The organism is Pseudomonas sp. Irchel 3E13 (assembly GCF_900187455.1).
GTDB lineage: Bacteria > Pseudomonadota > Gammaproteobacteria > Pseudomonadales > Pseudomonadaceae > Aquipseudomonas.
In genome coordinates, this window is sequence record NZ_FYDX01000015.1 from 115,344 (window position 1) to 173,014 (window position 57,671).

Sequence of the window (57,671 nt, forward strand, 5' to 3'; positions counted from 1 at the left end):
AATTTGTCGACGAACTTCACGTCCTGGTGGTGATGGGCGATGTGGTTGGCCGAGGAGAAGGTCGGCATCCATACCAGTTTGGCGCCGAGGTTCAGGCCATGTTCCACGGCGTGGACGTTGAGGCCGCCCACCGAGTTGTTCAGCGGAACCCCCGACAGCATGTGCACGTTCAGTTCGCTGAAGTGTTTGTTGAGCAGGGTGGTGACCGGCGTGCAACTGTAATAGTGGTCCTTGAGCAGCACGGCCTTGAGGCCGGCTTCGGAGGCTTCGCGCATGGCTTCGATGTGGTCGCAGTAGCGCGGCATCACCGAGGGACCGCTGTGGCAGTGCAGGTCGATGGCGCCGACCAGCAGGTCGTTGATGTGGGCCTGGCGTTCGTCGTTGGCGGTGGGGGTGAGAATGGCGTTCATGGGGCTACCTCTTTTTCTTGTTGGGTAGCGACTCAGCGGGCCGAGTCGCGAAAATGGCGGGCGTGCTGGCTCCAGCCGGCGCGCAGCAGCGCCTGGTCCGAGCTGAGGATGAAAAAGCTCACGCCGCGGGCGGCGAAGCGGTCGAGGTCTTCGAGGCTGGCGACGAAGATGCCGCTGGCCTTGCCGGCGCGGGCGGCGGCGTCGAGCACACGGTTGACGGCGGCCTCGACCCGCGGATCGTCGAGGCGCTCGGCGCCGAGTGACACGGCGAGGTCGGCGCGCCCCACCAGCAGGCAGTCGATCTGCTCGACGCTGGCGATGGCGGCGAGGTTGTCCAGCGCTTCGCGGTCTTCGATCTGGGCGACGATCGCGTGGCGGCCGTCCTCGGCGGCGAGGTGCTCGGCGAGGGTGGCGCGGCCGTAGCCGCCGGCCCGCGGCGAATTGGAAAAACCACGAGTGCCGTCGCGATAGCGGGTGCCTTGCAGTATTTGCCGGGCCTGGCCGGCGTCGATGATGTGCGGCAGCACCAGCCCGTCGGTACCGAGGTCGAGGGCTTGCAGCAGGGTGGCCGGGCGCGCATCGGCCACCCGCACCAGACCGCTGACGGACGCGGCGCGGCAGGCCAGCAGGCCCAGGTCGAGGCTGCCCTGGTCGAAGGGCGCGTGCTCGGCATCGAGCACCACCGCATCCAGGCCGGCATCCCCGGCAATTTCCACCACGGCATGGCTGGGGGTCTTGATGAAACTACTGAGCAGCGGCTCGCCGGCGCGCAGCCGGGTGGCGAAGGTGGCGGCGCTCATGCCGATACCGCTGCGTCGGCAAACTCGCCGGCCTGGTATTCGATCAGGTGGCGGTAGTCGTCACGGATCGGCGAGAACACATCCAGGTTCATTACCACTTCAGTGCCGAGCGGTTCGGCGTAATGCACCACGTGCGGCGGGATGCGGATCATGCTGCCGGGGCCGCCTTCGACCACCTCGTCGCCGAGGTGAAAACGCACGCGGCCCTGAACGATGATCACCAATTGTTCGAAGGTGTGGCTGTGGGGGAAGACATCCATGCCCGGGCTCAGCCAGTTCATGACGCACAGGGTGTCGTCGCCACGAAAGGCCACCCGTTCCACTCCCTTGCGCACGACTTCCCGTGGCAGGTCATTCCAGTTATGCAGCAGTGCCTGGGCGAGGCTCATCGGCGAATCTCCTTTTTGTTTTCTATAGAGGAACAGTGTTTCGCTGTGAGATAAAACTACGCCTGCCGTATCGAGGCGGTCAAGCCCCTTTTTCAACCTTGACAGCGGCTTTTGAACGGCCCTAGGATTGTGTCGTTCAAAAGAACAACATTTCGTTGTAAGAAATATTAGCCTCAAGGAATCCACAGATGCGAGTAATCGAGTCTCTTCTGATTGACGGCCAGTGGTCGGCTGGCACCCACGAACGCCAGGCGGATGTCTACAACCCCGCCACTGGCGAGCTGATCGCCCGTCTCGGCCTGGCCTCGACCGCCGATCTGGACCGCGCCCTGGCCGCCGCCCAGCGGGGCTTTCAGGTGTGGCGCAAGACCTCGGCCTACGAGCGCTCGAAAGTCCTGCGCAAGGCGGCGGACCTGGTACGCGAGCGCTCGGACGAGATCGCCGCGCTGATTACCCTGGAGCAGGGCAAGCCGCTGGCGGAAGCGAAAATGGAAGCCTTCGGTGCCGGCGACCATATCGACTGGTACGCCGAAGAAGGGCGCCGCGCTTATGGCCGGGTGATTCCGCCGCGCGCCCGCGGTGTGCGGCAAACCGTGCTGCGCGAGCCGATCGGCCCGGTGGCGGCGTTCAGTCCGTGGAACTTCCCGGTCAGCCAGTTGGTGCGCAAGATCGCCGGCGCGCTGGCGGCGGGCTGTTCGATCATCGCCAAGGGCCCGGAAGAAACGCCGTCCTCGTGTATTGAGTTGTGCCGCGCCTTCCAGGATGCCGGCGTACCGGCCGGGGTGTTGAACCTGGTGTTCGGCGTGCCAGCGGAAGTGTCCGATTACCTGATCCGCTCCGAGGTGATCCGCAAGGTGTCGTTCACCGGCTCCGTGCCGGTGGGGCGCGCCCTCGGTGGGCTGGCCGGCCAGTACCTCAAGCGCTGCACCCTGGAGCTGGGCGGGCACGCACCCTTTATTGTTTGTGACGACGTCGATGTCGAGGCCGTAGCGGCCTTGGGCGCCGGCTTGAAATTCCGCAATGGCGGGCAGATCTGCGCTTCGCCGACCCGCTTCTATGTGCAGTCGGCGGTGTATGAGCAGTTTGTCGAAGCCTTCTGCCGCGTCAGCGCCGGACTGAAGATGGGCGACGGCCAGGACCCGGCCAGCCAGCTCGGCCCGTTGGCCAACCCGCGTCGGGTGGCGGCGGTGCAGGAATACGTGGACGACGCGCTGGCGGTCGGCGCGCAACTGGCGCTGGGCGGCGCGGGTGTCGAGGGCGGCGGCTTCTTCTATCCGGCCACGGTGCTCACCGATGTTCCGGAAAGCGCTCGGGTGATGAGCGAAGAACCCTTCGGCCCGATCGCCTCGATCGTGCGTTTCGACAGCCTCGACGAGGTGATCGAGAAAGCCAACAGCTTGCCGTTCGGCCTGGCGGCCTTTGCCTTCACCCGTTCGATCCAGCGCGCCACGTTGCTGGCCGACGAACTGGAGTCGGGCATGGTGTCGATCAACCACTTCGGCCTGGCGGCGCCGGAAACGCCGTTCGGCGGGGTGAAGGACAGCGGCTACGGCAGCGAAGGTGGCAGCGAAGGGCTAGACGCCTACTTCACCACCAAATTCGTCAGCCAGATCGGCTGACCGGTCACCTCATTCATTGAATTAGCGGGACCTGTGGGAGCTGGCAAGCCAGCTCCGACGGGATCCCTGCGTCGAGAACAAGAACAATGCAGACATTCGACTACATCGTCATCGGAGCAGGCTCCGCCGGCTGCGCCCTCAGCGCGCGGCTGGCGGCGGCCGGCAAGCAGGTGCTGCTGCTGGAAGCCGGTCCCGCCGACAACCATCCCTACATTCATATCCCCGGCACTTTCATTCGCGTGCATGGCACTCAGCGCACCTGGATGTACCGCACCGAACCCGAGCCTTTCGTCAACCAGCGCCGTGTCTACATTCCCCAGGGCCGCACCCTCGGCGGCGGCAGCTCGGTCAACGCGATGATCTACATCCGTGGCCAGGCCGAGGACTACGACGAGTGGCAGGCCAACGGCTGCCCCGGCTGGGGTTGGGCGGATGTGCTGCCGGTGTTTCGCCGCTGCGAGGCCAACGCCCGGTTGGGCGGCCAGCTGCACGGCCAGGACGGCCCGCTGAAAGTCAGCGATCCGCGCCATCGCCATGCCCTGAGCGAGGCCTTCGTGCAGGCGGCGGTGGAGGCGGGCGTGCCGGCCACCGACGATTTCAACGGCGCGAAACAAGAGGGCGCCGGCTTCTACCAGACCACCACCGCCGAGGGCCGCCGCGCCAGTTCCGCGGTGTCGTACTTGCGCCCGCTGCGCCATGACCCGCGGCTCAAGGTGCTGAGCAACACCCATGTCACCGAACTGCTGTTCGAAGGGCCGCGCGTGGTGGGTGTGCGGGCCAAGGGGCAACAGGGCGACGCGCTGGAGTTCAAGGCCCGCGCCGAAGTGATCGTCAGCGCCGGGGCCATCGCTTCGCCAAAACTGCTGATGCTGTCGGGGATTGGTCCGGGCGAGCACCTGCAGTCGCTGGGCATCCGCACCCGCGTCGATGCGCCGGGCGTCGGCGAGAACTTCCAGGACCACCTCAGCGCCTCGGTCTACGCCCAGACCCGCCAGCCGGCCAGCCTGTTGGGCCATGACCGCGGCCTGCGGGCCATCGGCCATGGCCTCAAATACCTGGCGACGCGGCGCGGCCTGCTCAGTTCCAACGTGGTGGAGAGCGGCGCCTTCGTCGACGCCACCGGCTGCGGCCGCCCGGACGTGCAGTTCCATGTGGTGCCGGCGCTGGTGGGCGACATGGACCGGCTGCCGCCCAGCGGTCACGGCATTTCCATCAACCCGTGCGCCTTGCGCCCGCGCTCTCGCGGCCGGCTGCGCCTGAAGAGTGCCGACCCGATGCAGGAGGTAGCGATCAATGCCAATTATCTGAGTGACCCCGAGGACATGCGCACCATGGTCGCCGGGGTGAAAGTGGCGCGGCGCATCCTGCGTTCGCCGGCACTGGCCAGCGTGGTCGAAAAAATGCTGCTGCTGCCCGACCACGACGATGTGCCGGACTCGGTGTTCGAGGACTATGTGCGCACCGTGGCCAAGACCGTGTTCCACCCGGCCGGCACCTGCCGCATGGGCCAGGACGCCGGCGCCGTGGTCGGCCCGGACCTGAAGGTGCACGGTGTGGAGGGCCTGCGGGTGGCCGACGCGTCGATCATGCCGACGATTGTCAGTGGCAATACCAATGCGCCAAGCATCATGATCGGTGAACGCTGCGCGGACTTCATCCTCGCCGCCGGCTGACCGGTCGCCGAATCTTCGCCAATACAACAATTACAAGAGTGCAGCGATGAATCTCATAGCCCGTAGTACCTTCGACAACGAGCAGGACAGCACCCTCTACAACCGCATCGCCTGGCGTCTGCTGCCGTTCCTGTTCGTGCTTTACATCGTGGCGTTTCTCGACCGGGTCAACGTCGGCTTCGCCAAGTTGCAGATGGCGGCGGACATCGGCCTCAGCGACATGGCTTTCGGCTTCGGCGCCGGGGTGTTCTTCATCGGCTACTGCCTGTGCGAGATCCCCAGCAACATGATGCTGCAGCGGGTCGGGGCGCGTTTCTGGATCGCCCGGATCATGGTGGTGTGGGGCATTCTTTCGGTGTCGATGCTGTTCGTCACCACGCCCAACCAGTTCTACGTGTTGCGCTTTTTGCTGGGCATGGCCGAGGCCGGGTTCTACCCCGGCGTGGTCTTGTACATGACGTACTGGTTCCCGTCCTATGCCCGTTCCCAGGGCATGGCCTGGTTCAACCTCGGCATCGCCATGGCCGGGGTGATCGGCAGCCCGCTGTCGGGCTGGATCATGCAGACCTTCGCCGGCGTCCATGGCATGGCCGGCTGGCAATGGCTGTTCCTGATCGAGGGCATGCCGGCGGTGATCCTCGGCGTCGTGGTGTTCTTCTACCTGGATGACCGTCCGGGCAAGGTGCACTGGCTGACGCCGGAGCAGAACGCGCGAGTGGTCAAGCAGCTCGCGGCGCAACGCGAGGCGCAGGAGCAGGCCGGGGCCGGGCACAACTTCCGCGCGGCTTTCGTCAACAAGGACCTGTGGTTGCTGATCTATGTGAACTTCGCCTTGCTGTGCGGGACCTACGGCGTGTCGTTCTGGTTGCCGCAGATCGTCCAGGGGCTGGGGGTGAAAAGCCTGGCGCAGACCGGTCTGGTGGCGGCGATTCCGTTCGCCGTGGCGTCGGTGTGCATGTTGGTGGTCAGCCGCCATTCGGACCGCACCCGCGAACGGCGCTGGCACGGCACCCTGTGCAACCTGGCGTCTGCGCTGGGCTTGGCAATGGCGGCGTTCTTTCATGATCAACCGGTGTTGTCGCTGGCCGGCCTGAGCCTGGCGATGTCCGGCGGGCTCGCCGGGTTCTGCGTGCTCTGGGCATTGCCCGGCGTATTGCTGACCGGCACGGCCGCCGCCGCGGGTATCGCCCTGATCGCCACCGTGGGCAACCTCGGCGGTTACGCCAGCCCGTTCATGATGGGCTGGATCAAGCAGAGCAGCGGACACCTGGAATATGGCCTGTATGTGCTGGCGGTGATGACCGTGCTGGGTGCCTGGGCGATGTTCTCGGTCAAGCCGCCGAGCGCGCGGCAGCCGCAGATCATGGCGAAAACTGCCAACGCCTGATGTCGTGGAGCAATACAAGTGTTTCGTCGAGCGATACAATCGGAGCTTTCAACAGCTCGACATGAGGTGATCGCTTGGATCAGGAAGACGAAAAGCCCAGCAGCGGCCCGGCGCTGCTGGAATCGGTGGAGATGGTCTTTCGTCTCCTCGATGAACTCACCGCCGCCCGTCGCCCGCTGGGGGTGACGGAGCTGGCCCAGCAACTGCAGACTGCCAAGCCGCGCACCTACCGCCACCTGGCGTCGATGCGCCAGTTGGGCATCCTCGAACAGGACCCGGCCACCGAGAAATACATGCTCGGCGCACGGCTGGTGGCCTACGGCGAAGCCGCCGGCGAACAGTTCGACCTGCGCGCCATCGCCGATCCCTATCTCACCCGTATTCGCGACGCCACAGGCCAGACGGCCTTGCTCGCGGTCGCCACCCATGACACCGCGCTGGTGGTGTCCTGCGTCGAATCCAAGGCCAACGTGTGCATCTCGGTCAAGCCGGGCAACCGCGTGCTGCCGTACTGCTCGGCCCAGGGCCGCACGGTGCTGGCCTTCGCCGATGCCGCCAGCCAGCAACGTGTGATGCGCCGCAAGATGCCGCAACTGACCCCCAACACCCTGCACGACCCCGAGCAACTGGCACAGCGCCTGGAGCTGATCCGCCAGCGTTTGTACGACGATGCGGACGGCGAAGTGACCCTGGGTATCAATGCGTTGTGCTGTCCGCTGTTCAGGGAAAACGATCAGATCGTGGGGACTATCGGCATTGTTGGCCCGAGCGCGGCGATCCCGTCACCGCCGCCCGCGGCCATGCTGCGCGAGCTGCAATCGGCGGCGGCGGAGATCAGCGAGCGCTTGCATGCGGGGACGTATCAGCGGTTGTAGAAGGAGGGGCGGGGCCCACTGTAGGAGCGAGCTTGCTCGCGATGGGTCGCGCCAGCGGCCCCGGTTTGGCGGGGACGGCTATCGGGCCCATCGCGAGCAAGCTCGCTCCTACAGGTGTTTTCGGGGCTGTTGCCGGGGGATCAGAACAGGTTCAACGGATACTCGGTAATCAACCGCACCTCATTGAAATTCACGCCGCGGTCCGGGCTTCTGAAGCTCGCTTGCCGCACGCGGAATGACAAGTCCTTCGCGCTGCCCGACTGCACCACGTATTTCACATCGATGTCCCGCTCCCACGCCCGGCCGTTGTCGGTCTGGGCGGTGTGGAAATCGGTGCCGCGCAGGTAGCGGGTCATGAAGGTCAGGCCGGGCACGCCCAGCGCGGCGAAGTTGAAGTCATACCGCGCCTGCCACGAACGTTCGTTCTCGTAGTTGAAGTCCGAATACTGCACCGAGTTGGCCAGGAACACGGTGCTGTTGCCGTCCACGCCATAGGTGTAGTTGCCCTGGCCGCTGACCCGCTGGTGGGCGATCAGGAAGCCGTGCGGGCCGGCCGTCAGCGAGGCCGCGAGGCTCCAGATGCGGTTGTCCAGTTCGCCGGCGCGGGCCTGGCCCTGGCTGCGGGTGTCGTAGCCGTTGAAGTCGAGCTTGAAGGCGTAGCCGTCGGACAGCGGCATTACGGCGGTGGCGCCGACGTAGTACTTGCGCCAGTAGTCATCGACATCCGAGTGGTAGGCCCGCAGGTTGAGGTTGCGGTTGAGCTGGTAGTCCGCGCCGATCAGGTCCAGCGACGACAGCCGGCCGCTGTCGTGCTCGCTCTGGTCGCGGCTGCGCATGGCGGTGAAATGGCCGGCATGCATGGTCAGGCCGTCCAGCTCCTTGCTGGTCAGCAACCAGCCTTGGGTGGTCTCGGGCAGCAGGCGGTTGTCGGTGGTGGCCAGCACCGGCAGGTTGACCAACTGTTCGCCGAACTTCAGCTCGGTTTTCGACAGCCTGGCCTTGAGCGCCGCGCCGCCTTTCGAATAGCTGTCCTTGGCGCCGTCGCTGTCTTCTTCCAGCAGCAAGGTGCCGCCGCCTTTGCGACCGTTGCCGGTGTCCAGCTTGATGCCGAGCAGGCCGATGGCATCGACGCCGAAGCCGACCGTGCCCTGGGTAAAACCCGACTCGAACGTGGCGATGAAACCCTGTGCCCATTCTTCGGAGTAGTTCTGCGCCGTGCGGTCATCGAGGAAGTTGCGGTTCATATAAAAGTTGCGGGCTTTTATTGAGAGATGCGCGTCTTCGACAAAGCCGCCGGTGTCGGCCTGGGCGGTCAGGGGAACAGCACAAGCCAGTGCAAGCAGGTTTTTGATTTTCATTATTGTTTTTCCATGCAGGTGCGCGAGTCACAGCCCTGTTGCGGGAAGAGGACGTGGCTTCCAGGGCGTGACCATGGGTATCCGGAGAAACGCCTATTTGTTCTTTTGATAGAAACACTGTTTCTCTGGATGGCTGATGCTATTGATCCTGCCAGCGTGCTGTCAAGCCGCTTGGGCGATGGTTTCGGCTTTTCTTCGCGTCATGAATCGCAGGCACGCGAAGGCCCCGGCCACAGGGCCCGCAGTGCGGGTCATGTGGCCGGGGCCGTGGTCGAAGCTGTGGTTGTGGCGATCAGCGGCGGGTGAAGGAGCGGGACAGCAGCAACAGCAATGAGGCGAACACCACCATGATCGTCGCCGCCGACAGCAGCACCGGGCTCAGCGCTTCCCGCGCCGTGGTGAACATCTCCCGCGGCAGGGTGCGCTGGTCGGGGCCGGCGAGGAACAGGGTGACCACCACCTCGTCGAGGGACGTGGCGAAGGCGAACAGCCCACCGGAAATCAGCCCCGGCGAGATCAGCGGCAAGGTCACTTTGCGCAGGGTCATCCACGGCGTCGCGCCCATGCTCGCCGCCGCCCACAGCAGGCGCTGGTTGAGGCCGCCCAGCGCCGAACCAACGTTGACCACTACGAACGGCACCGCCAGGGTGGTATGGGCCAGCACCAGCCCGGCGAAGGTGCGGGTGATGCCGGCGCTGGAGAACACGAAGTACATGCCCACCCCGACGATGACCGCGGGCACGATCATCGGCGCGATCAGCAGCACTTCGATCAGCCGTTTGCCGGGCATCGCCGGGTGGCGTAGCCCGAGCGCCGCCAGCCCGCCGAGGACCACCGCGAGCACGGTGCTGGTCAGGGCGATGGCGAAGCTGTTGAACAGCGCGCCGAGCCATTGCGGCGAGGCGAAGAATTCCTCGTACCAGTGCAGGGTGAACTGCCCGAGGGGCAGCGACATGTAGCGGCTGTCGCTGAACGACAGCGGCAGCACCACCAGGATCGGCAGCAGCAGGAACGCCAGCACCAGCCAGCCGCCCAGTGACAGACCAAGGTTGCCGAACCAGGCCAGCGGCCCGCTATTGGGATTGCGAATCATCGGTTCACTCCTTCGCTGCCGCGGCGGGCCAGCCAGGCCTGGATCAGGTAGAGCAGGGTGGTCGCTACCAGCAGCACCAGGCCCAGAGCCGAGGCCAGGCCCCAGTTAAGGGTGCCGGTGGTGAACTGGGCGATGTAGAAGCTGATCATCTGGTCGGCCGGGCCGCCCAGCAACGCGGGCGTGATGTAGAAGCCGAGGGTGACGATGAACACCATCAGCGCCCCCGCCGCCAACCCCGGCAACACTTGCGGCAGGTAGACCTGGAAGAACACCCGCAACGGCCGCGCGCCCATCGAATAGGCGGCCTGGACCAGCAGCCGGTTGCAGCCGGCCATGGCCGCCAGCAACGGGAACACCATGAACGGCAACATCACATGGACCAGCGCCAGGATTACTCCGAAGCGGTTGTAGAGCAGGTGCACCGGGCTGTCGATCAGGCCGAGGCGCAGCAGCAGCGCGTTGACGATGCCCTCGTCCTGCAGCAGCACCATCCAGGCGGTGGTGCGCACCAGGATCGAGGTCCAGAACGGCAGCAGGATCATCAGCAGCAACACGTTGCGGGTGCGCGGCATGCGCCGGTCGAGGAAGGCGCACAGCGGAAACGCCAGCAGCACGCAGAACAGCGTGGTCAACGCGGCGATACCAAAGGTGCGGCCGAGGATCGAGCGGTACAGGCCCGCTTCGTCCTTGGCCACCACGCCTTCGCGGTAGTCGTACTTGACGTCCATTGCCGACAGCAGGTGGTAGGTGCCGGCCGGCCCGGCGGCGCGCTTGAAGGTCTGCCAGGTGCTGTTTTCCAGCCAGCGCGGGTCCAGGGCCTGGAGCGACGCGGCGCTGCCGTCCAGTCGCCCGGCTTCGCGCTTGGCGGTCATCAGCAGGGCGCGCAAGGCGGGTGCCTCGTACGCCAGGCGCCGGGCCGCCGCCGCGAGGTCGCGCGGGCTCACCGCGCGCAGGTCGTCGACCAGCGGTTTGAACAGGTGCTCGTCCGGCGCCGAGGTGCCATCCCAGTCGGCGACGGCCTGCGCCGTGGCCGGCAGGGCCTGGGGCAGTTCGTTGTCGGCGACGGCACGCCACAGCAGCGTGCCGATGGGGCCGACGAACGTCAGCAGCAGAAACACCACCAGCGGCGCCAGTAGACCGTAGGCCCGCCACAGGGCGGCGCGGTCCTTGCGCGCGACCACGGGCGGGGCGGTGTCGAGGGCGATTGCACTCATGTCGAATCCTCGATCGGGATCAGCGGGCGGACCAGGCGGTCCACTTGGCGTTCAGTTCGTCGATGCGGTCCACCCAGAACCCGTCATTGAGCACCAGCACATTGGCGCTGTTCTGCGGTGCGCTGGGCGAGTCGACCATGGCGGCGGGGTCGGTGTCGGCGATGCCCCGGACCGAGGTGATACCGGTGGGCTGCAGCGCCGGCCAGGCTTTCTGGTGCTCGCCTTTACCCATCACGTCGAGCAGTGCGTAGGCCTGGTCGACATTGGGCGAGTTGGCCAGGATGACCCAGCTATCCATGGTCTGCAGCGACTGGTTCCAGACCAGCCCGAACGGTTTGTGGTCCTGGCGGATGGCGTTGGTCACCCGGCCGTTGTACGAGGTGGTCATGGCGACTTCGCCCGAGGCCAGCAACTGCATGGGCTGGCCGCCGGCTTTCCAGAACAGCAACTGGCCCTTGAGGCTGTCGAGTTTCTTGAAGGCGCGCTCCACGCCGCCCGGCGTATTGAGAGTTTTGTAGACGTCGGCGGGGGCGACGCCGTCGGCCATCAGGGCGATTTCCAGGTTGCCCTTGGGGCCCTGGCGCAGGGCGCGCTTGCCGGGGAAGGTCTTGGTGTCGAAGAAATCGGCCCAGCCGCTGGGGGCGCGGGAAACCTTGCTGGTGTCGTAGCCGAGGACGAAGTTGTAGACCGCGTTGCCGACCCCGCACTCGCTCACCGCGCTGGGAATGTAGTTGTCCTTGCCGCCGATACGCGCGTAGTCCAGCGCGACGAACAGCCCTTCGCCGCAGCCCAGTTGCAGGTCTTCGGCCTCGACCTGCACCAGGTCCCAGCCGCTGTCGGCGCCCTCGGCGCGGGTGCGCAGCAGGCCGATGCCGCCTTCCCAACTGTCTTCCACCACCTTGCTGCCGCTGGCCTGGCTGTAGGGCTGGAAGAAGATTTTGCGTTGTACATCCTGATAGGCGCCGCCCCAGGAGGCGACGGTCAGGTCACGGGCTTGCGCAGTGCCGGCGAGCAGCGCCAGCCCGCACAGTGCAAGGGTAAAGCCGCGGACGGTACGGGGTGTGTTCATGATGTGACTCCCAGCCTTTTGGAATGATTGTTCGTTGGCAGTGAAAGAGAAACTCATCGTCTCGATGCGCTTGTTTTTATGATTTGGCGTTAACGCAGGATCATCGCCTGAGACGAGGGCAGGGCCAGTGCGACCTTCTCGCCGGGCAGCGGCGCGGCGCGCCCGAGGCTGCCGGGGTTGTAGGTCATCGCCAACTCCGTGCCACGGTCCATGCGCAGGCGCAACTTGCAGTGCGCGCCGTGGAAGATGCTGTCGATCACGAACGCGCTGATCGCCGGCTCTCCCGGCGCCGCCAGACGCAGGTTTTCCGGGCGGATGGCCAGCGCGGCGCCGTCACCGACGGCCAGGTGCTCGTCGCTGCAATGGGCCTCGTGCAGGGTGCCGCTTTCTTCGAGGCGTATCTGGGCCTGACTGCCGGAACGGGACACCAGCGTGCCTTCGAGTAGGTTGGTCTCGCCCAGGAAGTTGGCGACGAAGCGGGTCGCCGGGCGGCTGTAGAGTGTCTCGGGGCGGTCGATCTGGGCGATCTTGCCTTCGTTGAACACCGCCACCCGGTCGGACAGGGTCATCGCTTCGTCCTGGTCGTGGGTGACGTAGACGAAGGTGATACCCAACTGTTTATGGATGGCCTTGAGCTCCAGTTGCATGTGCTCGCGCAGGGCTTTGTCGAGCGCGCCCAAGGGTTCGTCCATCAGCAGGATTCGCGGCCGATAAACCAGCGCGCGGGCCAGCGCCACGCGCTGTTGCTGGCCGCCGGACAACTGGCCGGGGCGGCGGTCCTCGAACCCTTCGAGGCGCGCCAGGGCCAGGGCTTCCTGGACCCTGCTACGGGATTCGGCGGCGGACACCTTGCGCAGGTTCAGCGGGAAGGCGACGTTCTGCGCCACGCTCATGTGCGGGAACAGCGCGTAGCTCTGGAACACCACGCCCATGTCGCGCTTGTAGGCCGGCAGCTTGCTGATGTCGTTGCCGTCCATGAGGATGCGCCCGCGGTCCGGGGCGTCGAAACCGGCGAGCATCATCAGCGTGGTGGTCTTGCCCGAACCACTGGGGCCGAGCAGGGACAGGAACTCGCCCTGGCGGATGTCCAGGTGCAGGTCGTCGACCACCCAGGAACGCTCGTCGTAGGTCTTGTGCACCTGTTCGAAGCGCACCAGCACCGGTGCGTTGGCGGTATCGGATTCAACGGTGGGTGGCGGGGGCATATCGGCCTTGGGCAATGGACGAAGGGTCTGGAGATTCATGGACGAATACCTGCCAGCACTTCGTCCAGCGCCTGGGACAGCGCTTTGAGAATAGTCTGGATCTGGTCGGCATCGACGATCAGCGGCGGTGCCATGACCAGGGTGTCGCCCAATGCCCGCAGAAGAATGCCGTTGCGCTGCAGGACGTTGCTCACCTGCTGGGCGATTTTCAGCGTCGGCGCGAAAGGCTGGCGGGTGTCCTTGTCGGCGACGAACTCCAGCGCCGCCATCAGGCCGATGCCGCGAGCCTCGCCCACCAGCGGGTGACTGGCCAGCGCCTGGATGCCGGCCTGGAACGCCGGGGCGACTTCGCGAACGTGGGCGACGATATCCAACTCGTCATATAAACGCAGGGTTTCCAGCGCCACCGCCGCCGCCACCGGGTGACCGCCGTAGGTGTAGCCGTGGCCGAGGCCGCCGAGGGCCTGGCTCTGGTCGGCGATCACCTGATAGACGCGGTCGCTGATCAGCAGCGCGGAAATCGGTTGGAACGCGGCCGACAGCCCCTTGGCGCAGGTCAGCATGTCCGGCTCGATGCCCATGGCCTGGCAACCCCAGTAATGGCCGGTGCGACCGAAGCCGCAGATCACTTCGTCGGCGACCATCAGGATGTCGTACTTGCGCAGCACCGTCTGGACTTTGGCGAAGTAACCCGCGGGCGGCAGGATGACGCCGCCGGTGCCCATCACCGGCTCGGCGAAGAAGGCGCCGATGGTGTCCGGGCCGGCGTCGAGAATGCTCTGTTCCAGTTCCTCGGCCAGGCGCGTGGCGAAGGCTTCTTCGCTTTCGCCGGGCAGGCCCTGGCGATACAGGTGTGGGCAACGGACATGGATCACGTCGGCCAGCGGCTCGCCCCAGCCGGTGTGCATGTTTGGCAGGCCGGTCAGGCTGGCGGCGGCGAGGGTGGTGCCGTGGTAGCTGCGCTGACGGGCGATCAGGCGGGTCTTGCCGGGTTTGCCGATCGCCGTGTGGTAGTAGCGCACGAACTTGATCGCGGTATCGACGGCTTCGGAGCCGGAGCTCTGGAACACCACCTTGTTCAGGCCGGCGGGTGCGCGTTCGGCCAGCGCTTGCGCCAGATCGGCGGCCGGGCCGTGGCTGCGGTGGGCGAAGGTCTGTTGATAAGGCAGTTTGAGCAACTGCTCGTAACCCGCCTGCGCCAGGCGCGGCTGGCTGAAGCCCAGCGTTGCGCACCACAGGCCAGACATCCCCTCGATGAAACGCTGGCCGTGTTCATCGAACACATAAATCCCCTCGCCACGTTCCATCACCAGCGGGCCCACCTGTTCGTGCAGGCGAAGGTTGGTCTGGGGGTGGAGATGGTGGGCGATATCTCGTTGGGCCAGAGCCGAACCGCGAGCAGTCATGACGTCATCCTCTTGTTGAGCTGTATGCGTATGCGTTACGTGGTTCCATTTCTACGAGCATTTTTTGATTGCGTCAAATGTTTTGTGTTTCGCACAGAGGAACGTTGTTTCTCTATTTGTATTCGGCTTGTATGTCTTGAGAGTTGCAGTGTGCTCAAGATCGAGCGCCGTCCGCACGGCGCATCGCGAGCAAGCTCGCTCCTACATCGGTTGCAACGTGCCATGGCCTGTGGGATTCGGGTTGCCAGCCTTTGGGCGTTTGATGATCCATCGCGTGAAAGCGGTTGGGATTGACTTGATACTGCGTCCTACAGGCAAGGCGGGCAACTATGGCCTGGCAGACATATGCGCGTTGCAACCGATGTAGGAGCGAGCTTGCTCGCGATGCGCCGCGCGGGCGGCGCTCGATTTCAAGAGCGCTTGAAAACCGCCGGCTAGCACTTGTTCGCCATTCCCCAATCCCCAACTCGCTACCCTTGCCGAGCAAATCTGTAAGCGCAAGAAACTACAAAACCCAAACCTGCAAGAACCAAGCCTTTTCATAAAGGCGTTTCGCCTGTGCGAACAGAGGCTTTATCTCCTTACCGCGAGCAGCTACTCTCTGGCACTTGAACCAGGCAGCAAGGATCTTCGATGAGCGAAGAAGCGAAACAAGGTGGCGTCAGGTCGGTGCAATTGGCCCTCGACGTGCTCGAACGGGTGGCGGGAGCCGATGGTGAAATCGGCGTCAGCGAGCTGGCGGTGCAATTGGGGACCACCAAGGGCTCGGTGTTCCGTCACCTGAAAACCCTGGTCGAGCGTGGCTACCTGAGCCAGAACCCGCAGAGTTCGCGGTATCGATTGGGCATCCAGGCCTATGTGCTGGGCCGGGTGGCGGCGAGCGGGGTCGATGTGCTCAGCGCCTCGGCCGACGCCATCCGCGACCTGCGCGATGAGCTCGGGCTGTCGGTGGTGCTGTCGGTGCTGCAGGGGCGGCGCCTGATGGTGGTGGAAACCCAGTTGGGCAAGTCGACGCTGGAAATTGGCGTGCGCCACGGCACCGAGTTGCAGTTGCATTGCAACGCCCAGGGCAAGGTCGCGCTGGCGTTTGCCCGGCAATTGAAGGTCGAGCAGCTTGCCGGGCAATTAGCGGCGGTCACGCCGTTCACCATCACCGACCTGCCGACCCTGACGCAACAGGTGGAACAGGCCCGCAACCAGGGCTGGGCGGCGGCGATCGAGGAAGAAACCCAGGGCATCTCGGCCATCGCCGCGCCGATCATGGGCATCAATGGTGAGTTGATCGGCACCCTCGCGCTGGTGGCGACGGTGCAGGACATCCACCGCGAGATCGATCCGGAACAGGTTCGCGCCCTGAAGAAAGCCGCGCTGCGCACGTCCTGGAACATGGGCTTCAAGGGCGAGTTCTGATTTCCGCCGCGCGACGACGGGTGCTTGCATAAGCGCGACGCTCGAAATACTGTATGGATATTCAGTATTTCGAGAGCCGGCCCATGCAACTCATCGCCAAGCTCGGCATCCTCGCCGACGCCGCCAAGTACGACGCCTCCTGCGCCAGCAGCGGCGCGCCCAAGCGCAGTTCGAAGGGCCGTGACGGGCTCGGCGCCACCAACGGCATGGGCATCTGCCACAGCTACACCCCCGACGGGCGCTGCGTTTCGCTGCTCAAGGTGCTGCTCACCAACTTCTGTCTCTACGACTGCCAGTACTGCATCAACCGCCGTTCCAGCAATGTGCCGCGGGCGCGTTTCACGCCCGAGGAAGTGGTGCGCCTGACCCTGGATTTCTACCGGCGCAACTGCGTCAGCGGGCTGTTCCTCAGCTCCGGCATCATCCGCTCGGCGGACTACACCATGGAGCAACTGGTGCGGGTGGCGCGGCTGCTGCGGGAGGAGCACCAGTTCCGCGGCTACATCCACCTCAAGACCATCCCCGACGCCGACCCGCTGTTGATCGAGGAAGCCGGGCGCCTGGCCGACCGCCTCAGCGTCAATATCGAATTGCCCAGCGACGCCAGCCTCAAGCGTTTGGCCCCGGAAAAGCAGGTCAGCACCATCCGCCAGGCCATGGGCACCATTCATCGAGGCCAGCAAGCCGTGGCCGGCGAGGCGAGGGCGCCACGCTTCACCCCGGCGGGGCAGAGCACGCAGATGATCGTCGGCGCCGACGCCTCGGACGACCGCACCATCCTGTGCAACGCCGAGTCGCTGTACCAGGGCTATGGCCTCAGGCGCGTCTATTACTCGGCGTTCAGCCCGATCCCCGACAGCCCCGACAGCGTGCCGCTGGCCGCGCCACCGCTGTTGCGCGAGCACCGGCTGTACCAGGCCGATTTCCTCATGCGCGGCTACGGCTACAAAGCCGGCGAACTGCTCAGCGAGTCGAGCAACCTGGCCCTGGACATCGACCCCAAGCTGGCCTGGGCGCTGTCCAACCGCGAGGTGTTCCCGGTGGACATCAATCGCGCCGAGCCGGCCTTGCTGGCGCGCATCCCCGGCATCGGCCTGCGCAGCGTGCAGCGGCTGGTGGCCCTGCGGCGCGAGCGACGGGTGCGCTATGACGACCTGATCCAGTTGCGCTGCGTGCTCGACAAGGCCCGGCCCTTCATCGTCACCAGCGACTACCGCCCGGCGCTGGCGGAGATGCGCAGCGGCCTGCTGCGCACCCGCCTGCGTGAGCCGCAAGCACCGGTGCAAATGGGGCTGTGGGGATGATCGCGCTGGAGTGCGACGACCACTTCGACACCTGGCGCGAGCAGGCGCGCAACCTGCTCGGCCATGGCATCGATCCGGCCGAGGTGACCTGGAGCCAGGGCCCGATGCAGGACCTGCTGGCCACTCCCGAGGCGCTGCCGGCCGGGGCAGGACCGTTTCGGGCGCGGGTGCCGGCGGAGTTGCTGGCGCACCTGCAACTGGCGGCCCGCTACCAGGGCGAGCAACGCTGGAGCCTGCTGTATGAAGTGCTCTGGCGCGTGGCCCATGGCGATCGCACCGCGATGCTGGCCGGTGACCGCCTGGGCAGCGAGCTGCAGCGGCGGATCAAGCAGGTCACCCGCGAAGCCCATCACCTGCACGCGTTCGTGCGTTTCGTCCCGCTTCCCGAGGCCCTGGCCGAACACTTGCAACTGGACCTGGTGGCCTGGCATGAGCCGGCCCATGACATCCTCGAAAGCGCCAGTGACCACTTCGCTGACCGCCTGGGCCGCCAGCGCTGGCTGATCGCGACGCCACGGGACGGCATCCGCTTCGATGGCGAGACGCTGGACTATCGCCGCCAGTGTCCCGAGGACTGGCGCCAGTGGGCGCAGCATGCCGAAGACCCCGACGCCGAACTGTGGCGCACGTACTACCGACACACCTTCAACCCGGCCCGGGTCAATCCCGATGCCCTGCGCCAGCACATGCCCGGACGCTTCTGGCGCAACCTGCCGGAAGGTGACCTGATTCCCCGGCTGGTGGGCCAGGCGCGGCAGGGCAAGCAGCGTGACGGTCAGGCGCAGGAGGTGGCGGTGCAGGGTGGCAAGCGGATTGCCCGCGGGGTCGCCGTGGCTCAACCGACTCCTGGCAGCAGGTAATCCCCATGCACAAGGCCGATCGTCTGTTTCAACTGGTGAACCTCATCGGTGTTCACCAACCCATCACCGCCGAACGCCTCGCCGAGCACCTCGGGGTGTCGGTCCGCTCGATCTACCGCTATATCGACGAGCTGTCCCTGAGTGGCGTCCCCGTCTACGGCACCACCGGTGTCGGCTACGCCCTGGCGGCCGATGTCGAGCTGCCGCCGCTGCACCTCAGTCGCATCGAACTGGACGCCCTGGCCCTCGGCATGGAACTGCTCGCGACCTCCGCCGACCCGGAAATGGCCGGCGTGGCGCGGATGTTGTTGAGCAAGGTCTCGGCGACACTGCCCGCGTGACCGCGCCGGCCGTTCCGGACCTTGCCCGCGAGCCCGATGCATGGCGTACAGGCTTAATCGCCAGCCAGGCCTTCGCGATTGGTCAGTTCCTCTATGAGGTTGCGCTCATCCTGCTGGAGCTGCGCTTCCAGCACCTGGATCCGCTCGCTCGAACGCTGCGCCTCGTCGTCCGGATACAAGTCGAGCAGCTCCAGCACCTGCGCCTCGAACGCTTCCTTGAGCGCTTTGAAGCGCTCGGCATAGACCTCGCGCAGGTACGCAACCCAAAAGTCCCGCTGCGCGGCGTAGGCCAGAAATGGCTGCCCTCTCTCGCCCTCCAGGACTCTGTCCAGGACCCGGCCCAGTTCTGCCTGTCGGACACTGGCCGCGGCACGGTAAAGCATCCGCCCGGGTGGCAGCGGCAGGTTAAGTTCCTCAGCCCAGTGCAAGCGATAGGCCAGGCGCACCTCTGCTTCATCCCGGGCACCGGCCTCCTCGCGGGCAATCGTGTCCAGCTCCTGCAAGCGGTACAGGCGCCGGGTCAGTCGATACAGCGTCGGGCCGCGCTGGTGCTCCGGCACCTCCAGCAATGACTGGCGGGTAAAGACCTGGATTTCCATCTGGTTGAACTCCAGGCGGATACCGTCGGGGCAGGTGTCATAGCTCCTGAGTTGGCGCAGGGGTTCTTGCGCCATGCCATTGAGGGTCAGGCGCAGTTCGACATCCTGAACCGTGGCATCGAGGACTCGCCACACCCGTGCGATCAGTTCTGACCGCGTGCTGTTGCTGCGATAGTCGGCGGTGTGCCGTAGACGTCCGATCATCTGCACCAGATCGGTGGCATCACCGGCGTGGTCGAGCTGCTGCCATGTGGCACGGCGCATTTCGTTTTCGTCCACGTTGTCGGTTAGCCAGTAACTGACCGAATGTTCTTCCTCTTCGGAGCTCACTCCAGTGCTGTGGGTGTGCGCCGGGCTTGCGACAAACTCGTCCGAGTCCGACGAGTGCGACTCGGCGTGGAGTTGCCGGACGTCTTCGGGGAAATCCATTTCGAACAAGAAGGGCCGGTTATCTGCGATCGAGGTATAGGCGCGGCGCCGGGTGTCGTAGGTCAAAGGGTTGTTGAACAGCGAGACTTCGGTGAAGGCGTAGGGGTTGCGATGATTGTCCAGCAAGTAGTCAGGCAGCTCGGTGAGCAGGTTGTTATCCAGACTGAGGAAATCCACCCGCCCCGGAAGCAGCGCGTCGAGCCATGCCGGCCAGGTTTCGATGTGCATCGCGTTCAGGCTCAGCAGGTTGAATTCTCGACCGGTGAAGCCCGACACGCTGGTGATCGTGCCCAGTCTATTGCCGTCGAGCTCAAGCGATGCGAGCTGGGGCAACTCGGTGAGCATCGCCATCATCGCCTGATCGACGCGTAGACCGAGGTTGGTCAAGGCCAGGCTGGTCAGGCTCTGCATTGTTCGCAGTGCGCCAGGCAGTTCGGTCATCTGTTGCTCATAACCACTGATGGCGAGCCGTTCCACATGCGGAAAATTCAGAAGAAAGCGATTCAGCGCTTCAGGTGTGCCTCTTGGGCGCAGCAGTTCCATGAGACGTACACGTTGATAGAAAAAAACCGGCAAGCGTTGTGGAAAGTCATCGAGCTCGAGTGAATTCAGTTCCAGCAGGGGCGCGTAGTTGCTTTGCATGGTCTCTCGCCAGAAATCCATGATGGTCTCGGTTATCCCTTGACGCGCGGCAATCTGCTGCTCGGTCAGCGGCTGCGCGGAGCTTGAGGTTTCGCGCCACATATCCAGGGCCTCGCTCAGCAGCCCGCGCCCGTGCAAGTGCATGTTCAGTTCGGCGTGGACCGTCTCGGGAATATCCAGGTCGAAGCTGAAACGACTGCCACGGCCCTCGCCCAATCGAGCACTGAGAATCTCCTGGCGTGAAAACAGATTGCCGCGCAGGAAGATGCGGGTTTGATGCGACGCATTGGCTTCGTTTTGCAGGATATGCCTGGGTAATTCGACAAGGTGGTTGTCGACCAGTGACAGCATACTGATTCGGCTTAGCATCTGGCGGTCGAGCCATTGTGGCCAGCGCGTCATGCCAACGCGGTCCAGCGCCAGGGAGTTCAGGTTCATGCCCAGGAAATTTGGGCTCAGGCCCGGGACGTAGGTGAGCGGCGCATCGACGAGCAAATTGCCGCTGAGGTCCAGGTGCTCCAGTTCGCGCAAGTCACTCAGCGCCTGCAGCGCATGCTGGTTCAGGCTCAGTTGCAGGTCATTCAGATGCAGGCGCCGGAGGTGCGGGTAACTCATCGCCACGACCCGGGGCAGGGACTCCACTGGCCAGCCGATACTGTGGCGAATTTCCAGGGACCGAACCCTGCCGAAGCGCTGCAGGAACTGCGGCAACATTTCTTCGTACCTGAGCAGGCCGTCCGGCTCGGTGATCAGCCTCGGCCCCTCCACGGTAAAGTCCCTTAGCACCAACCCTTGTACGCGGTCGTAAACGAACTGCGGTAATTGATCGGGAAAGTCCGCTATCGATATCGACGCCAGCCACAACGGCTGGCGGGTTCGCCCGATCTCCGGGAGGTTGTTGCCTCGCCAATGCGTCCACAACGCCTCGACAATGCGCTCCCGGCTCCTGGCTCGCGAGCCCGGCTCGCTGGTGGACGCGAGGTTCTGCCACCACTGCGTCATGCTGTGATGCAACGCCCGTTGTTCATCGAGCAATTGGTCCAGGCGCTCGCTGATGGCTGCCCGGCCAAGGCCGGTGCTGTAGAGCTCGCGGAGGATGTCCTCGGCAAAGGCGTCGAGGAAGGCGAGCTGACGAATCTTGTCCAGCAGGGTCTCTTCGCTGATATAGCCCGCCAGGGCGCCGCGGCCGCTCAGCGGGTAGCCGAGACGGCCATCGGCAAGGCGCATCGGTGAACGGGCGCCGGGCTGGCCCGGCTGCATCTGCAACACCTGTCGTGCCCGCTGCCGGGGGATCGGTGGCTGCGCCTGGAGGTGGTGACGGAAAGCCATCTTGCTGGCCGATACGAGGCCGAGGGCTTCACGTTGCGTCAGGGGGAGAGCGTCGAGAACCGCGGCAAACAGATCATCAGGAGGCGCTTCGGCCGGCATACCGTCGGGGCTGACGGCCTGATAGCCCTCGTCGCCCTTGAGCAGCACCCGGCAAATCGGTGCGTCCGATGGGCCCACCTGGTCGAGCAACGGGCCGTCGAAGGCGCCCGAACGGACTTCAAGACGAACCTCTGGAGACCATCCCGGCAGGTTTTCAAGACTGTGCAGCATCAGCCTGTCGCTGTCGGCGGTGTTTGCCGAGTCCAGGTACAACCCTTCGTAGGCCCGCGCCAGACGAACTTTCTGCTGATAGACCCGGGCCTCTTCGGCCAGTCGCAGCGCGACCTTGTGCTCATTCCTCAATTGCGTCAGCTCGCTCGGCTCGGCATGTGCCAGCAGTTCCTCGGCCACGGCCGCGGGCAACCCGGTGAACGTTTCCATCAGCAAGCGCGCTTCGCCCGACACGCCCGCTTGCAGTACGTCATACCAGGCAGCGAACAACGCCGCCCGTCCCGTGGAACTCAAATCGCTGCCGACCGAACTCAGCTCCTTCTCGAGCCGTACGCGCTCCAGTGCATCGATGAGCAGGGCCGGTGGCCGTTCACTGTCGGCCAGGGCACGACGCAATTGCGCCGGGTAGGTATCACTGGCGAAGAGAATGCGGTGGGCGGTCTGTTCCGACAGCCCGTCCGCCAACGGCCCCAATCGCTGAAACAGGGTCAGGCCTTCCCATTCCAGCGGCCGGTCCACCTCATGCAACCAGGCGCCGGCGCCGTTGCTGCGCAAGGTCGGCTGATACGCGTTGCTCCGGTCCGGGTGCTCCAGCAAATGCGCGGATCCCTCCGCGTTGGATGTGACGCGGAAGGTGCTTCCATCCAGGGGTAGCCATTGCTTGCCCAGGTGGTTATAGAGCCCGAGCGCATTGGGTTTGAGCCCCGCGGGCAGGACGATGTCGTGGGCGAAGGGGTGCAGGTCGGGTTTCCACAGCCGGTGGCGACCGTCTCCCAGGCGCACCGCCCGCATTTCCTCGACTGCCACGGGCATCTCCAGCGCGGGCACCCCGGCCCCGGCCGCCGCGCCCGCGAGAGCGCCGAGTGTGGCAATCTGGGCCAGGTTCTCGACCACATCCATCAGGTAACTCCACGCCTGCTCGCGATCACCCTGGCTCAGGCTGTAGAACCCTTCATAGACTTCGTGAGCCAGTTGCGCGGCGGTGACAGCCATCATCACCCAGCCCAATCCCGGCAGCACAAAAGCAGCGACATTGAGCACATCAAAGCCGACTTCGACGAAGTAGCGCAGCCGTCCTTCGCGGGTCTTCTGGTCTTCGTTCGCGGTCGGAACCGCATGGAACAGCGCATCGTCCCTGAGCACGGCGATTTTCTGTTTGACGATGCCCGTGACCAGATCGCCAGAAAACAACCGGGTCCCGAGGTCAAGGCGGGCATCGCTGTCCTGGCGTTCCTCGTAGAACCCGCCACTGTTCCAGACCTTTGGGTAGAAGGCCGAGCGGATCTTGCCGAACACTTCATTGCGATGCCGCGCGGGGACGAAACGCTCGAAAAACTTCAGGTACTGCGGCTGTAGCAGCTTGTCTTGCAGGGCTTCCTGAAACTGCTTGAACGACGCGTACTCCTTGAGCGGGTGGAAGGGGTCATCCGGTATGTAGACGAGGATGGCTTTCTTGCAGACATCACGGACCCAGTCCGGTTGGCCAAGTACTCGCTGAAACTGCCGCCCGCACTCAACTGCGATCACGATTCCGGTCAGTTCGGTGTTCCACATCTTCAGAAAACTGCAGCGCAGCGAGGTGCCCATCGCGTCGGTTTCAATTCGAGACACGTGCATCAATAACCGGTGGTATATCGTCTGCCCGATATCACTTTTCAGGTACGCCGTGTGCGCCTGAAGCATCAGCGCGGACGTTTCGAAGCGCTCGAAGGCATGGTGTTTTTTACCGGCATCGGCGTTATCAAGTACCGAATCAATCAACTTCTGGTATTGCCCGCCGAGGTCCAGGGTGCGACAGAGTGCGGCGAACGCCTCGGGCTCGATCGCAACAGACGTGCGCTGTTCTGTCGTGGCGTCCTTGGCGTAAAGGCTCGATTTCAGCCTGGACTGCTGCATGCCGCCAGGCTCGGCCTCCCAGGCTTCGAAGTTTTGCAGCGCGGCGCGCAGCAGATCCTGGGTCGCGCCCCGCATCGCCTTGAAACTCTCGACGAGCGGGTCCCTGGAGATAGCCACGAACGAGTCATCGACCTGCACGCGGCCGGCGTGAAACAGCCAGGTCGTGCGCGCATCGAGGTGCAGGCCGAACTGTTTCTGGATCGCGGCATTGAGCAAGGGTTCGGCGAACGCCTCAATGTCGGGAATCCGCGCCAGCAGGGTTGTGAGCGCGCCCTCGGCATGGCGATGTTCCACATAGGTCTGCTGCAACAGCCTGGCAATTTGCGGCTGATCGGTCATGGCTTTCACAAACCAGGACGCCGCCCCAGGCCCCGCTGCACGCACGGCTCGGTGTACGTCACGAGGGGCTTTTGCCAGCCAGGGCGGAACAATGCTTTTGACCACGTCGTAATGCGTAGGGCCCGCCACCGGGCTTTCGCCCGGCGCGGTGATGGAGTCGATCGGGTTCGACATAGGGGCTGCCTCGATGAGTCACTGGGCAAACGAGCCTAGCGACAACGATCGGGCAAGAAGGAATACAAGGGTATTGCGCCCGCCCGCTCAGGCCTTGTCTGCCTGCCGATGGCGGGCGTAGATGACCGAACCGCCTGTTCCCGTGGTTGTCCGGGTTTGCAGTTCGAAATGCTCGGGGTGCCCCTTGATCAGGTCGCTGAGTTTCTTGTAGCCGTGGGTACGCGGGTCGAAGTCGGGTCGCAGCTTGCTGATGTTGGTGCCCAGTGCGCCCAGTTGAATCCAGCCGTCTTCGTCGGCGATGTCATCCAGGATCTTCGCGATGAAGCCCACCGGGGCTTTGGGTGGTTTGCGGGCGGTGGGTTTGCTGTCGTTTTTCGGTGCTTCCGGGGTCGCCACCGCTTCCGGCTCGGGGCGGCTGTTGCCATTGCCCGGCGTGCCGGGAACGCCCTCGTGCAGCAGTTCCGTGTAGATGAACTTGTCGCAGGCGACCACGAATGGCTTCGGCGTTTTTTCCTCGCCAAAGCCATAGACGGTCAGGCCTTCCTCGCGCAGGCGCGAGGCGAGCCGGGTGAAGTCGCTGTCGCTCGACACCAGGCAAAAACCGTCGAAACGCCGGGTGTACAACAGGTCCATCGCGTCGATGATCAACGAACTGTCCGTGGCGTTCTTGCCCTTGGTGTAGGCGAACTGCTGGATAGGCTGGATGGAGTGCTCAAGCAGCACCTTTTTCCAGCCGCCCAGTTGCGGGCCGGTCCAGTCGCCGTAGATACGCTTGACGTTGGCAATGCCGTATTTGGCAATTTCCTCGAACAGCCCCTGGACGATGCTCGCCGCGGCATTGTCGGCGTCGATCAGGACGGCCAGGCGCTTTTGCGTGTGGGAAGAGTGGGTGATGGCCATGGATCATCCTTGGGGCTGGTGGCAAGGGTGCCGGTAATTATGTGCGGGACAGCGACAGCAAACGTCTAGGACAAAAGCCTAGGCACGGAAGACACCAGCAGCGCGATCCCGGACGCAGTAAGCAGACTCAGCACGATCTGCCGGAACTGGGCATCGCTGATGCCGAAATACAGGCGGGTGCCAAGGAAGCTGGGGATGAGCATGGCCGGGGCGACGATGGCGAACATGGGCCACATGTCGCGGGTCACGATCCCGGTGCCGAGGTAGGTGGCCATGGTCACCAGCAGCATCGACAGGTTGAAGTTCTGGATGATCGAGCGCTGGGTGTCGCGATCATAGCCGCGCAGTGTGCACCACAGCGTCGGCAGGGTGCCGGTGAAGCCGCCAAGGCCGCCCATGATGCCACCGGCGAAACCGACACCGCCGTTGGCCAGGCGACCGCCGAACGAGATGACCGGCAGCCGCCGGGCCATCAGCATCACCGGGCACCACACCACCAGCAGGGTGCCGAGAATCGCTTTGAACCAGTCCATGTTCAGTTGCGGCAGCAATGCAACGCCAAGCGGGATGCCCAGCAGGCCGCCGAGGACGAAGGGCAGTAGTTGCTTTAAATCGAAGCCCCGGCGTACCGACACCGCCGCGACAATCTGGCCGAGCAGGGCGCCGAACACGGCCAGGGTGGCCGCCAGCCTTGGATCGAGCACCCAGGCCCAGAACGACATCGCCACCAGGCCGAAGGCAAACCCGGAGAGTCCCTGAACGAAGCCCGCGACCACCGCCCCCAGGGCAACCACCAGATAAATCGATTCCATGCCACTTCTCCTTGTGAAGGCACCAATATAGTGCATTTTCCTCGCCGCCAAGATAAGCGTTGCTAGCAATTGGCCATGCAGTTAGATTGCCAAACGCTTGTGCGGCTGCTTTTGGCGCGCTGTGGTATCGGGGTGCGAATGGGCCGGCACTGTTGGGCATTGGATAGCCACATCAAGGACCGCGCAGTATGAAAACCTCGATCACCGGAAAGAACGTCATCAAGGAAATGAAGGATCTGGCGAAGGGGTACTTTGCCGAGTACGGCAACCCTTCCTGTGTCTGTGTCGGGGTGTCTGCGCTGGGCAGGACTGAATCCAGCGGCCGGGCGCGCGACGCTCAGGAGCGCAAGACCTTCGTCGGCATCAGCGGCGATACCGGGCGCAAGTTGCTACGCACCACGCTCAACGCGGAAGGCCACGGCGGCGGCACCTTGAGCGCGGCCGACGTGACGGCCCGGCTCACCACCATGGCCAACCAGCATCTGGTGACCTACCGCAGCCGGCTCACTGGACCGGCGATCGTTTCCGCCGAAACCTGGGCCACCCACAACTGCGCGGAAGGCAACCTGGCCCTGTACCTGTTGATGAACGGGGTGCGGGCGAATGTGATCACCATCGCGTCCTACGAAATCATCGGCAATTCGGTGCAGTACAAGCCGCTGTGCAAACAGTGCCAGCAGTGGGTCCGCCAGCACTTCAAAGTGCTCGAGGATTTCGACGCGCACACCAAGGGCCGTTGAGTCCTTCGTTCAGACCATCACCCGCTCGATCACCACGCTCGGCATTAGCCGCGATGAATAGCGCGAATGCGAAATCAGTTTTTCTAATAACGAGTCTGGGAAATCCCGTCATGCGTGAAAGAAAGTCGGCGCGGTTGCTGGTTATCAGCCCGGGTCAGGAAGTGCTGCTGTTCAGGTTCGTCCACACGGACGACGCCTTGGCGGGCAAGGATCACTGGGCCACGCCCGGTGGCGGACTGGAGCAGGACGAGAGCTTCCGGCAGGCGGCGATTCGTGAGTTGTTCGAGGAAACCGGCATCGAGGTCAGCGACGTTGGCGAGCCAGTGGATGATCGGCGCTTCGTCATGCGCCTGCCCAGCGGCGAGGACGTGATTTCGGTGGAGCAGTATTTTGTCGTGCGGGCGTCTTCGCAGCAGTTGTCCCGCGCGGGCTGGACCGACCATGAGACGCGGGTGATGGCGGAGCATCACTGGTGGTCGGTGGAGGAGCTGCGCGCGACGCGGGCGACGGTTTATCCGGAACGGTTGCTGGAGATGCTGGCGCTGGCGAGCAAGGATTAGCGGGCCCATCGCGAGCAAACGCGCGCCCGCGGATTCACTCCGCGCTGCCCGCCATCCGGTAGGAGCGAGCTTGCTCGCGATTGCCCGCTCTCAACGTCTTGATCAACAACCCATAAAGGCTGTCCACCGGCTTCGATCCCTGCGAAGCACGGCTGCGGTACACCGCCACTTCCATGGGCTCCAGCGGCCCGAGGTTGTGTTCCGCGCCGAGGATTTCCAAGTGCTCCGGCGCGCTGCAGCGGGTCAGCACGGCGACGGCCAGGCCGCTTTCCACCGCGGCAATCTGCCCGGCCAAATTGGAACTGTTGTAGACCACCCGGTAATCGCGACCCTGCAACGCCAGGGAGTGAATGGCGCAGCGCCGCGCCAGGTTGGTGCTTTCGTAGGTGGCGATGGGCAGCGGGTCGCGGCGCCAGACGTCGAACTGCGGCGAGCCGACCCACACCAACGGCTCATGAAACAGCAAAGTGCCGCGCCGTGGGTGATCGCGGGAGATCAGGGCGAGGTCGAGCTCCCCGTTCTCGACCCGGGGAATCAGCGCGGTGGACTGTTCGCAGTCCAGCTCGATGTCCACCGCGCCATAGCGCAGGGCGAAGCGTTTGAGCACCGGGGTCAGGTACCTGGCCGCGTAGTCGTCGGGCACGCCAAGGCGGATCCGGCCGGTCAGTTCGTCGCCGCTGAAAGCGTTTTGGGCATCGCTGTGCAGGTCGAGGATGCGCCGGGCATAGCCCAGCAGCACCTGGCCGTCGGGCGTCAGTTGCTGCTGGCGCGAATCGCGCACCAGCAGTTGCCGGCCCACCGCGGCTTCGAGCTTTTTCAACTGCATGCTCACCGCCGACTGCGAGCGGTGCACTTCGGGCGCGGCATTGGATAGCGAGCCGGTATCGACCACGGCGACGAAGCATTTGAGCCAGTCGATCTGCAGGTCCTGCATGGAAAGCGGCCTCTCGTATTCGATTAACAAATAGCTGCGGCGAATAATATGCGCTTTTCGCGAACGTGTGTCTGGAGGATAGTGGCCGGCGTCCGTACAGGCTTGAACGTAGCGTTCCATTCAAGAGATCGCCAGATGAGGAGGTAGTTGTGTTGTCGGTTGCCAAGGGCTCCACGGAGCTGGGGTTCAATGAAGTCTGGGGCGGCTTCAAGCAGTTGCTGCCCATTTCCATGTTCGTCGTCGTCTTCGGCCTGGCCTTTGGCCTGGCTGCGGCGCAAACCGGGCTGGACGGTGTTTCGATCATGTGGATGAGCACCCTGGTGTTCGCCGGCGCGTCGCAGTTCGCCGCGCTGGACCTGTGGGGCGCGCAGGTGCCGCTGGTGCCGTTGATCGTCACGGTGTTCGCCATCAATGCCCGGCACTTGTTGATGGGCGCCACGCTGTATCCGTGGCTGCGTGAACTGCCACTCGCGCGGCGCTACGGGGTGATGCTGGTGGTGTCGGACGCCAACTGGGCGATGTCGATGCAGGCGCTGTCCGCCGGTAAACCGGGGCTGGGCATTCTGTTGGGCGGCGGTATCGCGTTGTGGACCACCTGGATTCTCGGCACCTGGCTCGGCCTGTATTTCGGCAACCTGGTGAGCGACCCGGTGAGCTGGGGCCTGGACATGGTGATGGGCTGCTTCCTCCTGGCGATGGTGGTGGGCGGGCAGAAGAACCTGCGCATGCTGCTGATCTGGGCCGTGGCGGCCGGTTCCGCGCTGTTGGCCTATTGGTATCTGCCGGAAAACAGTCATGTGGTGGTCGGCGCGCTGGCCGGCGGTATTGTCGGGGCGCTGTGGATGGAGAAGAAACATGAGCATTGAAACCAGTGGCAACGGTCCGCTGCTGATCATTCTGGTCATGGCGCTGGTGACCCTGGCGACGCGTTGGGGTGGGGTGTTCGTGATGTCCTTCGTGCCCATCAGCCACCGCGTGCAGCAGTTTATCGGCGCGATGTCGGGTTCGGTGCTGGTGGCGGTGTTGACGCCGCTGGCGGTGAGTGGCGACAACGGTGCGCGGGTGGCGCTGGCGAGTACGGCGGTGGTCATGCTGCTGGTGAAGAAGCCGCTGCCGGCGATTGCTGCGGGGGTTGTTGCGGCGGCGGTGTTTCGTCACTTGGCGGTTTGAGTGGGGTTTAGGGGGGCGAGGCGGATAGTTTTTAATGCTCGCGCACGTGTGGGGGATGAGGGCGCTATCGCCGGCAAGCCGGCTCCCACAGAGGAGCGGGCGGTTTTCAGAAATGGACTCGGCCGTGGGTAAGGCTCACCGCTCCGACGACATCCTCGCCAAGGCGCGTTTTCGACAGGTGACACGCCTTATCGCGAGCAAGCTCGCTCCTACACATGCCATCAGGCGCAAGAGCTGCTCCTTCATCAGTGATGGCGACTGGATATCTCGCCAAGGCTGATTATGCTTCAAGCGTGCGTGCAAAAACGCGAGGCCGCCGCCTGTTCCAAAGGCCCGGCGCAGTCCGTGATCCGAAGTCATCAGCCTCTCTTGGCCAGAGTGCGTGCGAAAGGATAGCGGGATGCTCCGGCCTACTAGAACAAGACGGAGAAAATCATGGCGGCAGTCGACAGTACGACCCCTGGCAGCGAGCCCAGGCGCGGTATTACCAAAGAGGAACGCAAGGTGATCTTCGCCTCGTCCCTCGGTACGGTGTTCGAGTGGTACGACTTTTATCTCTACGGCTCTCTCGCGGCGATCATCGCCAAGCATTTCTTCGCCGGCGTCAACGAAACCACCTCCTTCATCTTCGCCCTGATGGCGTTCGCCGCCGGTTTCGCGGTGCGACCGTTCGGCGCCATTTTCTTCGGCCGCCTGGGCGACATGATCGGGCGCAAGCACACCTTCCTCATCACCATCGTCATCATGGGTGTCTCCACCGCCGTGGTGGGGCTGCTGCCCAGTTATTCCACCATTGGTGTGGCGGCGCCGATCATCCTGGTCACCCTGCGCCTGTTGCAGGGCCTGGCGCTGGGTGGCGAGTACGGCGGGGCGGCGACCTACGTCGCGGAGCACGCGCCACCCGGCAAGCGCGGTTTCTTCACCTCGTGGATCCAGACCACCGCGACCCTCGGTCTGTTTCTCTCGCTGCTGGTGATCCTCGCCTGCCGCACGGTGCTCGGCACCGAGGCCTTCGAGGAATGGGGCTGGCGGATTCCGTTTCTGTTGTCGATCCTGCTGCTGATCGTCTCGGTGTACATCCGCATGCAGCTTCACGAGTCGCCGGTATTCAACAAGATGAAGGCCGAAGGCAAGGCGTCGAAGGCGCCGCTGACCGAATCCTTCGCCCGCTGGGACAACCTCAAGGTGGTGATCATGTCGCTGCTCGGCGGCACGGCGGGGCAGGCGGTGGTCTGGTACACCGGCCAGTTCTACGCGCTGTTCTTCCTGCTGCAGATGCTCAAGATCGACCCGCAGACCGCCAACCTGCTGATCGCCGGTTCGCTGCTGATCGGCACGCCGTTCTTCATCCTGTTCGGCAGCCTGTCCGACCGCATCGGCCGCAAGAAAATCATCATGGCCGGCTGTATCCTCGCGGCGCTGACCTACTTCCCGATCTTCAAGGGCCTGACCGAATTCGGTAACCCCGACATCTACCGCGCCCAGGCGCAGAACCCGGTGACGGTGATCGCCGATCCCGCGCAGTGTTCGTTCCAGTTCGACCCGGTGGGCAAGGCGCGTTTCACCAGCTCCTGCGACCTCGCCAAGACCGTGCTGGCGAAAAAAGCCATTCCCTACGTCAACGAGAAAGCCGCGGCGGGCACGGTGGCGCAGGTACGGATTGGTGACAAGGTGATCTCCAGCTTCGAAGGCACCGGCATGCCGGCGGCGGACTTCAAGACCACCAACGACGCCTTCACCGCGACCCTCGGCACCGCGCTGAAAGACGCCGGCTACCCGGAAAAAGCCGACCCGGCCAAGACCAACTACCCGATGGTGCTGTTGCTGCTGACCATCCTCGTGCTGTACGTGACCATGGTCTACGGGCCAATCGCCGCCTGGCTGGTGGAGCTGTTCCCGGCGCGGATCCGCTACACCTCGATGTCGCTGCCGTACCACATCGGCAACGGCTGGTTCGGCGGTTTCCTGCCGACCGTGGCGTTCGCCATGGTCGCGGCGACCGGTGATATCTACTACGGGCTGTGGTACCCGATCGTCATTGCGGTGATGACGGCGATCCTTGGCACCTTCTTCCTGCCGGAAACCAAGGATCGGGATATCGCTTGAGGCCGGGCTCATGGCCTCATCGCAACGATGAGGCCATGAGCTTCACACGCCTTTGGTCGAAGGCAACAGAATCGTCAGGATCCCCAGCAACGGCAGGTACGAGCACAGCGTGTACACCTCATTGATGCCGTGGATATCCGCCAGATACCCCAGCAACGCCGCGCCGATCCCGCCAAAGCCGAACATCAGGCCAAAGAAGATCCCCGCGATCATCCCCACATTGCCCGGCACCAGTTCCTGCGCATAGACCACGATGGCCGAGAACGCCGAGGCCATGATGAAGCCGATCACCACGCTCAGCACGCTGGTCCAGAACAGGTCTACGTAAGGCAGCGCCAGGGTGAACGGCGCGGCGCCGAGGATCGAGAACCAGATCACCGCCTTGCGGCCGATACGGTCGCCGATCGGTCCGCCGAAGAAGGTGCCGGCCGCGACCGCGCCGAGGAACAGGAACAGGTAGAGCTGCGAGCTGGCCACCGACAGGTCGAACTTCTCGATCAGATAGAACGTGAAGTAACTGGTGAAGCTGGTCATGTAGAAGTATTTGGAGAACACCAGCAGCGCCAGGACCACCAGGGCGAAGGTCACCCGGCCTTTCGACAGGCCGTGGGTGGCCTGGCTGCCGGCCTTCAGCTTGAACAGCGTCAGGTGTTGGCGATACCAGCGGCTCAGGCCGTAGAGCACGCCGATGGCAAACAGCGCGAACAGGCCGAACCAGGCGGTGTGGCCCTGGCCATAGGGAATGATGATCGCCGCCGCCAGCAGCGGGCCGAAGGCGCTGCCGGCATTGCCGCCGACCTGGAAGGTCGATTGCGCCAGGCCATAGCGACCGCCCGAAGCCAGCCGGGCGATACGCGAGGCTTCCGGGTGGAAGGTCGACGAGCCGATGCCAACCAGCGCCGAGGCGATCAGGATCGACTCGAAACTGCCGACGAAGGCCAGCAACAGAATGCCGATCAGCGTGCAGATCGAGCCGGTCGGCAGCAGCCAGGGCTTGGGATGACGGTCGGTGTAGTAGCCGACCCAGGGCTGCAGTAGCGAGGCGGTGAGCTGGAAGGTCAGGGTGATCAGGCCGATCTGGGTGAAGCTCAGGCCGTAGTTGGCCTTGAGGATCGGGTAGATCGACGGCAGCACCGCCTGGATCAGGTCATTGATCAAGTGGGCCAGGGCGCAGGCGCCAATCACGCGCATGACCAAGGGGCTGGCCTGGCTCGCGACCGACGCGGTGGAGAAGGGTGACGCGGTACTACTGGTGGACATGCTGGACCTTCCGGGGCAAGGCGCGGCGCATTCGCTGTCGGCACTGCGGCCGGCGAAGAAATGCGCTCACGGGGGTTCAGGATCGAGTGGAACGAGGGCTATGCTAGGCGCCGGACGAATGCCTGTCTCACGCGATTCGGGAGACGACTGTCGAGAAAAGGGCAAGATGATCAGACCACTGGATGAATTTCTCCGTGCCATCGACCAGGCCGACTGGACGGTCAGCAGCAGCGCCACCGACTACCCGGAAAACTGGTGGATCCCGCCGCATTCCCACGAGAAGCACCAACTGATCTACGCCATCGAAGGCGTGATGGTGGTGCACTCGGCCCTGAACCAGTGGACCGTGCCGCCGAGCCGCGGGATCTGGATGCCCAAGGGGCAGGAGCACTCGATTCGCTGTGTCGGCGCGGTGAAGATGCGCAGCGTGTTCGTCCAGCCCGATGCGCAATTCGACCTGCCTGCCGAGACCTGCGCGGTAAGCGTTTCGACCTTGCTCAGTGAACTGATCAAAGTCTCGGTGGGGATGCGTCACCCGCACGCGCCGGACTCCCGCGAGGCGCGGGTGATGCGCCTGATCCTCGACGAACTGGAAATCCTGCCGACCTTGCCGCTGAACCTGCCGCAACCCCGCGACCCGCGCTTGTGCGCCGTCTGCGCGGCGCTGCGGCGCAACCCCGGCGACAGCTCCACCCTGGCGGACTGGAGCGCGCACCTGGGCCTCGACGAAAAAACCATCCAGCGCCTGTTCCGCAAAGACACCGGCATGACCTTCGGCCAATGGCGCCAGCAGGCGCGGTTGCTGCTGGCGCTGGAGCGGATTGCGGTGGGCGAGAAGATCATCGATGTGGCGGGGGAGTTGGGCTACGACAGCCCGAGTGCGTTCACGGCGATGTTCAGGAAGCATTTCGGGCGGACGCCGAGTCAGTTTTTTCGTTAGGGATGTGGCACCGATTGCGCACATTTCGTAAATCCTGATATTCCATCCGCCACATTGATGCCTTATTCGCATTGAATGATCCTCTTGGCAGGCCGGCCCTTCACGCGGGGCCGCGCACCGTGTCCGCGGACACGCATAACAATCACTCGCGAGACCTGCCATGAACCGCCCGAGAACCCTCTACGACAAGCACATCGATTCCCACACTGTCTGCGCCCTCGACGACCACGGCCATGTGCTGCTCTACATCGACCGCCAGGTAGCCAACGAGTACACCAGCCCGCAGGCGTTCAGCGGCTTGCGTGAGGCGGGGCGCTCGGTGTGGCGGCCTTCGGCGACGCTGTGCGTGGTCGACCATGTCAACCCGACCACGCCGCAGCGCAGCGCGGCGATGCCGGATGCCGGCGGGGCGCGGCAGGTGTCGTATTTCGAGGAGAACTGTCGGGACTTCGGCATCGAGCTGTTCGATGTGCTGGACAAGCGTCAGGGCATCGAGCATGTGGTGGCGCCGGAACAGGGCTTCATCCTGCCGGGCATGGTGGTCGCGGCCGGCGACAGTCACACCACCACTTACGGCGCGCTGGGGGCGTTTGGCTTCGGTATCGGCACGTCGGAAATCGAACACCTGCTGGCCACCCAGACCCTGGTCTACAAGCGCCTGAAAACCCTGCGTGTCACCGTGCGCGGCGCGCTGGGGCTGGGAGTGACGTCCAAGGACATCATCATGGCCCTGATCCGCCGCATCGGCGCCGCCGGGGCCACCGGCTACGCCATCGAATTCGCCGGGCCGACGATTGACGCGCTGAGCGTCGAAGCGCGCATGACCATCTGCAACATGGCGGTGGAGGCGGGCGCGCGCGGTGCTTTCATGGCGCCGGACGACAAGGTGTTCGCCTACCTCAAGGACAAACCCCGTGCCCCGCGTGGCCTGTTGTGGGAGCAGGCGGTGGCGCGTTGGCGCGCGTTGTACAGCGACCCCGGCGCGGTGTTCGACCGCGAGGTCGAACTGGATGCCGCGGCACTCGAACCGATGGTCACCTGGGGCACCAGCCCGGACCAGGCGGCGCCCATCGGCGAGCGCGTGCCGGACCCGAACCTGGAAAGCGACCTGATCCGCCGCCAGGACCTGCAACGCGCGCTGCGCTACATGGGCCTTGAGCCCGGCACCCAGTTGAACGAGATCGCCATCAGCCACGCCTTTATCGGCTCGTGCACCAATGCGCGGATCGAGGACCTGCGCGACGCCGCGCGGGTGGTGCGCGGGCGCAAGGTCGCGGCTACGGTGCGGGCGATGATCGTCCCCGGTTCGACCCTGGTCCGCGACCAGGCGGAAGCCGAGGGCCTGGCGCAGGTGTTCCGCGAGGCCGGGTTCGAGTGGCGGCAGTCCGGCTGTTCCATGTGCCTGGCGATGAACGACGACGTGCTGGCCGCCGGCGACCGCTGCGCCTCCAGCACCAACCGCAATTTCGAGGGCCGCCAGGGTGCCGGGGCGCGTACCCACCTGATGAGCCCGGCCATGGTCGCCGCCGCCGCGGTCAGCGGCTACCTGACCGACGTTCGCCACTTCGCCCTGGAGGCCTGACATGCAACCTTTCGATAGCGTCTGCGGCACCGCCGCGCCTTTGCTCGCCGCCAACGTCGACACCGACGTGATCATGCCCAAGCAGTTCCTCAAAGGCATCGACCGGGCCGGGCTGGACCGTGGCGTATTCTTCGACCTGCGCTTTCTGCCAGACGGCCAGCCCGACCCGGCATTCGTACTCAATCAGGCGCCGTGGCAGTGGTCGCGGTTCCTGGTGGTGGGGCCGAACTTTGGCTGTGGGTCGAGCCGTGAACATGCGGTGTGGGGGCTCAAGCAGCTCGGGATCCGGGCGCTGATCGGCAGCAGTTTTGCCGGAATTTTCTTCGATAACTGCCAGCGCAACGGCGTATTGCTGATCCAGTTGCCGGAAGAGCAGGTGCAGGAGATCGGCGCAATCGTCGGAGGCGCGGGGGACGCGGAGATCTGCGTAGACCTGCCGGCCCAGGAAATCCGCCTGCGCAACGGGCAGACCATCGGTTTCGACATCGACCCGTTGCGCAAGGAATCGCTGGTGCTGGGGCTGGATGCGATCGGCAGCACCTTGCAGCGCACGGCGCAGATTCGGGATTTCGAAGCGGCGCATTTGCGGGCCAATCCCTGGCTGGCGTGAGCGGTTCGGTGCTAATCGCGAGCAAGCTCGCTCCTACTGTAGGAGCGAGCTTGCTCGCGATGCTTCTATATCGACCCGACACTCACGGCTGATCCCGCAGATACCGCTCCAGAAACTCCACGCACACCCGCAATTTCGCCGAGTCCGATAGCCGTGTCGGGTACACCGCCCAGACGTTGGCGCTCTGGGTGTAGTCGTGCAGCACCTGCACCAACTTCCCTTGTTCCAGCAGCGGTCGCACATCCCACAGCGAGCGCAGCAGGATGCCTTTGCCACCCAGCGCCCATTGCAGGACGATCTCGCCGTTGTTCGACGACAGCGGTCCGCTTACCCGCACCGATTCTTCCCGCCCGCCACCCTCCAGGTGCCAGACGCCGAACGGGTTGTTGCGCTCCTTGAGGACCAGGCAGTCGTGGTCGTCGAGGTCCTTGAGGGTCTTCGGCGTGCCGCGGGCGGCGAGGTATTCCGGGGTGGCGCAGAGCACCCGGCGGTTGCTCACCAGCTTGCGGCTGATGTGCTGGCCGGGGATGTCGTCGCCGACGCGGATTTCCAGGTCGAAGCCCTCGGCGACGATGTCAACCACCCGGTCGAACACGTCCAGGCGCACTTCCAGGTCGGGGTAGACGGAGCTGAGCCCGGCAATCGCCGGGGCCACGTGGTTGCGACCGAAACCGAAGCTGCTGCAGATATGCAGCATGCCCCGCGGCGCCTTGCGCGCTTCGGTCAGTTCGCCGACGAAATCGTCCAGGTCATCGAGAATGCGGATCGCCCAGCGCTGGGTGCGCTCGCCGGCTTCAGTCAGGGCGATGCGCCTTGTGGTGCGGTGCAGCAGGCGGGTGCCGAGGGTTTCTTCGAGGATGCGAATGCGTTTGCTGACATAGGCCGGAGATTGGCCCAACTCGTCGGCGGCCCCGGCGAAGCTGGATTTGCGGATCACCGTGAGGAACACACGGAGGTCTTCGGGTAACGGCGATTCGATACGATGTGTGTTCATGGCTCTTATGGTTTGCACGTTTATTCCACTAAACGCGAAGGATAGCATTCCTTTATCGACGCTCCGAGCCGCGGATTCGGCAGCGTCGCCACTCCTCCTACAACAACAAACAGAGGACCGACCATGAGCCTGGTTTCCGATTCCGCGGTGGCGCCTGCCGACACCGCCACCTCTCCGTTGCGCCGACTGCTGCGTTATGAAATCGGCGTGATCCCGCTGCCGTATTTCCTCGGCATCGCCCTGACCGTGTTTCTCTCCGCGCACCTTGGCCTGCTGCCGAAAACCATGATCGGCGGTCTGGCGGTGATCATGACCATGGGCATGTTCTTCGGCCAGATCGGCCAGCGCCTGCCGATCCTCAAGGAAATCGGCGGCGGGGCGATCCTGTGCCTGATGCTGCCGTCGGTGCTGGTGTTCTACGGCTTCTTCGGCAGCACCACCATCGACGCCACCAAGATGCTGATGAAGGACGCCAACTTCCTCTATTTCGTCATCGCCAGCCTGGTGGTGGGCAGCATCCTCGGCATGAACCGCTTCATCCTGGTGCAAGGCATGGTGCGTATGTTCGTGCCGCTGCTGGTGGGCACCCTGGCTGCGGTGGGCGCCGGCCTGTTGGTGGGTTCGCTGTTTGGCTACAGCGTCTATCACACCTTCTTCTTCATCATCGTGCCGATCATTGGCGGCGGAATCGGCGAAGGCATCCTGCCGCTGTCGCTGGCCTATTCGGCGATTCTCGGCGGCAGCCCCGACCAGTACGTGGCGCAACTGGTTCCGGCGGCGGTGGTGGGCAATATTGTCGCGATCATCTGCGCCGGCGTGCTGGCGCGCCTGGCCCTGCGCCGGCCGGAACTGAACGGCGACGGCATGTTGATCCGCGCGAAAGAAGAGAACGACCGCTTCCGCGAGCAGGAAGACAAAAGCCAGGGCATCGACTTCCGCTACATGGGCGCGGGCGTGCTGGTGATTTGCGCCTTCTTCGTCCTCGGCGGCCTGCTGGAGAAGGTGGTGCACATTCCCGGGCCGGTGATGATGATTCTGGTGGCGGTGCTGTTCAAATACCTGCAAGTGCTGCCGGCGCGGCTGGAGGAGGGCAGCAAGTCGTTCTACAAACTGGTGTCCACGGCGTTCATCTGGCCGGTGATGATCGGCCTCGGCATGCTGTATGTGCCGCTGGACAGCGTGGTCAAGGTGTTCTCGCTGGGTTATGTGGTGGTCTGCGCGTCGGTGGTGATCGCCATGACCCTGGCGGGTTTCCTGATCGGTAACCTGCTGAAGATGTTCCCCATCGAGTCCGCCATCGTCACCTGCTGCCACAGCGGGCTGGGCGGCACCGGAGACGTGGCGATCCTGTCGGCCTCCAGCCGCATGTCACTGATGCCGTTCGCGCAGATTTCCACGCGGATCGGCGGCGCTTCGACGGTGATTCTCGCCACCTTGCTGTTGGGCCTGTTTCACTGAGCCCAAGGCCGCGCCAACGCCCGGGAAAATCCCCGGGCACGGCGCGGCAAGCCGTCTATGCTTGGCCTTTCACCGGAGGCTCTTCAGTGGGCGGGTCACCTACGGTAGGCGGAACGGTCGGCTTGACCGGCACGCCTTCCGGCTCCTGCACCGGATCCGGTGGTGGCAGGTTCGGGTCGTCGATATTCGGATCGGGCGTTTCTGCCGGGATAGGGATATTCATTGGCCTTACCTCTAAAGGACGTTGATTGCGGCGTTCAAGGCTTCGACCCCGCGCTCCCGGCATCGCTCACTTTTTATTGAACCCCCGCGCCCGCCATTGCTCTGAACCATTACCGCCAGCCGTAACGGAGCGATGTTCGATGACCCGCAATGAGCCTTTCGAAACCGAGCGAATGGCCGGTGGCGACAGCCCCGCCGACGAACCCCTGAGCCTGTCCCAGGCCCTGTTGCTGCCGCGCGTGGTGATCGAGAACACCAGCCCGGTGCTCGACGCCGGGCTGTTTCCGGTCAAGACCGAAGTGGGCAAGACGGTGACGGTCAACAGTTCGGTGTTCGCCGATGGCCATGACGTGCTCGCGGTCACCCTCAACTGGCGCCAGGCCCGCAGCCGGCGCTGGCACAGCATTCCGATGGTGGCGCTGGGCAACGACCGCTGGCAGGCGGCGTTCAGCGTCAACGAGGTGGGCCGGCACCTGTTCCTGATCGAAGCGTGGATCGATGGCTACGCCACCTATTGCCACGACCTGGAGAAGAAATTCAGCGCCGGCGTCGATATCGCCCTGGAATTGAAGGAAGGCCGCCTGCACCTGGAGCACGGCGCCGAACGCAGCGCCGGCCCGCTGCGCGAGCAATTGCTGACGATCGCCAAGCGCCTGCGCAAGGGGTTGCCGGCGCAGGCCCAGGTCGAACTGCTGATGGCGGCACCCACGCGGGTGCTGATGGCCCAGGCCGAGCCGCGCAGTTATCTCAGCCGCAGCCCGGAATTCCCCCTGGAAGTGGAGCGCGAACGGGCGGTGTTCGCCAGTTGGTACGAGCTGTTCCCGCGCTCGATCACTGACGATCCGCAGCGCCACGGCACCTTCAATGACGTGCACGAACGCCTGCCGATGATCCGCGACATGGGCTTCGACGTGCTGTATTTCCCGCCCATCCATCCCATCGGCACGCAATTTCGCAAGGGCCGCAACAATGCCCTGCAGGCCGCGCCGGATGATCCCGGCAGTCCCTATGCCATCGGCAGCGCCGACGGCGGTCATGACGCCATCCATCCGCAACTGGGCAGCCGCGAAGACTTCCGCCGGCTGGTGGCCGCCGCCGCCGAGCACGGCCTGGAAATCGCCCTCGACTTCGCCATCCAGTGCTCCCAGGACCACCCCTGGCTCAAGGAACATCCCGGCTGGTTCTCCTGGCGCCCGGACGGCAGCATTCGTTATGCGGAAAACCCGCCGAAGAAGTACCAGGACATCGTCAACGTCGATTTCTATGCGCCCGACGCCATCCCCTCGCTGTGGCTGGCGCTGCGCGACGTGGTGCTGGGCTGGGCGCAAGAGGGCGTGAAGCAGTTTCGCGTCGACAACCCGCACACCAAGCCGCTGCCGTTCTGGCAATGGCTGATCGCCGATATTCGCGGCCGTCACCCGGAGGTGATTTTCCTCGCCGAGGCCTTCACCAAGCCGGGGATGATGGCGCGGCTGGGCAAGGTCGGTTTCAGCCAGAGCTACACCTACTTCACCTGGCGCAACACCAAGGCCGAGATCGAGGAATATTTCCAGACCCTCGACCAGCCGCCGTGGTCGCTGTGCTACCGGCCGAACTTCTTCGTCAACACCCCGGACATCAACCCGTTCTTCCTGCACACCAGCGGTCGCGCCGGCTTCCTCATCCGCGCGGCCCTGGCGACCATGGGCTCGGGCGTGTGGGGCATGTATTCGGGCTTCGAGCTGTGCGAAGCGGCGCCGATCCCCGGCAAGGAGGAGTACCAGGACTCGGAGAAATACGAGATCCGCCCGCGCGACTTCACCCAGCCCGGCAACATCATTGCCGAGATCGCCCAGCTCAACCGCATCCGCCGCCAGCAGCCGGCGTTGCAGAGCCACCTGGGCGTGCGCTTCTTCAACGCCTGGAACGACAACATCGTCTATTTCGGCAAGCCCGATCCCGATGGCGAGGGCTTCATTCTGGTGGCGGTCAGCCTTGACCCGCACAACGCCCAGGAAGCGCACTTCGAACTGCCGCTGTGGGAACTGGGGCTGGATGACAACGCCACCACCCGCGGCGAAGACCTGATGACCGGCCACCGCTGGAACTGGTACGGCAAAACCCAGTGGATGCGTATCGAGCCCTGGCACTTGCCGTTCGGTATCTGGCGTCTGGACAAAGCGAACTAGAAAGGGAATCGACCATGGCGAGAAAAAACCGTCCCGCGGCCTTCATTGATGATCCCCTCTGGTACAAGGACGCGATCATCTACCAGATTCACATCAAATCCTTCTTCGACTCCAACAACGACGGTATCGGCGATTTTCCCGGCCTGCTGGCCAAGCTCGACTACATCGCCGACCTGGGGGTGAACACCCTCTGGCTGCTGCCGTTCTATCCGTCGCCGCGACGCGATGACGGCTACGACATCGCGGCCTACAAGGCGGTGCACAGCGACTACGGCACCCTGGCCGACGTGCGCCGCTTTATCGCCGAGGCGCACAAGCGCAACTTGCGGGTGATCACCGAGCTGGTCATCAACCACACCTCCGACCAGCACCCGTGGTTCCAGCGCGCCCGCCACGCCAAGCGCGGTTCCAAGGCGCGGGATTTCTATGTGTGGTCCGACAGCGACCAGAAATACGACGGCACGCGGATCATCTTCCTCGACACGGAAAAGTCCAACTGGACCTGGGACCCGGTCGCCGGCCAGTACTTCTGGCACCGCTTCTACTCGCACCAGCCGGACCTGAACTTCGACAACCCGCAGGTGATGAAGGCGGTGATCGACGTGATGCGCTTCTGGCTCGACCTCGGTGTCGACGGCCTGCGCCTGGATGCCATCCCGTACCTGATCGAGCGCGACGGCACCAACAACGAGAACCTGCCGGAAACCCACCAGGTCCTGAAGCAGATCCGCGCCGAAATCGACGCCAATTACCCCGACCGCATGCTCCTCGCCGAGGCCAACCAGTGGCCGGAAGACACCCAGTTGTATTTCGGCGAAGGCAAGGGCGACGAATGTCACATGGCCTTCCACTTCCCGCTGATGCCGCGCATGTACATGGCGCTGGCCCAGGAAGACCGCTTCCCGATCACCGACATCCTGCGCCAGACCCCGGAAATCCCGGAGAACTGCCAGTGGGCGATCTTCCTGCGCAACCACGATGAACTGACCCTGGAAATGGTCACCGACCGTGAGCGCGACTACCTGTGGAACTACTACGCCGCCGACCGCCGGGCGCGGATCAACCTCGGCATCCGCCGGCGCCTGGCGCCGCTGATGCAGCGCGACCGCCGCCGTGTCGAACTGCTGACCAGCCTGCTGCTGTCAATGCCCGGCACGCCGACCCTGTACTACGGCGATGAGATCGGCATGGGCGACAACATCTACCTCGGTGACCGCGACGGCGTGCGCACGCCGATGCAGTGGTCGCTGGACCGCAACGGCGGTTTCTCCCGCGCCGACCCGGCGCGGCTGGTCTTGCCGCCGATCATGGACCCGCAGTACGGCTACCAGACCATCAACGTCGAGTCGCAGATCGAAGACCCGCACTCGCTGCTGAACTGGAACCGTCGCCTGCTGGCGGTGCGCAAGCAGCAGAAGGCCTTCGGTCGCGGCACCTTGAAAATGCTCGCGCCGAACAACCGCCGCATCCTCGCCTACCTGCGTGAATTCACCGGGCCCGATGGCGTCAGCGAAACCGTGCTGTGCGTGGCCAACGTGTCCCGCGCGGCGCAAGCGGTGGAGCTGGACCTGGCGCCGTGGGTCGACCGTGTGCCGGTGGAAATGCTCGGCGGCTGTGCCTTCCCGCCGATCGGTCACTTGCCGTTCATGCTGACCCTGGCGCCGTACGGGTTCTATTGGTTCCTGCTGGCGCCGAAGGACAACATGCCCAGTTGGCACGTCGAAGCCGCACAGCCGCTGCCGGAGTTCACCACCCTGGTGCTGAAAAAGCGCATGGAGGAACTGCTCGACGCCCCGGCCCGCGAAACCCTGGAACAGACCATCCTGCCGCAGTACCTGCCCAAGCGGCGCTGGTTCGCCGGCAAGGACGCGGCCATCGAACAGGTGCACATCGCCTACGGCGTGCGGTTCGGCTCGCCCACCAGCCCGGTGCTACTCAGCGAGATCGAAGTGGACAGCGCTGGCCAGCGGCGCCGTTACTTCCTGCCGTTCGGTCTGGTCGGCGAGGAGCAGATTCACAGCGCCTTGCCGCAGCAACTGGCGCTGGCGCGGGTGCGCCGTGGTCGTCAGGTCGGCTTTATCACCGACGGTTTCAGCCTGGAAACCTTCGTTCGCGGCCTGCTCGACGGTTTCGCCCAGCACACCCGGCTGGCGGGCAGCGACGGCGAGCTGCACTTCGAATCCACCCCGCAACTGGCGGCGCTGGGCCTGGGCGACGACGCCGAGGTGCGCTACCTGTCGGCGGAGCAGTCCAACAGCTCGGTGGTGGTCGGCGGCAAGCTGGTGCTCAAGCTGATCCGCCGGGTCAACGGCGGTGTCCACCCGGAACTGGAAATGGGCGCCTACCTGACCGCCGCCGGCTTCGCCAATATCTCGCCATTGCTGGGCTGGTTGAGCCGGGTCGATGAGGCCGGCGAACCGCATCTGTTGGCGATTGCCCAGGGTTACCTGAGTAACCAGGGCGACGCCTGGGACTGGACCCAGAACAACCTCGAACGCGCCGTGCGCGATGACATGGACCCCCCGCAACTGCGCGGCGACGGCCACGCCGACGCACTGGAAGACCTCACCGGTTTCGCCGCGTTGCTCGGCCAGCGCCTCGGCGAAATGCACCAGGCCCTGGCGTTGCCCAGCGACGACCCGGCGTTCCAGACCCGCGTCAGCGATAGCCAGGACAGCCAGCGTTGGGGCGAGCAGATCGCCGAGCAACTGCGTACCGCGCTGGACCTGCTGGTGCAGCACCGCGACCAGCTCGACGAGGAAAGCCAGGCGCTGGTCGCCGATCTCGAACAGCAGCGCGAAAGCCTGCTGCGCGAAGTCGGGCAACTCGCCGAGCAGGCCGAAGGCGGCCTGGTGATGCGCGTGCACGGTGACCTGCACCTGGGCCAGGTGCTGGTGGTGCAGGGTGATGCCTACCTGATCGACTTCGAAGGCGAGCCGGCCCGGCCGCTGGACGAGCGCCGGGCCCGGCACAGCCCGTACAAGGACGTCAGCGGCGTGCTGCGTTCCTTCGACTATGCTGCTGCGATGGCGCTGCGCGGCGCGGCGGGAGCCGGTGCGCTGCCCGACAACCTGCAGGCGCGACAACGCGTCACTCGCCGCTACCTGCATCAGTCACGCCACGCCTTTATCCAGGCCTACGGCCTGGCCACTGCCAGTCTTCCCCATGCCTGGGCGCGAGACGGCGGCGAGCAGGCGGCGCTGGAACTGTTCAGCCTGGAGAAGGCTGCCTACGAAATTGCCTATGAAGCCGAAAACCGCCCGAGCTGGTTGGCCGTGCCCTTGCATGGTCTGCACGGGCTTGTCAGTACCTGGGGAGAGCAGTAGATGAGCGTGCACAAGCGGGAACATGGCGGGCTGAGCCGTACCGATGTCGATGACCTGGTGAATGCCCGGCACAGCGATCCTTTTTCGGTGCTCGGCGCGCACGGCGATGGTGCAGGAGGCACCTGGTTACGCGCCTATTTGCCGGATGCCTTGAGCGTGCATGCGCTGGGCCGTGGCGATGGCGCGGAACTCGCCGAGCTGGAGCAGGGAAGCGTGCCAGGACTGTTCATCGCACACTTCACCCAGCCGCCCGGCGATTACCTCTGGCGCATCAACTGGGCCGGGGGCGAGCAGGTCACCGAAGACCCCTACAACTTTGGCCCGCAACTGGGCGACATGGACCTCTACCTGTTCAGCGAGGGCAACCACCGCGACCTCGCCAACCGCCTCGGCGCGCAGCCGATCGAGGTCGATGGCGTGCACGGCGTGCGCTTCTCGGTGTGGGCGCCGAATGCCCGGCGCGTCTCGGTGGTGGGCGCCTTCAACAACTGGGATGGCCGTCGTCATCCGATGCGCCTGCGCCATGCCAGCGGGGTCTGGGAGTTGTTCATTCCGCGCCTGGGCGCTGGTGAAACCTACAAATACGAAGTGCTCGGCCAGGACGGCGTGCTGCCGCTCAAGGCCGACCCTTTGGCGCGGGCCACCGAACTGCCGCCGAGCACCGCCTCGAAAGTGGCCGGGCCGCTGCGGCACGAATGGCGCGACCAACAATGGCTGCAAGCGCGAGAAGCGCGCCAGCGCAGCAACGCGCCGTTGTCGATCTACGAACTGCATGCCGGCTCCTGGCAGTGCGAGCTGGATGAGGCCGGCGAAGTCACCCGCTTCTACAACTGGCGCGAACTGGCCGAGCGCCTGGTGCCCTACATCCAGGAACTGGGTTTCACCCATATCGAACTGATGCCGATCATGGAGCACCCGTTCGGTGGCTCGTGGGGCTATCAGCCGCTGTCGATGTTCGCGCCCACGGCGCGTTACGGCACGGCGGAGGATTTCGCCGCCTTCATCGACGCCTGCCACCAGGCCAGCATTGGCGTGATCCTCGATTGGGTGCCGGCGCATTTCCCTACCGACAGCCATGGCCTGAGCCGCTTCGACGGCACCGCGCTGTACGAATACGAAAACCCCCTGGAAGGCTTCCACCAGGACTGGGACACCCTGATCTACAACCTCGGCCGCACCGAAGTGCACGGCTTCATGCTGGCTTCGGCGCTGCACTGGCTGCGGGAATTCCACATCGACGGGCTGCGGGTCGATGCGGTGGCCTCGATGCTCTACCGCGACTACTCGCGCAAGGCCGGCGAATGGGTGCCGAACCGCCACGGCGGGCGCGAGAACCTCGAAGCCATCGACTTCCTCCGTCACCTCAACGAGGTGGTCGCGGTCGAAGTGCCGGGCGCGCTGGTCATCGCCGAGGAATCCACCGCCTGGCCCGGCGTCAGCCAGCCGGTGCAACAGGGCGGGCTGGGCTTCTCCTACAAATGGAACATGGGCTGGATGCACGACACGCTGCACTACATCCAGAACGACCCGATCCATCGCCAGCACCACCACAACGAAATGAGCTTCGGCCTGATCTATGCCTATTCCGAGCATTTCATCCTGCCGATCTCCCACGACGAAGTGGTGCACGGCAAGCACTCGCTGATCGACAAGATGCCCGGCGACCGCTGGCAGAAATTCGCCAACCTGCGCGCCTACCTGGCGTTCATGTGGTGCCATCCGGGCAAGAAACTGCTGTTCATGGGCTGCGAGTTCGGCCAGTGGCGCGAGTGGAACCACGACAGCGAACTGGACTGGTATCTGCTGCAGTACAGCGAACACCTTGGGGTGCAGCGCCTGGTCGGCGACCTCAACCGCCTGTACCGCGAAGAGCCGGCCCTGCACCAGCAGGACTGCGTGCCGCAGGGTTTCCAGTGGCTGATTGGCGATGATGCGCACAACAGCGTCTATGCCTGGCTGCGCTGGAGCGCCAGTGGCGAACCGTTGCTGGTGGTTGCCAACTTCACCCCGATTCCTCGCGAGGGGTATCGGATTGGCGTGCCGTTCGGCGAGCGTTGGGATGAGGTGTTCAACAGCGATTCGCAGCGTTATGCCGGCACCAACTACGGCAACGAAGGCGCGGTGGTCGGGCAGGCGCTGCCGAGTCATGGGCAGCCGATTTCGCTGGCGTTGAACTTGCCGCCGTTGGCGGTGCTGATTTTGCGGCCGGCTTGACCGCGTTGCGGGACCGCTCTTGCGGTCCCGCTTTCTTTCTAGGCAGGGTTTTGGCCAAACACCGCCCGCAAATGCCCGCGATAGGCATCGAACGCATTGATCGCACCCTTCACCGCATGAGCCTCTTCCTCGCTACTCAGCTCCAGCGCATCCACCAGCGCCACGAACTGCCGCCAGTGCGGCGCGCGGCCGTCCGGGTGGGCGGCCAGGTGGCGGGCGCCTTGCTCGCCGTCCAGGCCCAGGCGCTGGGTTTCCTTGAACAGAAACGCCGCACCCAGGTTTGAGCCTTCACTGCAATACAGCCAGCCCAGGGCTTCAGCCGGGTGCGCCAGTTCCACCAATGCCGGCGCGGCGGGCGTTTTCAGACCGAGGTCACGCAGGTCCGACTCCACTGCCACGAACCGCGACAGCAGTTCCAGGCCGGGCAATTGCGCGTTCAGATCGCTGTCGCGGTACAGCCCCAGCAGGCTGCCGTGGAAACGGTGTTGCAGTTGCAGGAACAGCGCGTAACGCTCGCGGTTGGCGAACGGTTGCGCAGCCATGACCAGTGCGTCAACGCTGTCGTGGTCGCTGCTGCTGGCGGCTTTCAAGCGCTTGCAACGGCTGGGGGATGGGGCGGAAACGGCGGGAGCATTCATCGGGCATTCCATCGAAGGTGACTGTGCCGGGAATGATGCGCAGCGGGGTGGGAGGGGGACAATCGTGGCTCTATTAAGATCGCTTAAGGTCGCTGCATCGCGAGCAAGCTCGCTCCTACAGTGGATTGAGCCGCGCCCCTGTAGGAGCGAGCTTGCTCGCGATTCGCACATGACACCCCAAACTGAAAAATCAGAACGCCGACTCCCGAATCACCACCGCCACCAGGTTATTCACTCCCCGCCACAACAAACTCTGCCGCTCTCCCTCCAGCACCACCGTGCCCCGCAGAACCATGGCGTTCTCCGGTGCATCACCGCTCACCCGCAACGTCGCCCGGTACAGCGCTTGTTCGGGCTTGGGCGGTTCGTTGCCGTCGAGGCTGGCGGCGATGCTGCCCTGGTAGGGCGAGGCGAGTTCCGGCGCCGAGCCGAGGCGGCGGCTGGCGGTCTGCGCCAGGTGTTCGAGCTGTACCGGCCGCGCGGCGCGGCTGAAGGTCTCGGGGTAGAACCAGCCGCGGCTGTCTGGCGGCAGGCGGTGCAGGTCATGTTCTTCGACAAACGCTTCGACCTGCTGACCATCGTCACCCACCAGCGTGCCCAGCCATTGCCCCGCGGGCAGCCATTCGCCTATCGCCAGCGGTTCGGCCACTTCGCGGACCTCGCCGGCAAACGCCGCACGCACGGTGAGCTCCTGCCATTGCTGACGCAGCACCTGCTGGCGCTGTTGCGCGGCAGTCAGTTCCTGGCGTACCACTCCCAGTCCGGCGGCGCTTTCGCGGTCGAGCAACTGGAAGCTGGTCTGCCATTGCAGGATCAGGATGCGCCGTTCGACGCTGTCCAGTTCATGCCGCAGGTCCGGCGCATCGAGCATGAACAGCGGCTGCCCGGCCTGAACCCGGTCGCCAGGCTGTACCAGCACCTGCGCCAGCCGTCCGGCCACCGGCGTGTACAGACTGCTCTGCTGCGCGGCCTTGAGCAGCGCCGGGGCTTCGACGCTGCTGCGCCATGGCAGGCACAGCAGCACCAGCGCCAGCAGACAGGCGGACAGGCTGATCAGACTGTTGCGGTTCATGCGGTAGTCCTTGCGGCGGGCGAACCACTGGCGCGCTTCGTTGACCAATGGCAGCAGGATGAAATAGCCGATCTCGACGGCGAACAGCAGCAGGCCGAGCAGCTTGAAGGCGAAGTGGTAGACCAGCAGGGCGATGCCCAGAAACAGGAAGAACCGGTAGATCCAGGTGCCGATGGAGTAACCGATCAGCACCCGCCGCATGCCCGCGGAAAAAAACTCCGGTGGCGGATCGCCGAAACCGAACAGCACTTCGCGCAGGCGCCAGCGGGTCAGGGCGAAGGCGCGTTGTTGCAGGTTGGGCACGCCGAGCAGGTCGGACAACAGGAAGTAGCCGTCGAAGCGCATGAACGGGCTGAGGTTGACCGCCAGGGTGAGGATCCAGGTGGTGCTGGCCAGGGTGAACACGGCGCTGCGCAGCATGCCGTCCTGCAGGAAACTCCAGAGCAGCGTGGCCCAGCAAGCCAGGGCCAGTTCCGCGGCCATGCCGGCGGCGCCGATGGCCAGTCGCTGGCGACGCCGGGCCAGACGCCAGGCGCCGGAGGTGTCGGTGTAGAGCACCGGCCACATCACCAGCAGCGCCACGCCCATGGTTGCCACCCGCGCGCCGTGGCGCTTGCAGGTGTAGGCGTGGCCCAACTCGTGGAGCACCTTGGCGAGGATCAGGGTCAACCCGGCCAGTGCCGCGCCCTGGAAAGTGAAGAAGTGCAGGAAGGTGTGGGTGAAGGTGTCCCACTGGCGGAGCACCAGGGCCAGGCCGAGCAGGCCGGCGGCGACGGTCAGCAGCAGGAAAGTGCGGCTGAAGAACGGCGCGACCCAGGGCAGCGTGCGTTGCAGAAAGGCATCCGGGCGCAGCAACGGCACGCGCACGAACAGGTAGTTTTTCAGCAGCCAGCGTGCCCAGCCGGTCTTGCGGTTGTGCAGGGCCTCCAGCAGGCGTCCGCGGTCTTCGTCGTCGCGGCATTGCAGCAGGTGGTTGTGGCGCAGGAAGGCGCGCAGGCGTTCGACGTCCTGGGCGTCCAGCTTCAGGGTGGTGCTGGCGCTGACCTGCTCGGCGATGCGTTGCGCGCAGCCGAGGCTCCAGCGTTTGAGGATCTCCAGTTCGGCCCAGCCAAGGCGGAAGAACTGTCCGCTGGCCGGGTCTTCCAGGGTCCAGCCGGGCGCGCCGCTGGCATCCCGCGGGCCGGGGTGCAGGCGCAATTCTTCGCGCAGTTCGCCGAGGGTGGTGCTGGCGGCGGTCACAGGGCGAACCAGATGCGCAGGGTCGCCAGCGGCCGGCGCAACAGGTAGGTGAACAGCGTGGTGCGTTCGCCATAGACCTTGGCCGTGCCTTTGAGGCCGATGCGGATTCGCGGGTCGGCCTCGTTGAACGCCGCCTTCAGCCGATAGGCCATGCCGCCCTCGGCGGTGGCCGTGGCGCGGTAGCCCAGGCGCTTGAGGCTGCCTTGCAATGGCGCCGCCGGGTCGGTGTTGAGGAACAGCAGCACCTCGGCGCCGCTTTGCAATTCGATGGCGTCATTGACCGGCAACTGGATCTCCAGTTGGGTGTGCGCCGGGTCCGCCACCTGCAGGATCTGTTCGCCGAGGGACACCGGACGACCCTGCCATTGCGCCGGGTCGTCGAACAGCGCGACGCCGTCGTGCGGGGCGAGGATCCGCGTGCGTTCAAGGCTTTGTTCGAGAAAGCGCACCTCGGCCATGGCCTGTTCGCGGCGGCCTTGCAGCACCGCCAGCCCGGCCTTGCTGCGGGCGTCGCTGAGGGCTTGTTGCTGGGCCTGGCGGAACTCGCCGTCGGCGATCGCCAGGGCCTGGCGCGAAGCTTCCAGGCGGCTTTGCAGTTCACGGGCGTCGAGCTGGATCAGCGGCTGACCGGCCTGCACGGTCTGGTTCGGTTCGACCAACAGACGCTCCACCACACCTTGCAGCGGTGCGCGCAGCACGCTCGGTTGCAGGGCGACGATTTCCGCCGGGGCGAGGGTGGCCTGGCGGATCGGCAGGAGCAGGATCAGCAGCAGCGCGCCGGCCCCGCCGAGCCACCAACGACGATCACGGCGCAAGCGCTGCAACGGACGCGGACGCGCCGGTTGCAGGCTGGCCCAGGCGTGGCCGAACGCATCCTGCATCAGCGGCAGCAGCGTGGCGTCGTTGCCGTCCAGCGGCTGGTCGCGGGCCAGCAGCAGGGCGCCGAGCACGTGACCGTGACGGTCCGCCAGCGGCAGCCAGACCAGCCACGACGGCAGGTATTCGGCCCATTGCGCCTGATCGGCGCTGCCCAGTTGGCTGGCATTGAACTGCGCCAGTTTCGGCCCCGGGTGTTGCTGTTGCCAGGTGCGGCAATGGCTGGCGAGCCAGTGATTGAACGGCGCGTCGGCTTCCACCGTGGCCAGCCCGGACAGGCTCAGCAGGCGCTGCTCGCGGGCGTCCCAGAGCATGGCCTGGCGATAGGGCAGCAGGCGCCGGCTGTCGTTGACCATGACGAAGCCCAGCGCCGCCATGTCCTCGGCGGCGCGGACCTGACGTTCGAGCTGGACCAGGCCGGCCAGTGCCGGCGTCGGCAGGGCGGCGCTCATGTTGGCGGCGCCGCTGGCGGGTCGATGCGCGCGGTGCCGCTCATGCCGGGGAGCAATTGCCCGGGTTGCGCGTCGAGGCGGCCGAAGACCTTGAGGGTCTGGCTCAGCGGGTCGATCACCGAGCCCAGGCGTTCGACCCTGGCCTCGTAGTCGCCGCCGGTTTCTTCCAGGTGCACGTTGAAGCGGTAGCCCGGCTTGAGCCAGGCCATCCAGCGCGACGGCACGATCAATTCCACCTCGAAGGCGCTGTCGTCATACAGCGCCAGCAGCTCCTTGCCTTCGGCGACGTATTCCCCCGGCTGCACCTTGCGTTCGGCGACCCGCCCGGAGAACGGCGCGGCGATGCTGCAATGCTGCACCATCACCTGGTTCACGCCGTTCTGCGCCCGCGCCATGCTCAGTTCGGCCTGGGCCTGGCTGAGGTCGGAGACGCTGATGGACTGCAACTGGTCGAGCTTCTTCGCCACGCCGAGCTTTTTGTTCGCCGCTTCCTGGGCGGCGCCGGAGTGACCCAGGCGCGCGCGGTGAATGGCGCAGTCGAAGGCGACCAGACGGTCGCCCTTGCGGAAGCTGTCGCCTTCCTTGACCTTCAGCTCGGTGATCTTGCCCGCCAGTTCGCTGGAAATCACCGTGCGCTGGCTGGCGCTGAGCTGGACCCGCAGGTCCGGCGCGTTCATCGCACTGGTCGCTGGCGCCTGCAACGGCGCGGGCTCCTCGGCCAGGACCGTGGCGCTGCCGAGCAGCAGCGCCAGCAGCCAGGTTTCAGCGGCGGGCCGGCGCATGGCTGACCTCGACCACTTCGGTGCCCTGCAACGAACCGACGCTGCTCCACAGGTCCAGTTTCACTGGCTGCAGCCGTTGCGGGGTGACGTAGTCGGTGCTGCTCACGGCGTAGCGCAGCATCAGCGGTGCCTGGATCGTGCCTTGGGCCAGGGCCGCGCTTTTCTGGCCGATGGCGCGGGCCAGTTCGGCGACGCTGTCACCGGCCAGGCGCTCCGGCAGCGGGTCGAGGCCGGCGGCCTGGTAGATGGCGCCGTAGGCGGTTTGCAACTGGGCGAAGCTGCGGTCGCGGCTGCGCAGAGCGAGAACCGTCTCGGTGCTGGTGCGCACCTGTTCCAGCACGGTTTGGGCGTCACTGCGCACGGCGTTTTCGGTCTGTAGCAGGATGCCGTTCTGGATTCGTTGCAACTCGTTGGAGCGCTCGAACAACTGGGTGGCCTGATGGTATTGCTGCCAGGCCACGTTGACCTGGGTCAGCACCGCCATGCGCATGGCCTGGCGGCGCATTTCGCCCAGTGCTTCACGGGCTTCGCCGGTGCGGCTGATGGCTGGGTAGGCGAGCACGTTGAACAGGTTCCAGCTCACTTGCACGCCAGCGTCGGCCCAGTGGTTGTTGGTGGTGTAGCTGTTGCTGTCGTAGTTGCCACCGACAAACAGCGAGGCCCCCGGCAGCAGGCGCAGCAGCGCGGCGCGGGTTTCCAGCACAGCGTTGCGCGCCTGGTAACTTTCCTCGCGGACTTCCGGGCGGCGGACCATGGCCATGGCTTCCAGGTCGTCGAGGCGGTAGGCCAGGTTCGGTGCCTGGAGCTGTTGATCGCTGGGCACCACGACGTCGAAGCGGGTCGCCGGCGGCAGGTTCATCAAGCCGGCCAGGCGCGCCTTGGCGGTGGCCAGTTCGCCGTCGACGGTTTCCAGTTGGCGCACCATTTCCAGCAGGCCTTTCTGGTAGCGCAGGGCGTCCACCGGCGCGAGCAGGCGCTGGCGTTCGGTCTGCCGGGCCTGTTCCAGCGCCTGGCGGGCATCGGCCAGGGCGCGCTGCACTTGCGGTTGCAGGCGCTGGGCGGTGGCGGCTTCCCAGTAGGCGCTGCGCACCTGCTGGATGATGTCGGCGATCACCCGGCGCCGGCGTTCTTCGGCGGCCAGCACCTTGTTGGCCTGGGCCTTGGCGCCGAAGTAGCCGATGCCGAAGTCCAGCACGTTCCACGACATCTGCAAGTCGGCGCTGCGCACCGAGCGGTCCTGGCTGGTGGACGGCTCCAGCGACTGGTTGCCGGTGCGGATCGATTCGCTGGAGGAGGCCAGGGTGTTGTCGCGGCCACGCCAGCCGGCGCGGGCGGCCAGCTTGGGCAGCATGTCGAAGCTGCTCTGCTCCAGCAGGTTGTCTTCCAGGGCGCGTTCCATCAGGCCCAGCCGCTGTTGCAGGTTGTACTTGACCGCGCGGGCCATGGCCTGGTCGAGGTCGATGGCCTGGGTCACCGGTTCCTGGTTGTCGAACATCTGGCTGCGGTCGGCGCTGGCCTGGGCCAGTTGCTGGTCGAGGGTCAGTGGTTCGGGGGTGATGGCACACGCGCTCAGGCCCATGGCCATGAAGCCGACGGCGAGGTTCAGCGGCAGCCGTTTCGGCGAGCCGGGCAGTTGCTTCTTGATCACGTTATTTCCCTTGAACGAATGGTAAGCGGCGAACCAGCGGCGGGCGGTCGGCTTGGCGCTGGCGAGGATAGGAATCATTCCCAACATTGGGCAATTGCGGGTTTATTAAGATTGCTTAAGGTGGGGGAGCCGGTGGGGGCCTTATCGCTGGCTTGCCAGCGATAAGGCCCCAAAGCGGTTACAGCGCCGCGAGCATCTGGCTCAGCGACTGGCTGCCAGGCAAAGCAGCCTGCTGCTGAGGTCCTTCGGCACTGAGCTGCACCTTGACCAACACCTGCCGCCCCTGGGCATCCAGCCCGCGCAGCATCAGTTCCAACTGGCCGAAGCGCGCCAGTTGCCGGTTGTCTACCCGCAGCTCGCCGCTGCGCGGGTCGAAGCGGATCCAGCCCGGCAGATCAAGTCCGTTGGCCAGACGCAGGCTGACCTTGGCACGACCATCACGGCCCGCCAGCAACCCCGTTGGAAGCTGTGCCACGCCATCGACGCCGGCCTGCACATTGACCTCGGGGGTAACGGCGGCGCTGCCGATCACCAGCGGATCCAGGGTAATGACCGTGCTGGCGACGGCATCCAGGTCGTCGGGCTCGGGCAGGTCGTCCGGCTCCGGCAGGCGGGCGATGGCCTGGCTTTCCTCGGTGAAGGCTGTCCGGCTTTGCTCGGTCCGTTGCAGCACCTGTTCGGCGCTGGCGGGCGTTGCGTGTGGCGAGGCGGGTGCCTGGAAGCTGATCGACGGAGTGCTGAACGGTTCCGGTTGCGACCAGCGCTCGGTGCTGTCCTGCAGGATTACCGGGGCGACGGTGTTGATCGTGGGTGGGGTGATCGGGTCTACCGGATCGACGGGATCGACGGGATCGACGGGATCGACGGGATCGACGGGATCGACAGGGTCCACCGGATCTACCGGGTCAACGGGATCGACAGGGTCAACCGGATCCACCGGATCCACCGGATCAACGGGATCAACAGGGTCAACCGGATCCACCGGATCAACGGGGTCGACAGGGTCTACCGGATCCACCGGGTCAACGGGATCAACAGGGTCTACCGGATCCACCGGATCAACAGGATCCACCGTCCCCGCAGTCCCCGTAAGCCTCAGATCCACCGTGAACGTGCTGCTGGCGAGCACGCCATCGTTCAACTGGAGAATCAGGCTCACACGCTCGTCACCGCTGCCCGTGGTATTGGCGTACGACAGTTGCCGCAACAGCGTGTTGACCTGGGTGCTGCTCAGCGCGGCGTCGATAGTCAGGGTCATGGCGCCGTCCGCCGACTGCAGTCGGGCCACGGCGCCGCCGTTGAGGAGAACGACGCCGTTTTCCAGGCTGAAGCCGTTGCCGGCGATCAGGCCGAACTGGTCGGCGGACGAACCGTCGAACTCGCGGCGGATAGTCAGGCTGGCGCCCTGGTAGTTGCCCTGGCCGTCATTTTCAGCGTCCAGTTCGTAGTCGCTCAGGCGCAGGGTCGGAGCCAGGGCCACCGGCTGGCCGTTGCGCTGATAGAGCGGGTCGCTGACACCCGGCGCCGACAGCACGGCCACGCCGTCGCCCAGCGCCAGCACCTGGCCGTTGCTGCCCAAAAGGAGTTGCCCGGCGTTGCCCACGGCGTCGACCGCGCCGGCAGCCAGCAGCCCTTCGCGGGTGCTGTAGCGCTGGACGCTGCCGTTTTCCAGGGTGACATAGAGGCTGAGCCCGTCAGTGCTCAGCGCGATATCGCGAATGCCCTCCAGGGCGAAGCGTTCCGCGACGGTCAGGGTCTTGTTCGCGGTGTCCAGGCTCAGGCGCTGCACGCCGTTGGCATCGGCGATGTACAGCGTCTTGCCGTCAGCACTGACAGCCAGGTGCTGGACCTTGCCGAGTTCGACGACCACGCCGGCGGCGTCTTTCTGGCCTTTGCTCAGGCTGGTCAGCACCGTCAGCCCGCCGTCGCTGCTGCGGCTGTAGACGATCACCGAGGGGCGCGCCTCATAGACGGTGGTGACAATCAGGTAGTTGCCGCTGACGCTGATCGCCGAGGGCAGCCAAAGGTGCGGCGGTGTGTCGCCGCTGGCTTCGATCACCTGCTTGAAGGCCAGGCTGCCGTTGTCCGCGCGGCTGAAGACCATCAGCCCGGTGTCGGTCATGACATAGGCGAACTTGCCATCGGTCGACAGCTCGACCTGGCGGAAGCTTTGCCATTCGACGGACGCGTCGGTGTCCAGCACTTGCGCAAGGCTCAGCCCACCCTGGGCATCCCGCGCATACACCCGCAACTGCTGGTTATCGTTGGCCGAGACGAACAGGTGCTTGCCGTCGCTGCTCAGGCTCAGGTGCTGGATGCTTTTCAGGCCCTCGGCGAGGGGCAGGCTGCTGACCAGGCCGACCCGCCCGGCGCTGTCCAGGCTGAACAACGCCAGGTTGCCGTGGGTGTCGGCGGCATACAGCAGTTTGCCGTCGGCGCTCAACACCGCGCCGCTCAGTTCACCCAGCCCGGCGAGGCTGGCGAGCGGGCGGGACAGGCTGAATTCGCCCAGCGCCAGCAGCGGATCGTCACCCACCACCGGGGTGTCATTGATCAATTGGGTATTGATCCGCACGTCCAGCGCCGCCGAGGTCAGCCGGCCGTCATCGAAGGTGATGCTGAAGCGCTGCACCGCGTCCGGGCTGTGGCTGGTGCTGGCGTAGGTGAGCTGATGCAGGACGTTGTTGACGTCTTCTTTGCTCGGCATGACCCCGGCGTCGTCGTTGAAGCGCACGGTGAGTGTGCCGTTGCCGATCTCGACGCTGCCGATGACCACGTCGCCCTTGAGCAGCTTGCCGTCCACCACCTTCAAGCCGTTGCCTTCCTGGAAGCCCAGGGTGTCGCCGGCTTTGACGTTGAGCAGGGTCACGTGCAGCGTGCTGCCCTGGTAGTTGCCCAGGCCGTTGTTCAAGGCGTCGAGCTGGCTGTCGCCGATGCTCGCGACCGGCGCCAGCACCACCGCGCCTTCGCGCTCGCGGTAGAGCACGGCGGCGCCGCGGTTCTCCAGCACAGGCGCGGCGTTGGCAGCGGCCGCGCCGAAGGTGACGGTCACCGCCTGTTGCAGCGTGGTGAGGTAGTTGTCGGTCAGGGCGTAATCCATGTTTTCGCGGATTGCCAGGCTGATCTGCCGGCTGCTGGTGTTGTCGCTGCCGTGGTTGTAGAACGCCAGGCTGTCGATCAGCGTCGCGGCCTCGCTGGCCGAGCGCATGACGAACAGGTTCAGGCGGGTCACGCCGTTCTCGCGGATGACCTGGTACTGCAAGCCATTTGGCAGGGTGTAGACGTTGGTGTCGTCCTTGGTCGGGTCTTCGCCGCGGTTGTCCAGGTAGATCTTCTGGCCGAGCACGCTGATGACGTCGTGCTGGTTGATCGCGTCGAGGGTCAGCACCACCTGGCTGACCAACTGGCCCGCCTCGACGGTGTCGATGCGGGTCTTGTCGAACAGTTGCACCGGCGCGCCGAGGTCCGCCAGGGTCGGGTTGAGCACGCTGCTGTCGAGGATCGCCGGGTCGTTCACGCCGATCAGCGTTACCGCGACGGTGAGCACCGCACGGTTACCGTCGCCGTCGAGGAACACCACCTGCATCTTCACCTGATCGCCGTTGTGGGTCGGGTCCTGGCTGACGTTGCGGTAGTCGAGCTGGCGCAGCACCTGCTGGGCATCGGCCTGGCTGACCGTGCCGGTGAAGGTCAGGGTCAGGCGGCCGTTCTGCTGCACAAGCGTGGCGATGACGCTGCCGTCCTTGAGAATCTGGTCGTTGACCCGGGTGAAGCCATTGCCCTCACTGAAGCCGAACAGGTCATCGGCGGACGCACCGCCCTGGCGGGTGATCTGCACCGACGCGCCCTGGTAGTCGCCGCGCTGGTCCAGTTGCAGGTCGCTGACCGTTGCGCTGGGCAGCAACGGCACGGCGGCATCGCCTTCGGTGACGGTCAGCGCGCTGACGCCCAGGCGCAGGTCGAGCACGCTGGCGTCCCATTGGCCGCCGACCAGGTACAGGCTCTGACCGTCCGCGCTCAGGCTGAGGCCGACCAGTTCGTTGTAATCGCCCTTGAGCGGGTGCGCTTCGCCGAGCAGCAGGCCGTCGCTGTTGCGGGCGTAGCCGGCCAGTGTGCCGCCGCCGGCGATGAACAGGGCGCTGCCGTCCGCGGTGACCGCCAGTTCGCTGGCCTGGCCGTCGACGCTCTGGCTGGCGAGCAAGCGCAGGCTGCCGTCGCTGCCCAGGGCCAGGATGCGCAGTTGCACGTCGCCGGCGTCCTGTTTGTCCAGGGCGTAGATGAAGCGGCCATCGGCGCTGAGGGTCATGGCGCTGAGGTTGTGCAGGGTGCTGCCGTCATTCAGGCCGGCGCGCGCCACTTCGCCGAGGCTGCCGTCGCTGCCGATGCGCAGGGTGACGAGCAGGTCCTGGCCGCCCACGCCACTGACCAGCAAGAACTGGCCGTCGCTGCTGAGCAGCAGCCGCTGCGGGCTTTCCAGCCCTTGGACGCTGGTGGCCGGGGCGACTTGCGTCAGGTTGCCATCAGCCGCCTGACGCAGTTGGAACAGGCCGGCGCTGGTGGCCAGGTAGAGGGTGTCACCCTGCTGGGCGAGATCGACGATGGCCGGCAGTTCTTCGCCGAGGCTGTCGCCGGCGAACGTGGACGCCAGGTGCAATTGGCCGCTGTCGCTATCGCGGGCGAATACCAGCAGGCTGTTGCTGGTCCCGGACAGCACGTACAGCCAGTGCTGGTCGGCGCTGATCAGCACCTTCTCGGCACCGGCCAGCGCGGCGGCGTCGCCGTTCAGGCTCTGCACCAGGCTCAGGCGGCCTTCGCTGTCGCGGGCGAAGACGCTGAGGGTGGCTTTGCTGGAGTCGTCCCAGTGGACGCCGTCGCTG

At 65.1% G+C, this 57,671-nt stretch carries 42 protein-coding genes (2 of these 42 cut by a window edge); 20 read left to right on the forward strand and 22 right to left on the reverse strand.

What is annotated here, in order from left to right; genetic code table 11:
- The 3 genes in view from CKW37_RS24500 to CKW37_RS24510 are tightly spaced (at most 32 nt apart) and all read right to left on the reverse strand, a layout consistent with a single transcriptional unit that may run on beyond the window.
- Nucleotides 1-410: the 5' end (the start) of a DUF6282 family protein gene (locus tag CKW37_RS24500; protein ID WP_095158805.1), read on the reverse strand. 523 nt of this gene lie to the left of the window's left edge; only the first 410 of its 933 coding nucleotides appear in the window; its start codon is at nucleotides 408-410; the stop codon falls past the left edge of the window.
- Between the two features lie 32 nt (nucleotides 411-442).
- The gene (locus CKW37_RS24505) at nucleotides 443-1,210 is read right to left on the reverse strand and encodes an HpcH/HpaI aldolase/citrate lyase family protein (RefSeq protein ID WP_095158806.1); all 768 of its coding nucleotides are present in this window, start codon (nucleotides 1,208-1,210) and stop codon (nucleotides 443-445) included.
- Nucleotides 1,207-1,599 carry a cupin domain-containing protein gene (locus CKW37_RS24510; RefSeq protein ID WP_095158807.1) on the reverse strand — a complete coding sequence of 131 codons (393 nt, stop codon included), beginning with the start codon at nucleotides 1,597-1,599 and terminating at the stop codon, nucleotides 1,207-1,209. Before CKW37_RS24510 ends, CKW37_RS24505 begins: the two co-directional genes overlap by 4 nt.
- Nucleotides 1,600-1,787: 188 nt before the next feature.
- Here CKW37_RS24510 and CKW37_RS24515 point away from each other — a divergent pair, with 188 nt between their 5' ends.
- From CKW37_RS24515 to CKW37_RS24530, 4 genes are all read left to right on the forward strand, one after another.
- Nucleotides 1,788-3,218 carry an NAD-dependent succinate-semialdehyde dehydrogenase gene (locus CKW37_RS24515; protein ID WP_095158808.1) on the forward strand — a complete coding sequence of 477 codons (1,431 nt, stop codon included), beginning with the start codon at nucleotides 1,788-1,790 and terminating at the stop codon, nucleotides 3,216-3,218.
- An 86-nt stretch (nucleotides 3,219-3,304) separates the two neighbouring features.
- A complete protein-coding gene (locus CKW37_RS24520) occupies nucleotides 3,305-4,891 on the forward strand; it encodes a GMC family oxidoreductase (protein WP_095158809.1) in 1,587 nt (528 codons plus the stop codon).
- A 46-nt stretch (nucleotides 4,892-4,937) separates the two neighbouring features.
- On the forward strand, nucleotides 4,938-6,278 hold the full coding sequence (locus CKW37_RS24525; RefSeq protein ID WP_095158810.1) for an MFS transporter: 1,341 nt from the start codon (nucleotides 4,938-4,940) through the stop codon (nucleotides 6,276-6,278).
- A gap of 74 nt (nucleotides 6,279-6,352) precedes the next feature.
- Entirely contained in the window at nucleotides 6,353-7,153 is an 801-nt protein-coding gene (locus CKW37_RS24530; protein ID WP_095158811.1) for an IclR family transcriptional regulator, read from the forward strand.
- Nucleotides 7,154-7,293: 140 nt separating this feature from the next.
- Here CKW37_RS24530 and CKW37_RS24535 read toward each other — a convergent pair whose 3' ends face one another.
- The 6 genes from CKW37_RS24535 to CKW37_RS24560 all read right to left on the reverse strand — a co-directional run bounded on the left by CKW37_RS24535 (nucleotide 7,294) and on the right by CKW37_RS24560 (nucleotide 14,498).
- Nucleotides 7,294-8,511 carry an OprD family porin gene (locus tag CKW37_RS24535; protein WP_177454478.1) on the reverse strand — a complete coding sequence of 406 codons (1,218 nt, stop codon included), beginning with the start codon at nucleotides 8,509-8,511 and terminating at the stop codon, nucleotides 7,294-7,296.
- Between the two features lie 292 nt (nucleotides 8,512-8,803).
- A complete protein-coding gene (locus tag CKW37_RS24540; protein WP_371864338.1) occupies nucleotides 8,804-9,601 on the reverse strand; it encodes an ABC transporter permease in 798 nt (265 codons plus the stop codon).
- Entirely contained in the window at nucleotides 9,601-10,818 is a 1,218-nt protein-coding gene (locus tag CKW37_RS24545) for an ABC transporter permease (protein ID WP_095158814.1), read from the reverse strand. Before CKW37_RS24545 ends, CKW37_RS24540 begins: the two co-directional genes overlap by 1 nt.
- 19 nt (nucleotides 10,819-10,837) lie before the next feature.
- Nucleotides 10,838-11,887, reverse strand: a complete 1,050-nt coding sequence (locus CKW37_RS24550; protein ID WP_095158815.1) for an ABC transporter substrate-binding protein — start codon at nucleotides 11,885-11,887, stop codon at nucleotides 10,838-10,840.
- Between the two features lie 89 nt (nucleotides 11,888-11,976).
- A complete protein-coding gene (locus CKW37_RS24555; protein WP_095158816.1) occupies nucleotides 11,977-13,131 on the reverse strand; it encodes an ABC transporter ATP-binding protein in 1,155 nt (384 codons plus the stop codon).
- Nucleotides 13,128-14,498, reverse strand: coding sequence for an aminotransferase (locus tag CKW37_RS24560; RefSeq protein WP_095158817.1), 1,371 nt, complete (start codon nucleotides 14,496-14,498; stop codon nucleotides 13,128-13,130). The genes CKW37_RS24555 and CKW37_RS24560 overlap by 4 nt, the downstream gene beginning before the upstream one ends.
- 633 nt (nucleotides 14,499-15,131) lie before the next feature.
- On the opposite strand from CKW37_RS24560, the gene CKW37_RS24565 reads away from it, so the two are divergent.
- The 4 genes from CKW37_RS24565 (at nucleotide 15,132) to CKW37_RS24580 (ending at nucleotide 18,413) form a co-directional block, all read left to right on the forward strand.
- Nucleotides 15,132-15,908 (forward strand): IclR family transcriptional regulator, encoded by a 777-nt coding sequence (locus tag CKW37_RS24565; RefSeq protein ID WP_095158818.1) that lies wholly within the window; start codon nucleotides 15,132-15,134, stop codon nucleotides 15,906-15,908.
- Between the two features lie 83 nt (nucleotides 15,909-15,991).
- Complete coding sequence (locus CKW37_RS24570) at nucleotides 15,992-17,212, forward strand: putative DNA modification/repair radical SAM protein (protein ID WP_095158876.1); 1,221 nt, start codon at nucleotides 15,992-15,994, stop codon at nucleotides 17,210-17,212.
- Nucleotides 17,209-18,072, forward strand: coding sequence for a TIGR03915 family putative DNA repair protein (locus tag CKW37_RS24575; RefSeq protein WP_095158819.1), 864 nt, complete (start codon nucleotides 17,209-17,211; stop codon nucleotides 18,070-18,072). Before CKW37_RS24570 ends, CKW37_RS24575 begins: the two co-directional genes overlap by 4 nt.
- Before the next feature lie 5 nt (nucleotides 18,073-18,077).
- Nucleotides 18,078-18,413, forward strand: a complete 336-nt coding sequence (locus tag CKW37_RS24580; protein ID WP_256587849.1) for a YafY family protein — start codon at nucleotides 18,078-18,080, stop codon at nucleotides 18,411-18,413.
- A 53-nt stretch (nucleotides 18,414-18,466) separates the two neighbouring features.
- Here the strand turns inward: CKW37_RS24580 and CKW37_RS24585 are convergent, their stop codons facing one another.
- The 3 genes from CKW37_RS24585 to CKW37_RS24595 form a co-directional block, all read right to left on the reverse strand.
- Entirely contained in the window at nucleotides 18,467-24,091 is a 5,625-nt protein-coding gene (locus tag CKW37_RS24585; protein WP_095158820.1) for an NEL-type E3 ubiquitin ligase domain-containing protein, read from the reverse strand.
- Between the two features lie 87 nt (nucleotides 24,092-24,178).
- A complete protein-coding gene (locus CKW37_RS24590) occupies nucleotides 24,179-24,991 on the reverse strand; it encodes an NYN domain-containing protein (protein ID WP_095158821.1) in 813 nt (270 codons plus the stop codon).
- Between the two features lie 65 nt (nucleotides 24,992-25,056).
- On the reverse strand, nucleotides 25,057-25,803 hold the full coding sequence (locus CKW37_RS24595; protein WP_095158822.1) for a sulfite exporter TauE/SafE family protein: 747 nt from the start codon (nucleotides 25,801-25,803) through the stop codon (nucleotides 25,057-25,059).
- A 188-nt stretch (nucleotides 25,804-25,991) separates the two neighbouring features.
- Here CKW37_RS24595 and CKW37_RS24600 point away from each other — a divergent pair, with 188 nt between their 5' ends.
- Nucleotides 25,992-26,543, forward strand: coding sequence for a hypothetical protein (locus CKW37_RS24600; protein WP_095158823.1), 552 nt, complete (start codon nucleotides 25,992-25,994; stop codon nucleotides 26,541-26,543).
- A gap of 110 nt (nucleotides 26,544-26,653) precedes the next feature.
- Nucleotides 26,654-27,103, forward strand: coding sequence for an NUDIX hydrolase (locus CKW37_RS24605; protein WP_095158824.1), 450 nt, complete (start codon nucleotides 26,654-26,656; stop codon nucleotides 27,101-27,103).
- A gap of 34 nt (nucleotides 27,104-27,137) precedes the next feature.
- On the opposite strand, the gene CKW37_RS24610 is transcribed toward CKW37_RS24605, so the two are convergent.
- Entirely contained in the window at nucleotides 27,138-28,037 is a 900-nt protein-coding gene (locus CKW37_RS24610) for a LysR family transcriptional regulator (RefSeq protein WP_095158825.1), read from the reverse strand.
- 149 nt (nucleotides 28,038-28,186) lie between these two features.
- Here CKW37_RS24610 and CKW37_RS24615 point away from each other — a divergent pair, with 149 nt between their 5' ends.
- The 3 genes from CKW37_RS24615 (at nucleotide 28,187) to CKW37_RS24625 (ending at nucleotide 31,313) form a co-directional block, all read left to right on the forward strand.
- Nucleotides 28,187-28,903 carry an AzlC family ABC transporter permease gene (locus tag CKW37_RS24615; RefSeq protein WP_218241362.1) on the forward strand — a complete coding sequence of 239 codons (717 nt, stop codon included), beginning with the start codon at nucleotides 28,187-28,189 and terminating at the stop codon, nucleotides 28,901-28,903.
- Nucleotides 28,893-29,207 (forward strand): AzlD family protein, encoded by a 315-nt coding sequence (locus tag CKW37_RS24620; protein WP_095158826.1) that lies wholly within the window; start codon nucleotides 28,893-28,895, stop codon nucleotides 29,205-29,207. The genes CKW37_RS24615 and CKW37_RS24620 overlap by 11 nt, the downstream gene beginning before the upstream one ends.
- 435 nt (nucleotides 29,208-29,642) lie before the next feature.
- Nucleotides 29,643-31,313: an MFS transporter gene (locus CKW37_RS24625; RefSeq protein WP_095158827.1), complete on the forward strand. Its 1,671-nt coding sequence runs from the start codon at nucleotides 29,643-29,645 to the stop codon at nucleotides 31,311-31,313.
- Between the two features lie 42 nt (nucleotides 31,314-31,355).
- Here CKW37_RS24625 and CKW37_RS24630 read toward each other — a convergent pair whose 3' ends face one another.
- Nucleotides 31,356-32,573, reverse strand: coding sequence for an MFS transporter (locus CKW37_RS24630; protein WP_095158828.1), 1,218 nt, complete (start codon nucleotides 32,571-32,573; stop codon nucleotides 31,356-31,358).
- Nucleotides 32,574-32,739: 166 nt separating this feature from the next.
- On the opposite strand from CKW37_RS24630, the gene CKW37_RS24635 reads away from it, so the two are divergent.
- From CKW37_RS24635 to leuD, 3 genes are all read left to right on the forward strand, one after another.
- Nucleotides 32,740-33,513 carry a helix-turn-helix domain-containing protein gene (locus tag CKW37_RS24635; RefSeq protein ID WP_095158829.1) on the forward strand — a complete coding sequence of 258 codons (774 nt, stop codon included), beginning with the start codon at nucleotides 32,740-32,742 and terminating at the stop codon, nucleotides 33,511-33,513.
- 160 nt (nucleotides 33,514-33,673) lie between these two features.
- Nucleotides 33,674-35,095 carry a 3-isopropylmalate dehydratase large subunit gene (gene leuC, locus CKW37_RS24640; protein ID WP_095158830.1) on the forward strand — a complete coding sequence of 474 codons (1,422 nt, stop codon included), beginning with the start codon at nucleotides 33,674-33,676 and terminating at the stop codon, nucleotides 35,093-35,095.
- Nucleotide 35,096: 1 nt separating this feature from the next.
- Nucleotides 35,097-35,705, forward strand: a complete 609-nt coding sequence (gene leuD, locus CKW37_RS24645; protein ID WP_095158831.1) for a 3-isopropylmalate dehydratase small subunit — start codon at nucleotides 35,097-35,099, stop codon at nucleotides 35,703-35,705.
- A gap of 82 nt (nucleotides 35,706-35,787) precedes the next feature.
- Here the strand turns inward: leuD and CKW37_RS24650 are convergent, their stop codons facing one another.
- On the reverse strand, nucleotides 35,788-36,699 hold the full coding sequence (locus tag CKW37_RS24650) for a LysR substrate-binding domain-containing protein (protein ID WP_095158832.1): 912 nt from the start codon (nucleotides 36,697-36,699) through the stop codon (nucleotides 35,788-35,790).
- A 123-nt stretch (nucleotides 36,700-36,822) separates the two neighbouring features.
- Between CKW37_RS24650 and CKW37_RS24655 the strand changes: the two genes are divergently transcribed.
- Complete coding sequence (locus tag CKW37_RS24655; protein ID WP_095158833.1) at nucleotides 36,823-38,157, forward strand: 2-hydroxycarboxylate transporter family protein; 1,335 nt, start codon at nucleotides 36,823-36,825, stop codon at nucleotides 38,155-38,157.
- 55 nt (nucleotides 38,158-38,212) lie between these two features.
- Here the strand turns inward: CKW37_RS24655 and CKW37_RS33030 are convergent, their stop codons facing one another.
- Nucleotides 38,213-38,380: a hypothetical protein gene (locus CKW37_RS33030; protein ID WP_177454479.1), complete on the reverse strand. Its 168-nt coding sequence runs from the start codon at nucleotides 38,378-38,380 to the stop codon at nucleotides 38,213-38,215.
- 139 nt (nucleotides 38,381-38,519) lie between these two features.
- On the opposite strand from CKW37_RS33030, the gene CKW37_RS24660 reads away from it, so the two are divergent.
- The 3 genes from CKW37_RS24660 to glgB are packed head-to-tail and all read left to right on the forward strand — an operon-like array spanning nucleotide 38,520 to nucleotide 46,087.
- Complete coding sequence (locus CKW37_RS24660; protein WP_095158834.1) at nucleotides 38,520-40,547, forward strand: alpha-1,4-glucan--maltose-1-phosphate maltosyltransferase; 2,028 nt, start codon at nucleotides 38,520-38,522, stop codon at nucleotides 40,545-40,547.
- 14 nt (nucleotides 40,548-40,561) lie between these two features.
- Nucleotides 40,562-43,873, forward strand: a complete 3,312-nt coding sequence (gene treS / locus CKW37_RS24665; protein WP_095158835.1) for a maltose alpha-D-glucosyltransferase — start codon at nucleotides 40,562-40,564, stop codon at nucleotides 43,871-43,873.
- Nucleotides 43,874-46,087: a 1,4-alpha-glucan branching protein GlgB gene (gene glgB / locus CKW37_RS24670; protein ID WP_095158836.1), complete on the forward strand. Its 2,214-nt coding sequence runs from the start codon at nucleotides 43,874-43,876 to the stop codon at nucleotides 46,085-46,087. It abuts the gene before it with no gap.
- A gap of 38 nt (nucleotides 46,088-46,125) precedes the next feature.
- On the opposite strand, the gene CKW37_RS24675 is transcribed toward glgB, so the two are convergent.
- From CKW37_RS24675 to CKW37_RS24700, 6 genes are all read right to left on the reverse strand, one after another.
- Nucleotides 46,126-46,725: a biliverdin-producing heme oxygenase gene (locus tag CKW37_RS24675; protein WP_095158837.1), complete on the reverse strand. Its 600-nt coding sequence runs from the start codon at nucleotides 46,723-46,725 to the stop codon at nucleotides 46,126-46,128.
- A 190-nt stretch (nucleotides 46,726-46,915) separates the two neighbouring features.
- Nucleotides 46,916-49,036: an HlyD family efflux transporter periplasmic adaptor subunit gene (locus CKW37_RS24680; protein WP_095158838.1), complete on the reverse strand. Its 2,121-nt coding sequence runs from the start codon at nucleotides 49,034-49,036 to the stop codon at nucleotides 46,916-46,918.
- On the reverse strand, nucleotides 49,033-50,364 hold the full coding sequence (locus CKW37_RS24685; protein ID WP_095158839.1) for an efflux RND transporter periplasmic adaptor subunit: 1,332 nt from the start codon (nucleotides 50,362-50,364) through the stop codon (nucleotides 49,033-49,035). The genes CKW37_RS24680 and CKW37_RS24685 overlap by 4 nt, the downstream gene beginning before the upstream one ends.
- A complete protein-coding gene (locus CKW37_RS24690) occupies nucleotides 50,361-51,146 on the reverse strand; it encodes an efflux RND transporter periplasmic adaptor subunit (RefSeq protein ID WP_095158840.1) in 786 nt (261 codons plus the stop codon). Before CKW37_RS24690 ends, CKW37_RS24685 begins: the two co-directional genes overlap by 4 nt.
- Complete coding sequence (locus CKW37_RS24695; protein WP_218241365.1) at nucleotides 51,127-52,872, reverse strand: TolC family protein; 1,746 nt, start codon at nucleotides 52,870-52,872, stop codon at nucleotides 51,127-51,129. Before CKW37_RS24695 ends, CKW37_RS24690 begins: the two co-directional genes overlap by 20 nt.
- 100 nt (nucleotides 52,873-52,972) lie before the next feature.
- Nucleotides 52,973-57,671: the 3' portion of a beta-propeller fold lactonase family protein gene (locus CKW37_RS24700; RefSeq protein WP_095158841.1), read on the reverse strand. It continues 4,601 nt past the right edge of the window; 4,699 of the gene's 9,300 nt are visible here — the last part of the coding sequence; its start codon lies beyond the right edge, outside the window; it ends in the stop codon at nucleotides 52,973-52,975.

Bases quoted from the DNA above. Each gene is read 5' to 3' on its own strand.
- CKW37_RS24505 (WP_095158806.1), bottom strand. From the start codon at position 1,210: ATGAGCGCCGCCACCTTCGCCACCCGGCTGCGCGCCGGCGAGCCGCTG.
- CKW37_RS24580 (WP_256587849.1), top strand. From the start codon at position 18,078: ATGCACAAGGCCGATCGTCTGTTTCAACTGGTGAACCTCATCGGTGTT.
- CKW37_RS24685 (WP_095158839.1), bottom strand. From the start codon at position 50,364: ATGAGCGCCGCCCTGCCGACGCCGGCACTGGCCGGCCTGGTCCAGCTC.
- CKW37_RS33030 (WP_177454479.1), bottom strand. From the start codon at position 38,380: ATGAATATCCCTATCCCGGCAGAAACGCCCGATCCGAATATCGACGAC.
- CKW37_RS24555 (WP_095158816.1), bottom strand. From the start codon at position 13,131: ATGAATCTCCAGACCCTTCGTCCATTGCCCAAGGCCGATATGCCCCCG.
- CKW37_RS24600 (WP_095158823.1), top strand. From the start codon at position 25,992: ATGAAAACCTCGATCACCGGAAAGAACGTCATCAAGGAAATGAAGGAT.
- CKW37_RS24695 (WP_218241365.1), bottom strand. From the start codon at position 52,872: ATGATTCCTATCCTCGCCAGCGCCAAGCCGACCGCCCGCCGCTGGTTC.
- CKW37_RS24605 (WP_095158824.1), top strand. From the start codon at position 26,654: ATGCGTGAAAGAAAGTCGGCGCGGTTGCTGGTTATCAGCCCGGGTCAG.
- CKW37_RS24520 (WP_095158809.1), top strand. From the start codon at position 3,305: ATGCAGACATTCGACTACATCGTCATCGGAGCAGGCTCCGCCGGCTGC.
- CKW37_RS24610 (WP_095158825.1), bottom strand. From the start codon at position 28,037: ATGCAGGACCTGCAGATCGACTGGCTCAAATGCTTCGTCGCCGTGGTC.
- CKW37_RS24635 (WP_095158829.1), top strand. From the start codon at position 32,740: ATGATCAGACCACTGGATGAATTTCTCCGTGCCATCGACCAGGCCGAC.
- CKW37_RS24590 (WP_095158821.1), bottom strand. From the start codon at position 24,991: ATGGCCATCACCCACTCTTCCCACACGCAAAAGCGCCTGGCCGTCCTG.
- CKW37_RS24630 (WP_095158828.1), bottom strand. From the start codon at position 32,573: ATGTCCACCAGTAGTACCGCGTCACCCTTCTCCACCGCGTCGGTCGCG.
- CKW37_RS24525 (WP_095158810.1), top strand. From the start codon at position 4,938: ATGAATCTCATAGCCCGTAGTACCTTCGACAACGAGCAGGACAGCACC.
- CKW37_RS24660 (WP_095158834.1), top strand. From the start codon at position 38,520: ATGACCCGCAATGAGCCTTTCGAAACCGAGCGAATGGCCGGTGGCGAC.
- treS (WP_095158835.1), top strand. From the start codon at position 40,562: ATGGCGAGAAAAAACCGTCCCGCGGCCTTCATTGATGATCCCCTCTGG.
- CKW37_RS24570 (WP_095158876.1), top strand. From the start codon at position 15,992: ATGCAACTCATCGCCAAGCTCGGCATCCTCGCCGACGCCGCCAAGTAC.
- CKW37_RS24585 (WP_095158820.1), bottom strand. From the start codon at position 24,091: ATGTCGAACCCGATCGACTCCATCACCGCGCCGGGCGAAAGCCCGGTG.
- leuC (WP_095158830.1), top strand. From the start codon at position 33,674: ATGAACCGCCCGAGAACCCTCTACGACAAGCACATCGATTCCCACACT.
- CKW37_RS24515 (WP_095158808.1), top strand. From the start codon at position 1,788: ATGCGAGTAATCGAGTCTCTTCTGATTGACGGCCAGTGGTCGGCTGGC.
- CKW37_RS24675 (WP_095158837.1), bottom strand. From the start codon at position 46,725: ATGAATGCTCCCGCCGTTTCCGCCCCATCCCCCAGCCGTTGCAAGCGC.
- CKW37_RS24650 (WP_095158832.1), bottom strand. From the start codon at position 36,699: ATGAACACACATCGTATCGAATCGCCGTTACCCGAAGACCTCCGTGTG.
- CKW37_RS24550 (WP_095158815.1), bottom strand. From the start codon at position 11,887: ATGAACACACCCCGTACCGTCCGCGGCTTTACCCTTGCACTGTGCGGG.
- CKW37_RS24625 (WP_095158827.1), top strand. From the start codon at position 29,643: ATGGCGGCAGTCGACAGTACGACCCCTGGCAGCGAGCCCAGGCGCGGT.
- CKW37_RS24575 (WP_095158819.1), top strand. From the start codon at position 17,209: ATGATCGCGCTGGAGTGCGACGACCACTTCGACACCTGGCGCGAGCAG.
- CKW37_RS24655 (WP_095158833.1), top strand. From the start codon at position 36,823: ATGAGCCTGGTTTCCGATTCCGCGGTGGCGCCTGCCGACACCGCCACC.
- CKW37_RS24545 (WP_095158814.1), bottom strand. From the start codon at position 10,818: ATGAGTGCAATCGCCCTCGACACCGCCCCGCCCGTGGTCGCGCGCAAG.
- leuD (WP_095158831.1), top strand. From the start codon at position 35,097: ATGCAACCTTTCGATAGCGTCTGCGGCACCGCCGCGCCTTTGCTCGCC.
- CKW37_RS24690 (WP_095158840.1), bottom strand. From the start codon at position 51,146: ATGCGCCGGCCCGCCGCTGAAACCTGGCTGCTGGCGCTGCTGCTCGGC.
- CKW37_RS24565 (WP_095158818.1), top strand. From the start codon at position 15,132: ATGAGCGAAGAAGCGAAACAAGGTGGCGTCAGGTCGGTGCAATTGGCC.
- CKW37_RS24510 (WP_095158807.1), bottom strand. From the start codon at position 1,599: ATGAGCCTCGCCCAGGCACTGCTGCATAACTGGAATGACCTGCCACGG.
- CKW37_RS24620 (WP_095158826.1), top strand. From the start codon at position 28,893: ATGAGCATTGAAACCAGTGGCAACGGTCCGCTGCTGATCATTCTGGTC.
- CKW37_RS24560 (WP_095158817.1), bottom strand. From the start codon at position 14,498: ATGACTGCTCGCGGTTCGGCTCTGGCCCAACGAGATATCGCCCACCAT.
- CKW37_RS24535 (WP_177454478.1), bottom strand. From the start codon at position 8,511: ATGAAAATCAAAAACCTGCTTGCACTGGCTTGTGCTGTTCCCCTGACC.
- CKW37_RS24595 (WP_095158822.1), bottom strand. From the start codon at position 25,803: ATGGAATCGATTTATCTGGTGGTTGCCCTGGGGGCGGTGGTCGCGGGC.
- glgB (WP_095158836.1), top strand. From the start codon at position 43,874: ATGAGCGTGCACAAGCGGGAACATGGCGGGCTGAGCCGTACCGATGTC.